This is a genomic window from Campylobacter concisus, assembly GCF_015230035.1.
In the GTDB taxonomy this organism is placed as follows: Bacteria; Campylobacterota; Campylobacteria; order Campylobacterales; family Campylobacteraceae; genus Campylobacter_A; species Campylobacter_A concisus_BK.
Genome location: NZ_JAAKZD010000012.1, coordinates 1 through 50237 on the forward strand (window position 1 = coordinate 1; position 50237 = coordinate 50237).

General features: G+C 39.7%; 53 protein-coding genes and 1 pseudogene. 10 read left to right on the top strand and 44 right to left on the bottom strand.

Translation table 11 applies throughout. The features are described 5' to 3' along the window. The 7 genes and pseudogenes from G6W41_RS10525 to G6W41_RS08265 all read right to left on the bottom strand — a co-directional run. Positions 1–126, bottom strand: a pseudogene (locus G6W41_RS10525) (hypothetical protein); the annotation flags it as partial. 313 nt (positions 127–439) lie between these two features. Then, positions 440–1078 (bottom strand): HAD family hydrolase, encoded by a 639-nt coding sequence (locus tag G6W41_RS08240; RefSeq protein ID WP_194171205.1) that lies wholly within the window; start codon positions 1076–1078, stop codon positions 440–442. A gap of 72 nt (positions 1079–1150) precedes the next feature. After that, entirely contained in the window at positions 1151–2167 is a 1017-nt protein-coding gene (locus G6W41_RS08245) for an OmpA family protein (protein ID WP_009294838.1), read from the bottom strand. 155 nt (positions 2168–2322) lie between these two features. After that, positions 2323–2712 carry a 30S ribosomal protein S9 gene (rpsI, locus tag G6W41_RS08250; protein WP_002939337.1) on the bottom strand — a complete coding sequence of 130 codons (390 nt, stop codon included), beginning with the start codon at positions 2710–2712 and terminating at the stop codon, positions 2323–2325. Positions 2713–2714: 2 nt separating this feature from the next. Continuing rightward, on the bottom strand, positions 2715–3143 hold the full coding sequence (gene rplM / locus G6W41_RS08255) for a 50S ribosomal protein L13 (protein ID WP_002939292.1): 429 nt from the start codon (positions 3141–3143) through the stop codon (positions 2715–2717). 80 nt (positions 3144–3223) lie between these two features. Continuing rightward, positions 3224–6043: a RecB-like helicase gene (locus tag G6W41_RS08260; protein WP_194171206.1), complete on the bottom strand. Its 2820-nt coding sequence runs from the start codon at positions 6041–6043 to the stop codon at positions 3224–3226. Next, positions 6040–8385, bottom strand: coding sequence for a PD-(D/E)XK nuclease family protein (locus G6W41_RS08265; RefSeq protein WP_194171207.1), 2346 nt, complete (start codon positions 8383–8385; stop codon positions 6040–6042). The genes G6W41_RS08260 and G6W41_RS08265 overlap by 4 nt, the downstream gene beginning before the upstream one ends. 150 nt (positions 8386–8535) lie before the next feature. Here G6W41_RS08265 and G6W41_RS08270 point away from each other — a divergent pair, with 150 nt between their 5' ends. From G6W41_RS08270 to G6W41_RS08280, 3 genes are all read left to right on the top strand, one after another. Continuing rightward, positions 8536–9123 carry a flavin reductase gene (locus G6W41_RS08270; protein ID WP_194171208.1) on the top strand — a complete coding sequence of 196 codons (588 nt, stop codon included), beginning with the start codon at positions 8536–8538 and terminating at the stop codon, positions 9121–9123. 349 nt (positions 9124–9472) lie between these two features. Next, a complete protein-coding gene (gene nhaA / locus G6W41_RS08275) occupies positions 9473–10633 on the top strand; it encodes a Na+/H+ antiporter NhaA (protein WP_194171209.1) in 1161 nt (386 codons plus the stop codon). A gap of 36 nt (positions 10634–10669) precedes the next feature. After that, on the top strand, positions 10670–10867 hold the full coding sequence (locus tag G6W41_RS08280) for a hypothetical protein (protein WP_194171210.1): 198 nt from the start codon (positions 10670–10672) through the stop codon (positions 10865–10867). Positions 10868–10939: 72 nt separating this feature from the next. On the opposite strand, the gene G6W41_RS08285 is transcribed toward G6W41_RS08280, so the two are convergent. The 24 genes from G6W41_RS08285 to G6W41_RS08400 all read right to left on the bottom strand — a co-directional run bounded on the left by G6W41_RS08285 (position 10940) and on the right by G6W41_RS08400 (position 30616). After that, the gene (locus G6W41_RS08285; protein ID WP_194171211.1) at positions 10940–11410 is read right to left on the bottom strand and encodes a FixH family protein; all 471 of its coding nucleotides are present in this window, start codon (positions 11408–11410) and stop codon (positions 10940–10942) included. Beyond that, positions 11403–11972, bottom strand: coding sequence for a hypothetical protein (locus tag G6W41_RS08290; protein ID WP_107831393.1), 570 nt, complete (start codon positions 11970–11972; stop codon positions 11403–11405). The genes G6W41_RS08285 and G6W41_RS08290 overlap by 8 nt, the downstream gene beginning before the upstream one ends. A 106-nt stretch (positions 11973–12078) precedes the next feature. After that, on the bottom strand, positions 12079–12291 hold the full coding sequence (locus tag G6W41_RS08295; RefSeq protein WP_021092876.1) for a DUF4006 family protein: 213 nt from the start codon (positions 12289–12291) through the stop codon (positions 12079–12081). Continuing rightward, positions 12291–13154 (bottom strand): cbb3-type cytochrome c oxidase N-terminal domain-containing protein, encoded by an 864-nt coding sequence (locus G6W41_RS08300; RefSeq protein ID WP_107831391.1) that lies wholly within the window; start codon positions 13152–13154, stop codon positions 12291–12293. The genes G6W41_RS08295 and G6W41_RS08300 overlap by 1 nt, the downstream gene beginning before the upstream one ends. Continuing rightward, a complete protein-coding gene (locus G6W41_RS08305) occupies positions 13142–13354 on the bottom strand; it encodes a cytochrome c oxidase, cbb3-type, CcoQ subunit (protein WP_103569449.1) in 213 nt (70 codons plus the stop codon). Before G6W41_RS08305 ends, G6W41_RS08300 begins: the two co-directional genes overlap by 13 nt. Before the next feature lie 9 nt (positions 13355–13363). Further along, positions 13364–14029, bottom strand: coding sequence for a cytochrome-c oxidase, cbb3-type subunit II (gene ccoO / locus G6W41_RS08310; protein WP_103630962.1), 666 nt, complete (start codon positions 14027–14029; stop codon positions 13364–13366). Then, complete coding sequence (gene ccoN, locus G6W41_RS08315) at positions 14029–15519, bottom strand: cytochrome-c oxidase, cbb3-type subunit I (RefSeq protein ID WP_107831389.1); 1491 nt, start codon at positions 15517–15519, stop codon at positions 14029–14031. Before ccoN ends, ccoO begins: the two co-directional genes overlap by 1 nt. Positions 15520–15611: 92 nt before the next feature. Beyond that, entirely contained in the window at positions 15612–16295 is a 684-nt protein-coding gene (locus tag G6W41_RS08320) for a response regulator transcription factor (RefSeq protein WP_107831388.1), read from the bottom strand. Beyond that, complete coding sequence (locus G6W41_RS08325) at positions 16288–17028, bottom strand: sensor histidine kinase (RefSeq protein WP_107831386.1); 741 nt, start codon at positions 17026–17028, stop codon at positions 16288–16290. The genes G6W41_RS08320 and G6W41_RS08325 overlap by 8 nt, the downstream gene beginning before the upstream one ends. Continuing rightward, positions 17021–17665: a sulfite exporter TauE/SafE family protein gene (locus G6W41_RS08330; protein ID WP_107831407.1), complete on the bottom strand. Its 645-nt coding sequence runs from the start codon at positions 17663–17665 to the stop codon at positions 17021–17023. The genes G6W41_RS08325 and G6W41_RS08330 overlap by 8 nt, the downstream gene beginning before the upstream one ends. A gap of 22 nt (positions 17666–17687) precedes the next feature. After that, a complete protein-coding gene (gene carA / locus G6W41_RS08335) occupies positions 17688–18806 on the bottom strand; it encodes a glutamine-hydrolyzing carbamoyl-phosphate synthase small subunit (RefSeq protein ID WP_194171212.1) in 1119 nt (372 codons plus the stop codon). After that, the gene (locus tag G6W41_RS08340) at positions 18806–19357 is read right to left on the bottom strand and encodes a DUF507 family protein (protein ID WP_002939254.1); all 552 of its coding nucleotides are present in this window, start codon (positions 19355–19357) and stop codon (positions 18806–18808) included. The genes carA and G6W41_RS08340 overlap by 1 nt, the downstream gene beginning before the upstream one ends. A 49-nt stretch (positions 19358–19406) precedes the next feature. Next, positions 19407–19847, bottom strand: a complete 441-nt coding sequence (locus G6W41_RS08345; RefSeq protein WP_103611562.1) for an isoleucyl-tRNA synthetase — start codon at positions 19845–19847, stop codon at positions 19407–19409. A 249-nt stretch (positions 19848–20096) separates the two neighbouring features. Further along, positions 20097–20957: a formate/nitrite transporter family protein gene (locus tag G6W41_RS08350; protein WP_002939234.1), complete on the bottom strand. Its 861-nt coding sequence runs from the start codon at positions 20955–20957 to the stop codon at positions 20097–20099. A 183-nt stretch (positions 20958–21140) separates the two neighbouring features. Then, positions 21141–21587, bottom strand: a complete 447-nt coding sequence (locus tag G6W41_RS08355) for a hydrogenase 3 maturation endopeptidase HyCI (protein ID WP_002939334.1) — start codon at positions 21585–21587, stop codon at positions 21141–21143. Next, complete coding sequence (locus G6W41_RS08360; protein WP_002939326.1) at positions 21587–21931, bottom strand: formate hydrogenlyase maturation HycH family protein; 345 nt, start codon at positions 21929–21931, stop codon at positions 21587–21589. Before G6W41_RS08360 ends, G6W41_RS08355 begins: the two co-directional genes overlap by 1 nt. Further along, positions 21928–22752, bottom strand: a complete 825-nt coding sequence (locus G6W41_RS08365; RefSeq protein ID WP_194171213.1) for an NADH-quinone oxidoreductase subunit B family protein — start codon at positions 22750–22752, stop codon at positions 21928–21930. Before G6W41_RS08365 ends, G6W41_RS08360 begins: the two co-directional genes overlap by 4 nt. Next, positions 22749–23288, bottom strand: coding sequence for a formate hydrogenlyase complex iron-sulfur subunit (locus tag G6W41_RS08370; RefSeq protein ID WP_002939210.1), 540 nt, complete (start codon positions 23286–23288; stop codon positions 22749–22751). The genes G6W41_RS08365 and G6W41_RS08370 overlap by 4 nt, the downstream gene beginning before the upstream one ends. After that, positions 23285–25021, bottom strand: a complete 1737-nt coding sequence (locus G6W41_RS08375) for an NADH-quinone oxidoreductase subunit C (RefSeq protein ID WP_194171214.1) — start codon at positions 25019–25021, stop codon at positions 23285–23287. Before G6W41_RS08375 ends, G6W41_RS08370 begins: the two co-directional genes overlap by 4 nt. After that, positions 25018–26499: a hydrogenase 4 subunit F gene (locus G6W41_RS08380; RefSeq protein WP_021089381.1), complete on the bottom strand. Its 1482-nt coding sequence runs from the start codon at positions 26497–26499 to the stop codon at positions 25018–25020. The genes G6W41_RS08375 and G6W41_RS08380 overlap by 4 nt, the downstream gene beginning before the upstream one ends. 2 nt (positions 26500–26501) lie before the next feature. Next, positions 26502–27146, bottom strand: a complete 645-nt coding sequence (gene hyfE / locus G6W41_RS08385) for a hydrogenase 4 membrane subunit (protein WP_012001181.1) — start codon at positions 27144–27146, stop codon at positions 26502–26504. Between the two features lies 1 nt (position 27147). Beyond that, positions 27148–28068, bottom strand: coding sequence for a respiratory chain complex I subunit 1 family protein (locus tag G6W41_RS08390; protein ID WP_002939300.1), 921 nt, complete (start codon positions 28066–28068; stop codon positions 27148–27150). Between the two features lie 9 nt (positions 28069–28077). Then, positions 28078–30045, bottom strand: a complete 1968-nt coding sequence (locus tag G6W41_RS08395) for a proton-conducting transporter membrane subunit (RefSeq protein ID WP_087581729.1) — start codon at positions 30043–30045, stop codon at positions 28078–28080. 1 nt (position 30046) lies between these two features. Next, the gene (locus tag G6W41_RS08400; RefSeq protein WP_009294859.1) at positions 30047–30616 is read right to left on the bottom strand and encodes a 4Fe-4S dicluster domain-containing protein; all 570 of its coding nucleotides are present in this window, start codon (positions 30614–30616) and stop codon (positions 30047–30049) included. A gap of 418 nt (positions 30617–31034) precedes the next feature. Between G6W41_RS08400 and G6W41_RS08405 the strand changes: the two genes are divergently transcribed. Both G6W41_RS08405 and G6W41_RS08410 read left to right on the top strand, forming a co-directional pair. Next, positions 31035–32120 carry an MBL fold metallo-hydrolase gene (locus tag G6W41_RS08405; protein ID WP_194171215.1) on the top strand — a complete coding sequence of 362 codons (1086 nt, stop codon included), beginning with the start codon at positions 31035–31037 and terminating at the stop codon, positions 32118–32120. Positions 32121–32164: 44 nt separating this feature from the next. Continuing rightward, positions 32165–32452 (top strand): hypothetical protein, encoded by a 288-nt coding sequence (locus G6W41_RS08410; protein ID WP_021085374.1) that lies wholly within the window; start codon positions 32165–32167, stop codon positions 32450–32452. A gap of 648 nt (positions 32453–33100) precedes the next feature. Here the strand turns inward: G6W41_RS08410 and crcB are convergent. The 4 genes from crcB to topA all read right to left on the bottom strand — a co-directional run bounded on the left by crcB (position 33101) and on the right by topA (position 37581). After that, positions 33101–33454 (bottom strand): fluoride efflux transporter CrcB, encoded by a 354-nt coding sequence (crcB, locus tag G6W41_RS08415; protein ID WP_194171216.1) that lies wholly within the window; start codon positions 33452–33454, stop codon positions 33101–33103. Further along, on the bottom strand, positions 33454–34293 hold the full coding sequence (locus G6W41_RS08420) for a biotin synthase (RefSeq protein ID WP_194171217.1): 840 nt from the start codon (positions 34291–34293) through the stop codon (positions 33454–33456). Before G6W41_RS08420 ends, crcB begins: the two co-directional genes overlap by 1 nt. A 390-nt stretch (positions 34294–34683) precedes the next feature. Then, the gene (locus G6W41_RS08425; RefSeq protein WP_194171218.1) at positions 34684–35403 is read right to left on the bottom strand and encodes a leucine-rich repeat domain-containing protein; all 720 of its coding nucleotides are present in this window, start codon (positions 35401–35403) and stop codon (positions 34684–34686) included. Positions 35404–35463: 60 nt separating this feature from the next. Then, positions 35464–37581 carry a type I DNA topoisomerase gene (topA, locus tag G6W41_RS08430; RefSeq protein WP_194171219.1) on the bottom strand — a complete coding sequence of 706 codons (2118 nt, stop codon included), beginning with the start codon at positions 37579–37581 and terminating at the stop codon, positions 35464–35466. Between the two features lie 123 nt (positions 37582–37704). Between topA and G6W41_RS08435 the strand changes: the two genes are divergently transcribed. From G6W41_RS08435 to G6W41_RS08445, 3 genes are all read left to right on the top strand, one after another. Next, on the top strand, positions 37705–37950 hold the full coding sequence (locus G6W41_RS08435) for an AbrB/MazE/SpoVT family DNA-binding domain-containing protein (RefSeq protein ID WP_021087541.1): 246 nt from the start codon (positions 37705–37707) through the stop codon (positions 37948–37950). Next, on the top strand, positions 37938–38261 hold the full coding sequence (locus G6W41_RS08440) for a type II toxin-antitoxin system PemK/MazF family toxin (protein WP_346010880.1): 324 nt from the start codon (positions 37938–37940) through the stop codon (positions 38259–38261). Before G6W41_RS08435 ends, G6W41_RS08440 begins: the two co-directional genes overlap by 13 nt. Before the next feature lie 98 nt (positions 38262–38359). After that, positions 38360–39940, top strand: coding sequence for a flagellin B (locus tag G6W41_RS08445; RefSeq protein WP_194171220.1), 1581 nt, complete (start codon positions 38360–38362; stop codon positions 39938–39940). Positions 39941–40176: 236 nt separating this feature from the next. On the opposite strand, the gene G6W41_RS08450 is transcribed toward G6W41_RS08445, so the two are convergent. From G6W41_RS08450 to dcd, 8 genes are all read right to left on the bottom strand, one after another. Continuing rightward, entirely contained in the window at positions 40177–42165 is a 1989-nt protein-coding gene (locus G6W41_RS08450) for a motility associated factor glycosyltransferase family protein (RefSeq protein WP_194171221.1), read from the bottom strand. 9 nt (positions 42166–42174) lie between these two features. After that, positions 42175–43203 carry a pseudaminic acid synthase gene (gene pseI / locus G6W41_RS08455; RefSeq protein ID WP_194171222.1) on the bottom strand — a complete coding sequence of 343 codons (1029 nt, stop codon included), beginning with the start codon at positions 43201–43203 and terminating at the stop codon, positions 42175–42177. Between the two features lie 3 nt (positions 43204–43206). After that, positions 43207–43671, bottom strand: coding sequence for a UDP-4-amino-4,6-dideoxy-N-acetyl-beta-L-altrosamine N-acetyltransferase (gene pseH, locus G6W41_RS08460; protein WP_194171223.1), 465 nt, complete (start codon positions 43669–43671; stop codon positions 43207–43209). Continuing rightward, positions 43656–44528 (bottom strand): UDP-2,4-diacetamido-2,4,6-trideoxy-beta-L-altropyranose hydrolase, encoded by an 873-nt coding sequence (gene pseG / locus G6W41_RS08465; protein WP_194171224.1) that lies wholly within the window; start codon positions 44526–44528, stop codon positions 43656–43658. Before pseG ends, pseH begins: the two co-directional genes overlap by 16 nt. Then, positions 44529–45209, bottom strand: a complete 681-nt coding sequence (pseF, locus tag G6W41_RS08470; RefSeq protein ID WP_194171225.1) for a pseudaminic acid cytidylyltransferase — start codon at positions 45207–45209, stop codon at positions 44529–44531. Between the two features lie 4 nt (positions 45210–45213). Next, entirely contained in the window at positions 45214–46326 is a 1113-nt protein-coding gene (pseC, locus tag G6W41_RS08475) for a UDP-4-amino-4,6-dideoxy-N-acetyl-beta-L-altrosamine transaminase (RefSeq protein WP_194171226.1), read from the bottom strand. Then, entirely contained in the window at positions 46323–47318 is a 996-nt protein-coding gene (gene pseB / locus G6W41_RS08480) for a UDP-N-acetylglucosamine 4,6-dehydratase (inverting) (protein WP_009295416.1), read from the bottom strand. Before pseB ends, pseC begins: the two co-directional genes overlap by 4 nt. 216 nt (positions 47319–47534) lie before the next feature. After that, the gene (gene dcd, locus G6W41_RS08485; protein WP_194171227.1) at positions 47535–48095 is read right to left on the bottom strand and encodes a dCTP deaminase; all 561 of its coding nucleotides are present in this window, start codon (positions 48093–48095) and stop codon (positions 47535–47537) included. 123 nt (positions 48096–48218) lie between these two features. On the opposite strand from dcd, the gene G6W41_RS08490 reads away from it, so the two are divergent. Both G6W41_RS08490 and G6W41_RS08495 read left to right on the top strand, forming a co-directional pair. Beyond that, positions 48219–49061, top strand: a complete 843-nt coding sequence (locus G6W41_RS08490; protein WP_194171228.1) for a DUF3737 family protein — start codon at positions 48219–48221, stop codon at positions 49059–49061. Between the two features lie 20 nt (positions 49062–49081). Then, complete coding sequence (locus G6W41_RS08495) at positions 49082–49642, top strand: YcxB family protein (RefSeq protein WP_194171229.1); 561 nt, start codon at positions 49082–49084, stop codon at positions 49640–49642. Between the two features lie 77 nt (positions 49643–49719). Here G6W41_RS08495 and G6W41_RS08500 read toward each other — a convergent pair whose 3' ends face one another. Further along, positions 49720–50196: an SU10 major capsid protein gene (locus tag G6W41_RS08500; protein WP_194171230.1), complete on the bottom strand. Its 477-nt coding sequence runs from the start codon at positions 50194–50196 to the stop codon at positions 49720–49722. Positions 50197–50237: the final 41 nt, after the last annotated feature.

Below are 50237 nucleotides of genomic sequence, written 5' to 3' on the forward strand. Positions count from 1 at the left end.
ATCATCCACGCTTGATTTAGTATCGCTTGTGTTTATAACAAGTGCTATGTCGCCATTTTTTAGCCTATCTTCGACGTTTGGTCTGCCCTCGCTTATCTTATAGACAAACTCGGCCTCCACGCCAGCTCTCTTAAGTGAGATATCTACGAATTCCTGCTCTTTTTCGAAGCATAAAAAATCCCTATCTAGCAAATTCACATACGGGTATATTTATTTACATATTTTGTTAGTAAATTTATCTAAAGCAACAAATCAAATGCAGAATTTACTAAAAACAAGAATTATCTAGATTAATAAAATAGTAGCAGACATTTTTGATATGAAAATAAAAATTCTTTTTAGTCCATTAAAACGTTTTGTAATAAGTTAAAACAAAAATTTATGAATAAATTTACGTTTAAAAGGTATCAGACTCAGGAGCTTTAATAAACTTTCACTATTATGCTTCTTTGATAAAGCTAACAGCCTCATGTGGATTTGCAAATATATGCTCGCTAAACTGCCTCAAGTCAAACTCTTTACCATATCCACATGTAAGGCCAACGCCAGTTATAAGGGCAGCTTTAGCAGCCTCTAGATCCATAATGGTATCACCAACCATAAACGCATGATCTTTTTCTTTGTCTAGTCTCTTCAAAGCTAAATTTATAGGTTCTGGATCTGGTTTTGGATTAACGACATCATCTCGTCCGACAACCGTTTTTATAAATTTCATAACACCCAAATGTTCAAGTAAAATGATAGAAAATTTTGATGTCTTTGTCGTAACAACACCAACATCAGCAAACGTGATAGCTTCTTTTAGAGCATCCATAGCATGCGGTAAAAGCACAGTCTCATCTAAATAGATCTTCTCGTAGCAAGCTTTATACTCTTTTACATAGTCGGCAAGCAAATTTTTATCTGCACCGAGTTTTTCAAACATTATTTCAAGCGGATATCCTACTAGAGATTTTAGCGCATCATGATCAGGTTCTTTCTTGTCGTGAGCCAAAAATGCCGCATCAAAACCTTTTAAAATAGCAGAAGTAGAGTCTATAAGTGTGCCATCTAAGTCAAAAAGTATAGTTTTTTTCATGATAATCTCCGCAGAAATAAAAAAGGGCTCAGCCGAAGCCAAGCCCTAAAGAAGTAATTTTAAATAATAAAATTATTTATTGAAAGTAGCTTCAACACGTCTGTTTTGAGCGCGACCTTCTTTAGTTTTGTTTGTAGCGATTGGTTTAAGTTCGCCATAACCAACTGTAGAAATTTTAGCTTTTTCTACGCCGTAACCAGCAAGAACCTCAGCCACTGCTTTTGCTCTTTTTTCAGATAGTTTTTGGTTGTAAGCTTCTGCACCTACGCTATCAGTGTGACCAGCAAGTACAACTTTATAATCTGGGTGTTCACCCATAAAGTCAGCTACTTTTTTGATCTCAGCTGCATATTTTGGTCCAACTTTGTAGCTATCAAATGCGAAGTTAACATCTAGGTCTCTAAGAACGATAACTTTCTCGCATCCTCTTTCGTCAACAACTACACCAGCTGGAGTGTTAGGGCATTGATCGATATCGTTTGGCACGCCATCATTGTCATCATCAAGAACTGGAGCTGGAGCTGCTGCTGGAGCTGCTGCTGGAGCTGCTGCTACAACTGGAGCTGCTTTTGAATCAAGACCGATACCAAAGCCTAGTGAATAGAATAGGTTGTGATCAGCATGCTCAAATTTGATAGCGTCTCTTGCCTCTGCTTTAAGAGCAAATCTATCAGTTACTTGGTATCTTAAACCAAGACCATATTGACCAAAACCGCCATCTTCGTTTTTAACAAAAATAGCTGGAACATCTTCATAACCAGCACCGATTAAACCATATAGGCTAACTGGTCCAAAGTCAACGATATTTTTTACAAGGTTAGCGTGGTATCTAAGAGCTCTACCCTCTCTTACAACGTTACCTGTTCTCTCTTTTAGTTTTTGAGAGTAATCAACACCAAGTTCAACTTGGTCAAAGAAGAAATCTTCAAGGTTTCTAGCCGCTCTAATACCAACAAAGTTGTGGTCTTTTACACGTAGATTTCCTTCTGGATGAACACCACCGATAGTTGGAGTGATCTCATAGTTGTATGCTGCGTTAGACGCAAAAACCGCTGTTGCGGCAACCATAGCTAAAGCAATCTTTTTCATAATAGAATTCCTTTCAAATAGGGATTTTTAATGTTGACTATAATTTTACCTAAATAAAAATAAATCAACTTTAAATTATAACCAAATTCTTAATGTAAATCTGACAATTTACATAACCTAAATTTTGCAAATGCAAAAGCACTTGCAAAAAACCATTAACGTTTAGAGAATTGTGGGCTTCTTCTAGCCTTTCTTCTACCAAATTTCTTACGTTCAACAACACGAGAATCTCTAGTTAGTAAGCCTTTTGGTTTAAGCGCTGCTCTAAAATCAGCATCCATATCAGCTAAAGCACGTGAAATGCCGTGTCTTAAAGCCTCAGCTTGTGCTGAATAACCGCCACCTAAAGTTGTAGCTACTACGTCTATTAAGCTCTCTTGTTTTGTTACTAAAAGTGGTTGAATAACTTTAAGCTTGATAGCCTCGTGACCGCCAAGCCAAGTGTTAAGATCCATACCATTTACTACGATTTTACCGCTTCCAGACTTTATCCAAACCTTTGCTACGGCAGTTTTTCTTTTACCAGTTGCATAAACTTTTGCCATAATTATTTTCCTTCTTTTTTAGCTATTTGTGCCGTATGAGGATGCTCACTGCCAGCATAAACTTTTAGTTTTTTTATCATCTCTCTTCCAAGTTTTGTCTTTGGAAGCATGCCACGAACAGCTAGTTTAAATAGTTTTTCTGGCTTATTTGCTATCAAATCGCCAAATTTCTCGCTCTTTACGCTGCCAAAATATCCTGAGTGTCTGTGATAAAGTTTATCTTCAGCTTTGTTATTACCAGTAAATTCTACTTTAGAAGCATTTATGATGATAACATAGTCGCCACAATCTACGTTTGGCGTGAAGCATGGTTTGTTTTTGCCACGAAGTATAGTTGCTACCTCAGTTAGCAATCTACCAAAGCGCTTACCAGCTGCATCAACTACGATCCAGTCTCGCTTAACTTCGTTTGGCTTTGTTATTTTTGTCATTTTCTTACCTTTGCCAAGTTAATTTTTGAGTTGTGATTGTATTTAAACAATGCTTTGACAAAGCTTAAATTAAGTAGTATTTAAACTTCAATATATGAAATTTTGCCTTCAAGTGCGTAGAAGATGACGGCAATTATACTATGTTTTTCATAAAATTTAGCGAGCGCATCTTTATACTCTTTTACCTGTTTTTTGTTCTCTTCTATATTTTTATCTGTCGTTTTATAATCAATCACACAAATTTCACGCTCATTAAAGCAAAAAAGATCCATCTGTTTTAGCTCATTTTTTACTTTAAATGGCTGCTCTTTATAAATTTCTTTGCCTTTTATGCACTCTATAAATTTTGGCTCTCTTATAAGCATTTTTGCCCTAAAAAAGGCATCTTCAAGTGCTTCAAGTGGCAAAAATTTATGAAATTTATTTAGCATCAAATTTTTAGCTTTTTCTAGTGAAATTTCATCAAATTTCTCGCTCATCTCAAGCAGATAGTGAAACGCCAGACCAAAATATATCGCACTTAAATTTTTACCACTCGTCTTTTGCTCTTTCGTCTCTACCTCTTGCCTCTCTATCTTTAAAATTTCAGGCATTTTTTCATCTTTTTTTAGCTCTTTTTGCTCAGTTTTACTAGGCAAAATTTTGCCAAAGCTAAATTCTTTTAGATCAAGATAGTCATTTGCTTCGCTCTTGTCGCTTCTTGTGTAAAATGAAAAAAAGCTTGGGCTACTTCCGCTTGGGACGGCTTGTTTGATGATGATGAGCGACTTTGTTGCCCTTGTGAAAGCGACGTAAATTTTATTGATATTTTCTTGCTTTTCAAGCTCTTTCATCTGCTCTAAAACGCTTGCATAGTCGCTATCAAAATTTTCTCTACCTGAAATTTTACTCTTTACGATCCACTCGCCCTTTTCGCTGTATTCGGTTATGAAATTTGAGTCATCACCCCTGCCCTTGCCCATCATGTCGCAAACTATGACGTGAGCAAACTCAAGCCCTTTTGACTTATGCACGGTCATCACTCTCACACCGTCGCTGCTTTTTGGGCTGATTTTAGAGCTAAAGCTTTCAAGATTAAATATAAAATCACTTAAATTTTTATACCCCGCGCTTAGCTCAAAAAGCCTTAAAATATCAACGTCTGCCATGCTTATGCCTAAATTTTTAGCCAGGTAAAATAGGCTATTTGTAGCACTCACCTCTGGCTTTATATTTAGCTTTTTGACCTTTGAATTTAGCAGTGCGTTCACATTTTTTTCATAAATTTCCTCATTAAAAAGGCAAAATTTCGCATACTCGATGATCGCCGCGACAAATGGCGTCCTTTTTAGCTCCAAAGTGCCTTCATTAACGCTTTTGACCCCTGCGCTACTAAGCACCTCTGAGATAAGGCTGATGTCGCTATTTTTCCAGCAAAGCACGGTTATCTCGCTTGCATTTACACCAGCTTTTAAAAGCTCATTTACTTGCGAAACGACCGTACCTGCGATATCTTCATCACTTAGCACACGCAAGTAGCCGTAGTCGTCCTTCTCTACCTCAAAATAGTCGCATTCGCCACTTACCTCATAGCTTAGTGTCTCATCTTTTTTAGCTGGCTCTTGTGGCTCAAAGCTAAGCCCATATCTTTGATAAATTTCTTCAAAAACGGCGTTATTAAATTTCACCAAAGCCTTTAAACTGCGGTAGTTGCTTGGCAAATTTTCTATATCTATCTGACTAAAATCATCTCCAAGCTTGTCAAAAAGCTCCTTTTTGCCACCCCTAAATTTATATATGCTCTGCTTCGTGTCGCCCACGTAAAAGAAGCTTCCAAGCCCGTTTTGTCCGTATCCAGAGACGATTTCAGCGATGAGCGGCAAGATGATCTCATACTGGATCACGTTTGTATCTTGAAACTCATCGACTAAGAGGTGATTTATCCTGCCATCGAGCCTAAAGTAAAGCGCCTCTTTATCCAAATTTTGCACCAAAAGCTTAAAAACCAGCTTGTTTATATCGGCAAAACTTAGCGCATTTATCTCCTTGTTTAGCTCCAAATTTGACGCCTTATAAAGCTTTAATAGCTTGCTAAAGCCACTTAGCCTATACTTTTCGACCTCTAAAATGTAGTTTTTCGCTGCCTCTTTTAGCTCAAAAAAGAGCCTATCAAGCTCTGGGGTGTAAATTTTGCTAAAAGTGCGGTAGTCTAGGCTTTCTCTAGCAAAAACCTTACTCTTAAATAGCTCAAATAAATTCTGCTCGCCAAATGTCTTTTTAGCCACATCGCTAGCGCCATTTTGCAAGGCTATATACTCATTTATCGCCCTTTGCGCCGCCCTTACTTTGCTATCATCTGGATAGCTTGCGCCACTATCTTTTAGCTCGCCGCCAAAGCTTTCATAAAATTTCGCCAAAGTCTGCGAAAAGCTAGCCTCTTTTTGGCTTGAAATGATCATCATTAGTGCTAACTCACTAAGAAGCTTTTTATCCTTGCTCACCTCTTTTACAAATTTTTTCCACGCCATATCTTGCAAGCTGTCTTGCACGCTGTAGTCTGGGCTAAGCCCTAAATTTTGGCTAAATTTCTTTAGTATTCCAGAAAAAAACGCATCAAATGTATAAATTTTTAGCTCACTTTGTAAAAAGACGTCAAGGCGCTCATCTCGCCTTTTTATCGCCTCATCAAGGCTTAGTCCAAGCTCCTCGCAGACCTTGTCAAGCTCGCCCTTTTTGTTTTGCAAGTCCAAAAAAGTGGCGATTATGCGCTCTTTCATCTCGTTTGCTGCTTTTTTTGTAAAAGTTAGAGCGACGATCTCGTTTATATTTTCGCCTCGAAGCACCAAAGCGATGTAGCGAACGCTTAGTGCAAAGGTCTTACCGCTTCCAGCGCTTGCTTTTAGGGCTAAAAAATTTTTCATAACTCTCTCCTACAAAGTGTAGCGTATTCGCAAAATGCGCAAGCACCGCTCTTTCTTTCAAAATTTATTTTGGTTTTGTTTATGGCTTTTAGCTTTTCTATCTCGCCGCTTAGATCCTCTACGCTTTTTTTTGAGCTAACTAAGCTAGGCTCGTTTTTTAGGGCATAGTAGGCACTTCGCACCTCTCCGCCGTAAAGTGCTTCGTAAAAGGCAAGCTGGAGCGAATTTACATTTGCCTCGCCAGTTTTATAATCAAGTATAAGCACGTCACCGTTTGCGCCTGCATCGATCCTATCGATAAATCCCTTTATCTGCACGCCGCAAAACTCGCTTTGCACCTCTTTTTCGCACTCAAGCACCCTAAAACCAGCCCTTAAGCGCTCGTTTTCATAAATTTCATACTCTTTAAATTTATGCGTCCAAATTTCAAACTCAAGTGGCGTAAGATTTTGCTTCGCTAGTATCTCTTTAAAAACGGCTAGATCAAAGGTGTTATTTTGCTTATAAAACTCACTAGTATAGTATTCAAAAAGTGCGCTATGAACGCTATTTCCTTGCTTTGTGCCAAGCTCACTTGCAATAGCTTTTGGCGCATCTATGTGAGCTATCTTTGTGTAGTAGTATTTTCTTGGGCAGGTTAGAAATAAATTTAGCGTCGAGAATGAGAGTGGATTTGCGAAAAAATCATGCTCTAAAATAACCTCATCGTCGCTTAAATTTAAGCTCGCAACTCCTTTTAAAAATAGCTTCAAATAGGCCTCGTCGCTAAATTTTTCATCTTTTATCGTTTTGAAATTTTTTAAAAATCTTGAAGGTATGCTCTCTTCATTTACGCAGCAACTTATCGCCACCTTTTTGGCGTTATTTATAAGGCTTTCGTAGTAAAATCTCTGCAAATTCTCGCGCTCAATGTAGCTTATAAGCCCCGCTTTTTGCCTCACTTTTGAGTTTAAAAACATCTCGTTTGCGCTTCTTGCTGGGATGAAGTTGTCGTTAAAATCAACTATGATAACGCCATCAAATTTCATCCCGCGGCTCTCTAGCATGCCCATGACGCTGATCTTTCCGCCGCCCACATCATCGATGCTTAGGCGCGAGATATTTAGCAAGAAAATCTCACTTAGCTGCTTTAGACTAAAGCTAAAATACCTGCATAAATTCTCCATCCTAAAAAGCTCAAGTGCGAGTTTCTCTTCGCATCTTGGCTCATTTTCAAGCACCAAAAGCTCATCTATTAGCTCTTTAAATTTGCTAAATTCACACGCCTCAAAGTAGCTAGCCCTAAATTTCTCAAAAAGCTGCTCGCTCACGCCAAATTCGCTTAAAATAAAGCCAAGCTCCTCGTAGCTCTCACACTTACTTTGATCAAAAACTGGGCTTGCCTCTTCATTGATCGCTCTTGTGATGTAGTAAAGCGCTTCATAAAATTTTGTATTTTTAAAGCTCTCACCCATAGCGTAGTTAAAAATTTTAGCGCTATCATGAAGCCTTAAAATCTCACTAAAGCCCTCATCTGGCAAGATGACAGCGATATTTTCAGGCTTTATGCCCTCACGCACAAACTCGCTCGCCTTTGCCATAGCGTAAGCGCACTGCAAACTTCTTGTGGCAAAATTTCTTACTAAAACTGGCTCAAATTTTGTGATATTTTCTAAGCAAGTTAGCTCATTTGTGTTTAAATTTAGCTCATATTTTTTATAGTTTTCAAGCTCATTAATGGCTGAAATTTGCCTTATCTTTTCGATTAGTTTTTTATTAAAAACGCTAGTTTGAAAGATAATCTTTAGTGTTGTTAGTTTTGAAATTTTCTCTAAAATTTCCCACTCAAACTCGCTTAAAATACCATCAATATGCAGTGAAATTTCACTAAAACTTCTTATGTAAGCTTCATTTATCGAGTAAATTTTTGGCAAGGTTATATCATCATAAAGATCCTCTTTATCAAGCAAGCTCTCATACTCTTTTAAAACCGCTTCAAGTATGCTTAAATGCTCCTCAAAATCAGCGTAAATGTCGTTAAATTTTATCTCTTCAATGCTCTTTTTGCTGATAGCTAGCTCTTTAAAAAACGAAAAAAGATAGTCGTTGTTTTTCAAAAATTCAAAAAACTCAGTTGGGATTTTAAGCACCGAGTTTGCCTCTTTGACGCTGGCACAGGCTCTGTTCATAAGCACCAAAGCGTAGGTACTATCGCACTCAAAGCGGCCATTTACAAAAACGGCCTTTTTATAAAACTCTGCGATGCTTAGACTTTTTGGGATTAGCTCGTCATTAAAACCAGCGTTAAATTCCCTGATTTTACGCGAGTTTGTAAAGACGAAAAGTTGATTTAGATTGCGCATTTTACTCTCTTAAATTTTTAAAAAATGATAGCCAAAAGCTGATAAAAGAGCGCTTTTTCTCACTTAAGCTAAGCTTTGAAAATTTTTCTAAATTCATTAAAAATTTAAGCCTTAAAGTGCTGGGGGCTACAATTTCAAAAAGGAGCAAAAATGCATAAAGAGTTAAACAGATCTGGCTTTTACTACGGCTTTCCAGTTTTGCTTGCCACCACAAAAGATCAAAAAGGGCGAGACGATATCACCGTGCTTTCGTCGTCTTGGACGCTAGGAGATAGCGTGGTGCTTGGCATCGGAGTTGATAACAAAGGCTATAAAAATATCCAAAATGGCTCAGATATCACGCTAAATTTATGTGATGAGAGCTTGCTTGAAGCTATAAAAAAGATAGAAAAACTAACAGGCGACGAGGAGGTGCCAGAGGAGAAAAGAGCCCTTGGATATAGCTACGAAAGCGATAAATTTAAGGTGGCAAATTTACACAAAGAGCCAGGCGTAAAGGCAAAAAGCGTGCACATAAAAGAGTGCAAGATACAGATAGAAACAACCCTAGAAAAGTGCGAGATAAAAGAGTGGTTTTGCATCGTTACTTGCAAGATAGTTGGCATCTTTGTGGATGAAAATTTGTTAAAAGACGAAAAGCTAGATACTAAAAAATACTCGCCTCTTATCTATAAATTTAAAGAATACGTCACGACTGGCAAGCGTTTGGGCTTAAATTTTGGCTTTAAAGAGGTTTGAGTAAGCGTTTTGGCTGGCTAGAAAGTAAAATTTACGGGTAAATTTATTTGGTTTTGACCTTGGCTAAAAACTTTTGGATGCAAATTTAGCCCTGCTATCAAGTCTCAAAAGCTCGCCGCAAACAGCCTTTGCACGCTTACATATATCTAAAATTTCATTCATTTTCGCTCCTTAATCTATAAAAACCGTGCACAAGCGTCCCGCTCCCGCAAGCGTGGCATAGCAAATTTTAGCGACGCGTCTACTAAATTTACCTTTAAATTTGACTTGATTATAGTCAAATTCGCCCGAATTTTATGCGAGCGTAAAAATACGCTATAATCGCCAAAATTTATAAAAAGGAAGCAAAATGGGCGGAATAAAAGAGTTTTTAAAACACGAAGCCAGCGGCGGGATTTTGCTGATGATCGCTACGGTTGCGGCGCTACTGTGTCAAAATACGTTTTTGAGCGATTTTTACAACGAATTTTTAAATACCAAATTTACCATGAGCTTCGGCGAATACGGACTAAGCAAACCCCTGATCTTGTGGGTGAACGACGGATTAATGGCGGTATTTTTCTTTCTCATCGGACTTGAGCTAAAGCGCGAGGTGCTGGAGGGCGAGCTAAAAAATCCGTCGCAAATCGCGCTGCCAGCGATCGGCGCGGCAGGCGGCCTGATAGTGCCCGCGGTTATCTTCTATCTTTTTACGAAGCACGACTCCTTCGCGCTTGGCGGCTGGGCGATACCGACGGCGACGGATATCGCGTTTGCTCTGGGGGTTTTGAGCCTACTCGGGCCTCGCGTACCGACTAGTTTAAAAATTTTTCTCATGACGCTAGCGATCGTCGACGACCTTTGTGCGATCGTGATTATCGCGCTATTTTACACGAGCGAGCTTAACGCCCAAATGCTTGCGGTCGCGAGCGTTTGTCTAGCCGCGCTTTTCGCACTAAACAGACTCGGCGTAAAGAGCAAGGCGGCCTATCTAATCGTAGGCGCGGTGATGTGGGTAGCAGTGCTAAAATCAGGCGTTCACGCCACGCTTGCGGGCGTCGTGGCGGCCTTTTTCATACCGCTTAGCTTTAAAGACGAGCCTGGCAAATCTATGCTAAAAAGTATCGAGCACGACCTGCACGGCTGGGTGGCGTTTGGCGTGCTGCCGATATTTGCCTTCGTAAACGCAGGCATCTCGTTGCGAGGCGTCGGACTGGACGAGATTTTGTCTCCGGTCGCGCTAGGCACGGCGCTGGGGCTTTTCATCGGCAAGCAAGTCGGGGTATTTTCTTTTAGCTTTTTAGCGATCAAATTTAAGCTAGCCAAGCTGCCAGAAGGGTCAAATTTCATCCAGCTTTACGGCATCGCGGTACTTTGCGGCGTAGGATTTACGATGAGCCTTTTCATTAACGGCCTAGCCTACAACGACACGGACACCTTTGCCTACACCGACAAGCTTGCTATCTTGCTAGGTTCGGTAGTTTCGGGCGCCGCCGGGTTTATCTTACTCAAATTTAGCGCCAAAAACTAAAGCGTGCGCATAAAAGAGTGCAAGACACAGATAGAAATGATCGTCGAAAAGTGCGAGATAAAAGAGTGGTTTTGCATCGTCACTTGCAAAATAGTTGGCATATTTGTGGATGAAAATTTGTTAAAAGATGAAAAGCTAGATACTAAAAAATACTCGCCTCTAATCTATAAATTTAAAGAATACGTTAAAACTGGCAAGCGTTTAGGATTAAATTTTGGCTTTAAAGAGGTTTGATCTAACATTTGGCAAATTTTCAGGTAAATTTATTTGGTTTTGGCTAAAAGAGATTTTAGGTGCAAATTTAACTTACTTTGTGGCGTTAAAATCAAATTTATAATATCTCGTATCTTGCTTGTCGCTTAGCCTTAAAAGTAGCTGCCACCTGCCCTCTTTTAGGCTAACACTCTCGCTTACAAGCTCATTTTCTTGCCATGAGGCGCTTAATGTTTTGTTGTCTTTGTTTGTTTGTGGGCGAGTTAGTAAAATTTCATAGCTAAGGCTTGAAATTTCACCTTTTTTTGGCGTTAGGAGAAATTTAAACTTACCCTGCAAGCCTTTAAATTCTGGCTCAAATTTAAGGTCAAATTTCTCATCAAATCTCGCCTCGCTCTCTTTTATAAATGTGATGTTTTCATCGACGCTTTGATGACTTTGCATATAAGCGCTATCCATCTCGACTGGGTTGTTGATCGCAACAACTATGGTTGCGGCACAAGCCAAGATGATAGCAACTATGCTAAGCACGATGCCATAAGGCCAAAAGCTCTTTTTAGCCATTTTTTACCTTTTTGTAAAAGATGATGAGAACAAAAAATGCGATCAAGCCGTAGATGAAAATTCGCAAGAAATTTAAGGTCGTCTTGTTTGAGCTACCGATGCCGCTTTCTAGCTTTAAATTTAAGCTCTCAGCGATCTGCTCGGCGATATCAGCGTAGCCGTTTAAGATAGCGGCGTTATAGACATCTTTGCCGTTTTTTGAGACCAAAATGGGGATAATGGTGCCTGATTCTGGATTTACACTTAGAATTTGCTCCTTGTTAAAGAGCTTTGAAGTGTTTGTATCGCTAAAAATTTCAACCTTTTGCTTATCTTTTATGAGCACTAAAAAGACAAAAGGCGAGCTTAAATTTTGCTCTTTAAAAAGCATGCCCAGCTCGCCATCTTTATATACGCCAACTACTAAATTTATGCCACTTTTTTGATAAAGCTCGCTGCCGATCTCATTTAGCTTTTGGCTCACTTTTTGGCTTAAAATTCTATCATCATTGATAACAAAATTTGCACCCCAAGCCAAATTTTGCCACAGCAAAATGATAAAAATGAGTGCAAATTTCTTCAAATTTAGCCTACAAATAGGTGATTTGGTGTAAGCACTGACCAAGCACAAATTGTGCCTGCGACGACTATTAGCAGGATAATGGCTTTTTCTATTATGCCTAGCATCGCTACTCCTTTACAATGACGTGTTGAGCGTTATCAACGCTCTTCATCTCGATGCTAGCTGCATCTTTTAGTGAGTAAGGTTTGGTTGCGACCTCTTTTTGCAAGCCGATGCCAACGTATGTAAGCACCGCTAGGATAGAGAGCAAAAGCACCACCGCTATTAAAAACCCGCTAATGCCATTTAAGGCAAAGACATTTCTATTGTTATTTTCCATTATTCGCCCTTTGATAGCGATATGACGTACTCGCCAACTGCGCTTTGCTGGATCTCATTTAGCCTGCCATCATTAAATTTAGGCATAGTGCCGATCGCACCTTTTTTGCCGCGATTTAGCACGTCAGCCACAAAGCTAGCCGAGCCATATTTGCTAAGATCAACCGACATACCATCCATGCCCTTACCATCTTCGCCGTGGCATGAGGCACATGCAGCATAAAGCTCTTTGCCAGTGGCTACTAAATTTTCATTTTTAGTGCTTTTTATCGCGCTTATCTCTTTGGCTACGTAAGCTGCGATCGCCTTTGCGCCATCAGCGTCAGCTAAGCCTGCTGGCATCTCACCCATAGGATAATCAAGCCCTTTTGAGCCATTAAGTATAGTCTCAACTATGCCTTTCTCGCTGCCCCAAATTTGTAAATTTGCAGCCTTGCCGCCTATGCCATCGCCTGTGATGCCGTGACATGCTGAGCACTGCACGAGATATATGCTCTCGCCCATAGCGTGAAGCGTCTCTTTGCTTGGATTTGCATACTCTTTTTCAAATTTAGCGTTTGCTTCTTTGACCTCTTTGTTGTACTCGCCGATTTGTGAGTAAGAATTTAGTGGGTAGCCCAGCAAATAGTACCAGATCGCCCAAACTAACATAAGTAAAAATACAACTGCCCAGCCCAGCGGAACAGGGTTTTTATACTCACCTATGTCGTCCCAGTTGTGCTCGCTAAGCTCCACGTTATCTTCTTTTTTTGTTTTCATTTGTCCAACGTATTTACCGGCTATTACAACGGTTATTACGATTGTTAAAATGGCACCTATTAACGCAAGTAAATTTATATTATCTTCTAAATTTAGCCATTGCATACACTCTCCTTTATAGCCTTGCGCTCTAAAATTTCGCCACCGATCTCATCGTTAAGCGCTAGTTTTGAGTACTTCTCGTAGTTTCTTCTGCCATTTTTTTCGCTCTTATAAAGATGAAAAAAGTAAGCGTACAAAGTGATCGCCAAAAATACTGTCAAGAAAAAATAGCCATAAGCTTGAAGCTCTCTAATGTTCTCCATCTCTCGCTCCTACTTTAGGCTATTTAGATAAGCAATCAGTGCTACGATCTGGCGAATTTCACCTTTTTCAAATGCACTTTTTACCTGCTCATCTTTCATATTTTCAACGATAGCTGCAGCCTCAGCCTTGACATTAGCATTTGTCTGCTCTAGCGTGCCAAGAGCTGGCATATCCTTTTCGTCATAAGGCGTGTTAAAGACCTTTTTAACCGTTAGCGCTTCAGCGTAAGCAGTCTCGATATCAGCATTTTTCTTAAATAAAAATGGATATGCTGGCATGATCGAGCCTGGCACTACTGAGGCTGGATTTAGCATGTGATTTTCATGCCAGTCAGTCGTTCTATAATTACCCACACGCATAAGATCTGGACCTGTTCTTTTTGAGCCCCAAAGGTGCGGACGATCATAGGCAAATTCGCCGCTTAGCGAGTACATGCCATATCTATCGGTCTCTGCCTTAAACGGACGGATCATTTGAGAGTGGCAAGTGTTGCAGCCATTTTGCATATAGATGTTTTTGCCAGCTAGCTCTAAAACGGTGTAAGGCTTTGTGCCCTCAAGCGGTCTAGCTCTGTTTGCAAAGTCTGGTAAAATTTCAACTATGCCAGCGTAAGCGATGACGACAAATACACAAACCGCAAAAAAGAATGGATTTTTTTCTAGCCAAGCAAACATCACATCACCTCCGCGCTAGATTTTGCCCCGCCGCCCATTGGCGAAGCGCTTTTTGGCTCTGCTAAGATAGCTTTAGCAGAAGTTGATTTGTAGATGTTATAAGCAAACATCAAGAAGCCAACTAGATAAAGAAGTCCGCCAATAGCCCTTATATAGTAGTATGGGATAAGCACGACTACCGTATCTATAAACGAGTAGAGTAAATTTCCATAGCTATCAGTCGCTCTCCACATCATACCTTGCGTGATACCAGCGATCCACATAGATGCAAAGTATAAGACGATACCTGTTGTTTGTATCCAAAACTGAGCTTCCATTAGCGATTTTGAGTAAATTTCACGCTTAAACACGCGCGGTGTCATGTGATAAAGTGCCGCCATGATCATAAAGCCAACCCAGCCAAGAGCGCCATCATGAACGTGTCCTGGCACCCAGTCAGTAAAGTGCGCTAGGGCGTTTACAGACTTGATAGAAAGTATCGGACCTTCCAGTGTTGAGAACATATAAAATGTAGAAGCTAGGATCATAAATTTGATAAGCGGACTCTCTCTAAGCTGCGCCCACTCGCCCTTCATCGTAAGAAGGATATTTATCGCGGAGCCCCATGAAGGCAGGATCAAAACGATAGAAAAGACTGAACCCATAGTCTGCATCCAATCAGGTGTAGCAGAGTATATGAGGTGGTGTCCGCCAGCCCAAAGGTAAATGAACATCAGACCCCAAAATGAAAATAGCGATAGTTTATATGAAAATATCGGCTGACCGCTCTCTTTTGGTAAGAAATAATAAATTTGAGCGATGATGGCCACTGTAAAGACGAATGCAACCGCATTGTGACCATACCACCACTGAACCAAAGCGTCGTTTGAGCCAGCATACATAGAGACAGAGTGCAACCATGAGCCATATCCACTAACGAGCCTTGTTGGAACTTCCATATTGTTAAATAGATATAGCATCGCAACGCCTAAAAATGTAGCGATGTAGTACCAAACTGAGATATAAAGTGTCTTTTCGCGGCGAATACCAATAAGACCAAATATACTAATACCCCAAAGCACCCAAACCAAAACCACTGCGATATCTAGTGGCCACTCAAGCTCGGCGTATTCTTTTGCTGTGCTCTCGCCCATAAAAAGCGTAACAACGGCTAAAATCATAACAAGCATATATAGCCAAAAGTGAAGCTTGCCAATAAACATCAAAAATGGCGACTCACTCATCGAGACCTTTAAAACACGCTGTCCGATGTAGTACCATGTGGCAAAGATACCTGAGAGCATGAAGCCAAAGATAATGCCATTAGTGTGAAGGGGGCGCAGTCTTCCAAATATAGAATACTCGCCAGCTATGTAGTTAAGCTCTGGACAGGCCATTTGAAAGGCTATAACTACACCAATAACCATGCCTATGATACCAAAAAGTATCGTGGCAAACATGAATAGCTTTGCTACACTATAATCATAGTGTAGCAGCTGAGATGGTTGCATCAATTCTCCTCCTAGTTAAATTTATATTAACGAATTGTTATTCTAAGATAAAAAATCTATAAAAAAACTTAATTAATATAAATTATTTAATACTAAGAAATTCTTCTGTCTATTTTGTAACCAAGTCCAGGAACATTTTTTATAAAGCTATTGCCAACTTTGTCTCTAACACGCTTAACAAAGGTTCTAATAGCTGCTTCGGTAACGCTCTCGCCAACCCAAACGACGCTTTTGATCTCATCGTGAAGCACAAGCGTACCAAGTCTTTTTATCAAAAGTGAGATAAATGCAAGCTCTTTTTTGGTAAGTGAAATTTCAACGCCATCTCTGATAAGAACGCGCTTAATTTTGTTAAAACTATATCCGTTTGCCACTTGGATGATATTTGATGTTTCTATCTTATTTTTTGCAACATTTTCTAACGTATTTAAAAGATCATCCGCCATGATAGGTTTTATGAGATACTTATCAACGCCAACATCGATCGCCTTTAACAAAGTCTCTTTTTCACTGTGCGCACTTAGGACGATGATAGGTGTATCTTTAGAAATTTCTTTGATGTTTCTTGTCATATCAAGTCCATCGCTAATTGGCATAAAGGCGTCTGTAATTACCATGTTCGGATTATATTTTTTAAATTTTTTCAAACCTTCATCACCATTTTGAGCAGTAAAAACTTTCTCAAAATTGTCACTTAGCACATCGTGCATGATCTTTTTGCTGTCGCTATCATCTTCGACAAGCAAAACCGTTAGGTTCTTTAAAATTTTATTCATCTATCTCTCCTTTGTGTGGTAACTTTATTAAAAAACAGGCTCCATTATCGCTGTTGCCCGCTGTTATTTCTGCGTTAAATTGATCTATTATTTGCTTTGACATATAAAGTCCTAATCCAGTGCCTTTGGCATCTTCTTTGGTGGTAAAATATGGCTTAAAGATCTCATCTATCACATTTTTATCTATGCCGCCACCGTTATCTTCTACACTTAGGTAAGCAAATTTTTCATCGCTATCAATCTTTATTTTTATATTTTTATCTTCTATCTTTTGTAAATTTAGTGCGTCTTTTGCGTTATTTAGTAAATTTATGATGACTTGCATGAGCCTGTTTTTATGACCATAAATTTTAGAGTCCCCTAACACCTCAAGCTCTATATGGATGCCCTCTTTTTTCATCACGCCTTTTACGATCTGTATCGATGCTCTAGCTGCATCTGCTAGGCTAAATTCTTGAGAAAGTGTATTTGGGTTTAAAAACGAGCTAAACTCATCAGTAGTTTCTGACATATACTTTATGATCTGCATAGCCCTCTCATAAGAGCCGATAAATTCGCCATCTTCGCTACCCGCAAGCTTTTTCATCTTATATAAAACTAAACTTAGCTCATTTAGCGGCTGCTTCCACTGGTGAGTTATATTTGCCATCATCTCGCCCATCATCGCAAGCTTAGCAAGCCTCATACCCTCGCTACTTGAAAGGAATTTTTCGTCTAAATTTAAACTAGACATTTACTCTATATCCTAAAAACGATAGATAAAGTCCGTTTAAGATCATTATGCAAGCTGAGAGCTTAAACATGATCTCTTTAAATTTCTCTCTTAGTAAGCCAAAAACAAAGCTAGCTAGCAGCATCGCTGGTAAGGTGCAAAGCCCAAAGATAAGCATTATCAGAGATGCGTCAGCCACATTTGCGCTTAAAACTCCAAGTGCTAAAAAATAATAGACCACGCCACAAGGCAAAAGCCCATTTAAAAAGCCAAGCAGTAAAAAATTTGCCAAATTTCTCTTTTGCACGCTTGTTTTTGCCATTTTTACTATAAATTTAAGTGCTTTTTCGCTCTCTATAAATTTTAAAAGCTCGCCCCTAAAAAGCAAGGCGATACCGATAAATGCGATCACTAAGCCAACTATGAAAAATATCACGCCTCTTGCTTGCATACCAAAACTAATGGCTGCCCCAAAAGCGCCAAACAAAGCTCCCAAAGCCACATAAGCAAAAATTCTAGCTAGGTTATAAAGCGTGCTTAGCATTAAAATTTCACTCTTGCTTTTGCCTTTAAAAAATAGAGCTTGCAAGCTCAAAAACCCGCTACACATGCCGATGCAATGACTAAAGCTGCTCAAAATCGCAACTGAGATAATCATGTAAAGGCTTATGTTTTGCATATTATAAAATTTCTAAAAACTGCTTAAATATATATTTGCTCTCGTTAGGGCCGCTGCTTGCTTCTGGGTGATGTTGCACCGAGAAGATCGGATAGCCCTTGTATCTTACGCCCTCGATCGTGTTGTCAAACAAATTTCTATGTGTCACAACCGCTACTTCAGCGATGCTCTCTGGCACGTTGTAGTTGTGATTTTGCGTTGTTATCTCGATCGCTTTTGTCTCTAAATTTAAGACTGGATGGTTTGCTCCATGCTGACCAAATTTAAGTTTATATGTCTCGTATCCAAAGGCATTTGAAAGCAGCTGATGTCCAAGACAGATGCCAAATATCGGGATTTTTGCCTCTATCATCTTTTTGATCTCAGCGATTTCTGCCTTTAAATTCTTTGGCTCACCTGGGCCATTTGATAAAAAAACACCATTTATCTCACCATTTTTAAATTTATCTATCAAAACTTCAGCCTTAGTATCGTGTGGTACGACGATGACCTCAAGGCCGGTTTCGCATAGCTCATTTAGGATATTTCTCTTTACGCCAAAGTCAAAAACAGCTATCTTTTTGCCGATACTTTTTAGCGGCTTATATGACTTTAAATTTCTATCCCAAGCGCCTTTTTTATGCTCGTACTCGTCCATGGCGCTGACCGTTTTTACGTAGTTTATATTTTCTATGCGTCCGCTACTTTCAAGCCTGCGTTTTAACTCGTCTTTGTCGCTTATCTGCGTTGAGATATAAGCCATAAGTGCACCCTCGTCACGTAGCATTTTTGTCAAATATCTAGTATCAACGTCATAAACGCCAAATTTACCCTGCTCTTCAAAAAATTTACCTAAAGACTTTTGCGAGCGGTAGTTTGAGGGGATTTCATTGTAGTTTCTCATTATGACGCCACTTGCATGAATTCTAAGGCTCTCCATATCATCTTCATTTATGCCAACGATGCCGATCTCTGGCATAGTAAAGACGATAAACTGACCAGCATAGCTTGGATCGCTCATGATCTCTTCATAGCCAGTCATAGAGGTATTAAAAACGAGCTCGCCTGCGCACTCGCCGTGAGCACCAAAGGCTTTTGCCTCTAAAAAAACGCCGTTTTCAATGTAAATATAAGCTTTCATTAAAGCATTCCTCTTTTTTTAAGCTCATCTTGATACAAACGCTCGAAAATCAGGTCGTATTCGTCAGTTCCAGGGATAAGTTTTCGTTTGTAGTTTTGCATCATCTCATAGACGCTATCTTCTATCTTCTCATAGCTTTTTAGATACTCATCTATTGAGCTATAAATGACATTTTTCACGCGATTTTCTGATACGTTATACTCGACTAAATCGCTCTTCCAGATAGCTTCAAGTATCTTGTGGGCGACATTGCTAAATCTATCTTCATGAGTTAAAATGACATCAAATTCGCCAGCAAGTTTCTTTTTAACGAGCCAAAACATATTTTTGCGGTCGATTTGCATAGTTTGCATCTCGTCCTCGTTTTTCTCTAAAAGCTCATTTACTCGCTCGTCCAGCGCTCTTTCTTTTTGAACGTCAGTAGTTAAAATTTCACTTGCTTTTGCTACGATTGGCTCGATACCTTTGTTTAACTTTACAAAACCACAGTTTAAAAGATCTATTGCTATTTTATGTGAGACATAAGGTACGTGTGGAAGTTTTATACGCATTTTAAACCTTTAAATTTTTATGCCATTGTAACTAAATAAAGGTAAAACTTTACTTTGAAATTTTAACGACTTTATCATTGTCACTTCTTAGGAAATAAATTTCTCTTCGTCCGTCATAAAGGACTTTGCCGCTTGTTTTTTGCTCGCTTTGTAAATTTGAAGACAGATCTATCTCAAGTGGCTTACTCATAAAATAAGCCTCGCCTAAGCTTCGTCCAAAATCAGGATACCAACTGAGTGCGCAAAGCACGAGTAAGAGCAGATAAAAGGCTCTAAAAATTTTTCTAAATGGCGCGTAAAAGAAACAATATCCAAATATAAAAAATACAGGTAAAAGCCACAAAAAAGGCACGTTATCCACAAAAATCACATTGAAATACTCATTTATGCCGTAGTGTGAAAAGTAGTTGTTGTAAATTCCAACAAATAGCGTAAAAATAGGAGCAAGAACAAATATAATGCCAGTAAAAAATGCATTAAAAATTTTCATAAGCTCTCCTTTTTTCGTGGGATTATATTAAATTTTAGCTTTATTATTGCTCTAAATTTATTAACTAAGATATTTTAAACTCCAAAATGTCACAAATTTTCAAAAACAAGAGAGTTAAAACGATAAATTTTAAATTAGTGTGACATTTTTTAGATAAAAAATAAGAGATTTTTTTGAAACTTTTTGGGTAAAAAAGAGAAATTTAAAATTTAGCCTTTGCCATAAAAGCAAAGACTAAAAGGGAGTTTATTAAGCTTTTTTCTTCATATCAAATTTATTAGCCATGAAGCCAACAAGACCAACAAAGAAAAGACCACCGCAGATGTTACCAAGTGTAACTGGAAGCAAGTTTTTGCTTAAGAAATTTGTCCAGTTGATGACATCTAGTTTATCAGCTGTAGTGTGAAGTAAAGCTGCTGCAGCGTTGATATCGCCACCACTTGCTGCTATATAGTGGGCTTTAGAGATGATAGCTTCAGTGATGATGAACATATTTGCAACGCAGTGCTCCATTGAGCAAGCAACGAATGCGCCGATCATCCACATAATGGCAAAGAATTTACCAGATAGGTTGCTCTCGCTTGTCGCAGTCCAGATAGACATACAAACAAAGACGTTACAAAAGATACCACGAAGAAATAGCTCATGAAATGGTGCTGTGATCTTGCCAATAGCTGCTGGCACGAAGTGTTGCAAGATGTAGCCGTCATACTTTAGTGGCAAACCAGAGTAGTAGTACATATAAGCGATCAATGCGCCACCAACGAAGTTAAATATCCAAACGATTACCCAGTAGCCTATGGTTTTGCCAAATGGTAATTTGCCATCATATGCACTAACACCACTTAAAATAGAGCTAGTAAATAGGTGACCACCATAAAATACAACCATCATGAGACCGCAGCTAAATGTGATACCACCGATGAAATTTGAAAGACCGATAGACTGTTTTTCAGCCATACCAACTGTTGAGTGAGCCCAGAAAATATCACCCATTGCAATAGCAGCTCCAGCCATGATAGCAAGGAAGATAATGCTTACAAGTGGCGTATGAGCTTTATGCTCCATAGAACTTGACACCGCTTGAGCGGTTTCTGCCGGATTTAACATCACGTCTCCTTTTTATTTAACCTTCTTTGATCTATAAGAAATAAAAGCAAAGAAGTAGTGCCAAAGATAGACATTTGGCGTTAAAATTTAATGTTTAAAGCTTGTTTTTACACTAAATTTCAAATCCAAAACGATCAAATTTATCTTTAGCAAACCCCAGATTTAATTTAGCACTTGCTAAATTTAACCAACTAAATTTTTATCAATCTCTACAATTCTTAAAAAGGCTTTTCTCGCACTTTTTTTAGCCTGCTCGCTTAGGCCCTCTTCAAAGTCAAGGACATTTTCAAGCAAAACACTAATGCCAAGAAAAAGCGTCTTTGGGCAAATTTTTCGCAAATAGCTTAAAAGCACTGGCGTTGGGAGGTTGTGGGTTGAGTAGATGTAGTCTCTATCGTCACTTAGGTCAAAAAACTCTATCTTATCCTCATCAAAGCCGCTCATCGCATCGACTACTATCAAAATGTCAGGCGCAAAATCTCTAATAGCTGAAAATTCATTCTCAGGCACATCTTGCCCAAAAAAAACCTTCCACTCTTTTAGCTCCTGCTCTACGATACGGCCGACTTCATTGCCCACATCATCATCGCCACGCATAGGATTACCGATGCAAAGGATGGCCTTTTTCATCAAAAGTCCTTCCTAAGCACGATATAACCCTCTTTTAAATTTGCCAAAATTTCTTTAAGCTTACATTCGCAAAGCTGTGGCAAGAGTCTAGCGATATGCTCAGCAAAAATTTCAACTTCAAAATACTTGCTTAAATTTCCGATCTTAAATTTCACATATTCGCCTGAGTTTTTGATCATCTCGTCAAATTCCTCGTCGCTTAGCTCTAAGATCTTCTCGCTAAAATCAATCGTACCAACGCCGTGTCCCACGCAAGTGGAGAAAATTTTTATCTCCTTTAGCTCGCGTGGAAGCTTCTCGTTGTCGTCCATATGCCTTTTTGTAAGCTTATAAACTTGAATCATCTTTTACTCCAAACCTCGCTATCAACATCAATCGCAAAATTTTTACCAGCTTTTGCGTATTTTAGATAGACGTCATTATGCAAAAGTGCCATACACTCAGCATATCTAGGATCATCTTCTTTTTTGATAGCTGCTATAACCGCTTCACGTGCAAGCTCTGGGTTGTGGATATCTCTTGAGGCTTTGATAGCGTCCATATATTTTTCAAATAGTGTTCTACCAAAGATATAGCTCATTAGCCTTTTACTTTCAGCTTGCAAGTCGCGTTCAAACAAGATATCGCCCATTACTGACTTCTCAACTGGTGGAGGCGTAGTGCTGTCATTTTCATAGCTTTTTTTGTGCAATTTTTGATCGATGATACCAAGAGCCATACCAAGACCATAGATAACGCTTGCTGGGTGTGGAGGGCAGCCTGGGATATAGACATCAACTGGGATTATCTTATCTATACCACCCCAAACGCTGTAAGCGTCGTGGAAAATTCCACCAGTACTTCCACAAGCGCCAAAAGCAACTACGATCTTAGGATCTGGAGCTGCCTCGTAAGCACGAAGAAGTGGGTAGTACATCTGTCTTGTGACTGGTCCTGAGCAAAGCAAGATATCAGCGTGTCTTGGGTTTGCTACAAGCTTAAAGCCAAAGCGCTCTGGATCCCACATCGGAGTGATAGCAGCGAAAATTTCGATCTCACAACCGTTGCAGCTTCCGCAGTCGATCCTATAAACGCTAAAGCTTCTTTTGATATTTTTTAAATGCTCTAGCTTTGCAGTTAGATCATTTGCTGTTTTTATGTCCTCTGGGACTTGATATAGACTCATTTTATAGCCTCCTCAACGCCTTTTGTTAGCCTCTCAGCAGATTGATTTTTCTTGCACTCTGGGCAGATAAAAAGGTACTCTTTTGCCTCTTCAAGTCTGCCTGGGAGTAAATTTGCTGTGCCAAGCTTTTCAAGGGTGAAATTTATAAGCCTTTTTGGCGTAAATGGCTTGCCGCAGCATTTGCAAGTTTGCATCTCAAGCTCGCCTCTTTGGATAAGAGCGCTCTTGTCAAATTTAACTGCAAGCTCAAAGCTATCGCTAAGTCTTACAGCTCCAGTTGGGCAAACCTCATCGCAGCGACCGCAGAATATGCAGCGACCGCAGTCAAACTGCCAAACAAGTCTTGTTTGCTCATCGTTCATCTTAAGCTCTATTGCGTTACTAGGACAAGCGATACCGCAAGCTGCACAACCTATACAAAGATCGTATGTATAGTCTGGCTGACCGCGGAAATTCTCAGGCACGATATATGGCTCAAATGGATAGGCGTATGTCGCCTTTCCATATTTTTCTGTGATGTCAAATAACTTCATCATCTTAAATCCTTCTTACTAACCCCGCCATCTTGACAGAATTTTTTAAGGTCTTTTTCTGTTAAAATTTTACTTTTTTTAGTCCTTACATCAACCAAAGTAACACGCTCGGTGCATGAGTAGCAAGGGTCAAGTGAGCAAACTATAAGCGCAGCGTCACTTATGTTGTTTCCTCTAAATTGATACCTTAGGCTTGGCCAGTTGTTATATGTCGCAGCCCTACATCTCCAGCGATATACTTTTTGAGCGCTACCTTGCATAACCCAGTGAACGTTCTCGCCACGTGGTGCTTCATCGTGACCAAGTGCGAAATTCTCTGGCTTGATCATAGTCACAGGATCGATCATGATCGGAGTTTGAGGCATCATCTCAAAGCATTGGCGGATGATGTGGATAGAGCTTTTTAGCTCTTTATATCTAACCATCTCACGAGCAAAAACGTCGCAACCATGCTCAACTGCTACTTCAAATTCTATCTGTTTGAAGAAGTCGTATGGGTGATCGTAGCGGTTATCACGTTTGAAGCCAGAGCCTCTCATATTTGGACCAACTGGGCTAAAGTCACGTGCTATTTGACGATCCAATATACCTACACCTTTCCAGCGTCCGATTTGGCGTTTATCTTCCAAAACTGCATCCCAAATTTCTGAAATTTGAATGTCAAGTTTGTTGATGATCTCTAAGCCTTTTTTGATCTCATGGTTTGTCATATCACGTCTTAAGCCGCCCATAACGACGTTGCCGTATGTTTTACGTCCGCCAGTTACAAGTTGAGCTAGCTCCATAGAGTACTCACGAACCCTAAAGATATGCATGAAAGCGTTGTAGTTACCAGTGACCTCACAAGCTAGACCGATATTTAAAAGGTGGCTGTGAAGACGCTCAATCTCAAGACAGATGACGCGTATAGCTTGAGCTCTTAGTGGGATTTCAAGCTTTATAGCTTTTTCTGCAGCCTCGATACACGCAATAGCGTGAGCATAACCACAAATTCCGCAAACGCGCTCTGCAAGATAGCCCATTTGATCATAGTTCATTCTGTTTTCAGCTAGCTTTTCCATACCGCGGTGTTGATAGAACAAGCGATAATCAGCGTCGATGATCTCGTCGCCGTCACAGAAAAGTCTAAAGTGGCCAGGCTCGTCTGATGTAACGTGTAGTGGTCCAAGTGGCACATCAACTACCGCATCACCTGTTGGAAACAAAAACTCCGCATCAGGCTCATCTCTGTGATCTACTGGATCAGGGCGGTAGCGGTAGTCCATAGCATCTTTTCTAAGTGGGTGAAGTCCGTCTGGCCAGTCATCACTTAAAACTAGACGTCTTTTATCAGGTAGTCCCTCAGCTACTAGACCAAACATATCGTAAGCTTCTCTCTCATACCAAACACAAGCTGGTACGAGCGGAGTAACTGATGGAAATGTCGGATCGCTTCCTGGGATAAGGGTTTTAACTGTGATAAAGCACTTATCCTCAGCTGCAAAATCATCCGCCTCAGTCATCTTACTACCTTCCATTGAGATAGCATAGTAAAGGGCATAGCAGCCATTTATCTGACGCTCGTCGTTTGGTATCATAGTGCTTATAAAGCCACCGATATCATAATAAAGTGTCTTAATAGCTAGTGGAAGATCGTTTCTATCAACTAAAACTGTGATCTGATCGTCTGCTTGACGAGTTACTTCTAAAATTTTTACCTTTGTTTTTAGGATTTCAACAAATTTATCGCCTCTCATTTTAAAGCTCCCATCATTATATTAACACCGTTATTTACTAGCGTATAAAAGCTATCTACGTGCCATACGCCAAAGATTATGATAAGGGCACAGAGTGCTATAAGAGGTAAATTTTCAAATAAACTCATCTCTTTATTATGAACAACCACACCTTTTGGCTCGCCAAAGCTTGCCATGTTAAAGTGCGCAAAGTCAGCTATGAAAATAACTGCAAGTGCAATAGCAAATAGCGCAACTGCAATGTATTGACCACTTGTGATAGCTCCAACGAAGACGTTATATTCGCTAACAAATATAGCAAATGCTGGAACACCAACCAGTGAGCATACAGCTGCACCAAACATAATAGTTGTAATAGGTGCGATCTTAACCATGCCGCCCATCTTACTCATATCTTTGTGACCGTAAATTCTTGCTATGTTACCTGTTGAGCAGAAAGCCAAAGCTTTTGTGAAGCTGTGAGCTAAGCAGTGGAATATCGCTGCAAATAGACCAAATTTACCGCCAACACCAAGTGCAAATGCGATAACACCCATGTGAACGATTGAGTGGTATGCAAACATTCTTTTTACGTTGTGTTGTCTTATTAGGAAAAATCCTGCTACAAAAAGTGTGATAGTTCCTGATACGATCATCACGCCTTCAACAAAGCTAAATCCAACTGCTTGAGCTGTGATAGCGTAGTATCTTAAAAGTGCAAGCATCGCACATTTTAAAAGTACGCCTGATAGCAATGCTGAGATAGGTGCTGGACCTTCAGCGTGAACGTCTGGCAACCAAGTGTGAGTTGGAGCAAGACCAGCTTTTGTACCAAAACCAATTAGTGCAAATACAAAGATAAGTTTTGCTGCATCTGGGTTTAAATTTTTAGCGTTAGCCATTATGCTTGAAAACTGCATAGAAGCCTCTCCGTCTCCTAGTGTGCTATATGTAGCTGAGTATAGAAGAACGGTTGCATAAAGAGCAAATGCTAGACCGATTGAGCAAAGAACGATGTATTTATAACCACTCTCTGTTGATTTTTGATCTTTGTGAATAGCAACCAAAAATACAGAAGCTAGTGTAGTAGCCTCGATAGCTGCCCACATAAACGCAACGTTGTTGCAGATAACGCTTAAAGTCATTGTAAAGATAAATACATGGCTTAGTGCGTAGTATTTTTTAAGATCGCTTAAGTGAATGTGTCCATCCTCAAGTTCCCATCTCATGTAATGGATAGAGTAGAAATTTACTATAAATCCAGTTACGGCGATAAGCACCAAGAAAACACAGCCTAAGCTATCTAAGAATAAAAATTTATCAAAACTATAAAAAGTTCCGCCACTTAAAACTTTAAGAACATTGTTAAGTAAAGCCACTGATGTCGCAGCAGAAAACAAGACATGAAGTCCGCTAAGTACTGCATAGTTTTTAGGACTTAAAAACAAGATCAAAGCACCAAGGAGCGGTATGATAAGTATTAAAGCTAAACTATCCATCTCTAACCCCTTAAATTTGAAGCTTTAGAAGTATCTAAGCTATCATAAGCTTTATAAAATCTAATCGCTAGAACGCTCATGATAATAACAGCAAATATCGCATCTGTTAAAATTCCAAGCTCAACTAGCTCATGTGAGTTGTAAGCCATTAGAGCGAGGCTTAGGTGGATACCGTTTTCAAACAAGCAGTAAGCTAGAATTTGTTTTATAAATGAGTTTCTTAGCATAAAGCCAAAAATTCCCATCATAAAGACTGTTCCAGCAGCGATCAACATGATCTCTTCTTTGATAAGAGAGAATTTTAAAAATATAGGGTGGATACTCATTGAAAGAGCTAGAGAAAATCCCATAGCAATAACAGGACTTACAAAAAATCCACCAACTGGCTCATCTTCGCTAACTACGCCAAGTTTTTTGATAAGCCAGAACAAAATTCCTGGCACGAAAAGAACTTTGGTAAAAAACGCAACGATCGCCCAAGTTTTTAGCTGCTCAGCGTTAAATTTCTCAGATAGCAAGAAAAATATACTAACTAAAAGTAGTGTCTCTATCGCATAAGCGATGATTGAGAGTTTCAAGCTTCTAAGACCAAAAACCGCAAGCGAAGTTACGATCATGCAAATGGCTAATATATCTAGTGTTTGCATCTCACGCTCCTACTACATAAAGTGTTAGTGCAACAAACGAAATAGCAAGTGCACCAAGAGCATTTTTGCGTAAAGATGAAGTCATTTTAAAGCGTGGTCCAAAGTTGTCTATAAATACAGCTGCGACGTAAAATACTCCAGTTTTTATCACAAAAACGATAATAGCTAAGAAAGGATTGCTAAAATTCCATGGCTCAAATATGCTTAGGAAAAGTCCGATCATAGCAAACTGTTTTAATATAAGTGATGCTTGAACTAAGCCAAGGTCGCTACCAGCATACTCACCAAGAACACCCTCTTGAAGCTCTTGTTCTGCTTCAGCTAAGTCAAATGGCTTTCTACCAGTCTCAACATACATACACCACAAAAATGCGATAGAAGCAACGGCAAAACTTGGAATTTGATATCCGATAACGCCAGTTCTTACCATCTCTTGGATCTCAACTAAATTTGATGTTTTAGCTGCAAGCATAACTACGATTAAGCACATAATCATAACTGGCTCAACATAAACACCAAGCATTTGCTCCCTGCCGCCACCTGTTGCTGCAAATGGGTTGCCGCTATCCATTGAAGCTGCACCAAATACAAATCTAAGTAGCGCACCAAGATAAAGGATAACAAATATATCTGAGTAAGCTCCAAATACAGTGTCTTTGCTATAAGTGATAGGTATAGCAGCTAGCACTGCAGCTGAAGTTGCAAAAAGGAAAAATGGAGCCCATCTAAATACCCAGTGTGAGCACTCAGGGACGGTTCTTCCTCTTCTAAAAAGCTTTATAATGTCGCGATATGTTTGAAAGAAATCGCTACCTTGTTTTGATTGAAGTTTAGCTCTAAGTTTTCTTGCCATACCATCAAACAAAGGAGCTACCAAAACGATAACGACTACTTGAAATATCATTAAAAGTATAGTTTGCATTTTCGTCTCCTAAACTAAAAAGTAGCTCACAGCAAGTATGACACAAAGATATAGCAAGATATAAAGTGTATATACATTTGTATAACCACTTTGAACGATACCTAGCTTATCAGCAAATTTCACACACCATTTAATGACTGGCTCATAAAACATTCCCCACCAAATATCTTTTGGATGGTTGTGATACTCAACCGCGTCAAAATAATTTCTAGTAACTACTTTTTTATCAGCTCTAAATAGCCATTGCATAATTTTTCTAAGGTCGCCAGTGAATGGACCACCTGTCATTTGCATACGTGAGCTATATTTAAAGCCACAAGCCCAAGGATCAGTTTCGCGTGGTTTATCTCTGTTTGCTTTCATAACAGCAAGGATGATAAATGGCAAAATCATAGTTGCACATAGGACTAAAGCGATAAGTGGAGTTGAGATCATGCTGCCCATAGGTGAAGTTACGTTTATAGCACCAAGGCTAGCTTTATAGTCGCTTATAGCGATAGAATTTACAGCTTGCATGATGTAATCAACTATGTAGTTTGCGCCAAGACCAAAGCCAACGCAGCCTATCATTAGGATGATCATGCCAAGAACCATGCCTATCGGACTCTCTTTAGCATTTTCCCAAATTTTTTGATCTCTTGGAGTACCTGCAAAGATAACAGCGTAAAGTTTAAGGTGCATACCAACCAAAACGCCTGTTAGCGCAAGAGCTACGACGCCAAGTGTAAATGCATATCTAACTAATGTTCCTTCTCCCATCGCGCCTTGAAGCATACCTTGATATGTAAACCACTCTGAAACAAAGCCGTTTACTGGAGGCAAAGCTGCGATACCCATGATACCTATAAACATACCAAGGCTTGTCCATGGCATTTTTTTAGCAAGACCACCAAGGATGTCCATATTTTGTGTATGAGTAGCGTGGATAACTGAACCAGCGCAAAGGAAAAGCAGACCTTTAAATATAGCGTGGTTAACTACGTGGTAGCAACCTGCTAGAAAACCTACTGCTGCAAGTGTTAAATTTCCAGCTGCAACGCCGTAGATACCTGTTCCAAGACCTAGCAAGATGATGCCTATGTTCTCAACTGAGTGGTAAGCAAGCAAAGCCTTAAAGTCGTGTTGGCAAAGAGCGTATAAAACACCAAATAGTGAGCTAGCTGCACCAAGAGCGAGTATTGTAAGACCAAAGTATGTGCTAAGTGGTAGGTAAAGTGTAAATTTAACTAGTGTAAATAGAGCAACTTTAATCATAACGCCTGACATAAGGGCTGAAACGTTTGATGGTGCTGCTGGGTGAGCTTGTGGAAGCCAAACGTGGAATGGCCACATACCAGCTTTACTACCAAAGCCAACCAAGAATAGTATAAATACCGCAGCAGAAGCGCCAAATGGCATCTTAACACCCATAAATGCACCAAAGTCAAAGCTTCCTGCATAGTAAGCTGTGATAAGCAATCCACAGGTTATACAAAATGCACCGATTTGTGCGATACCAAGATATACCATAACCGCTTTAAGTGTATTTTTACCGTCATTGACGATGATAAGAAATGATGACACAAGAGTCATAAGCTCCCATAAAACAACAAAGCAAAATACATTATCAGCGCTGATTACTAGAAGCATTGAAAGGATGAAAGTGTTAAACAAACATGCAAACACACCAACATTTGCTTTTTTTATGTACTCTTCTGCATAGCTCATACCATAAACACTACTTGCAAATCCGATGAAAACAACGACAAAGCTGAAGAAATTTCCAAGTGGATTTAGCGCAAATTTTGGCGAATACAAAAAGCCATCCATAAGAGCAAAGCTATCACTTACTCCCATATTTGCAACGAAGTGACACATCGCATAAAAGCAACTTATAGCACTTAGTCCAAAACCAACTTTCACAGCGGCTTTTGGAGCGCAGTAGAGCAAGATACTAACGACGGCACTTACAAGAAATAGCATATAAACCGTAGTCATCTTATGCTCCTTGTCCGTTTAAAATTTTAGTAGCAAATTTATTCGCTGCATCGTAGTCTATCCTCTTGCCAAGCTTATGTTTGCCCTCTTCTGGATCAACCATTATAAGAGCGCTTGTTGGGCATACATCAACGCAAGCTGGTCCATTTTCACGGCCAAAGCACATATCACATTTTACTGCGATGTTTTTTGCGCCTGATTGAGACTCTACTTCAAGATAGTATTTTGGCTCGACAGCGTAATTTACTGAAGGCATAAGCTCTGCACTTGAGCTTATCGCACCATAAGGGCAAGCGATCGTGCACATCTTGCAACCTATACAAATTTCCTCGTGAAGCTCGATGCAATTATCGTTAAATCGCAACGCTCCAGTTGGGCATACATTTGCGCAAGGGCCATCGTCGCATTGTCTGCACTGAGTCGGCATAACACCACTAGCTTCTCTTAAGACGCTTAGCCTTGCACGTGATAGTTTGCCGCGTTCATAAGCACTTTTAAAACATGCAGCCATACAGGTCGCACATCCTATGCAGCGTTTAGAATCGGCAATCACAAATTTATGTTTTTTCATAAATTCCTCCTAAAAAACAAGGCAAGACCGCCCTGCTCACTAATAGAGTGATTGTTAATCACATGAATAGAGATAGTTAAATTTTTATTTAACATCTCAAACGCTCCTTCCTGAAATTTTTGAAACAATTCTATAACTTCTGGCGATTAAATTCCGTCAGCTATCTGACAAATTTTGTATTTTTGAAATTAAATTTTTATTTTATATTAGTTTAAGATATGCTATTAAACGGCGTTATTATCGTATGATTAATCAAAAAAGATTAATATTTCATAACGGATAATTAGTAAAAAGAGTAAAATTATCTTAATTAAGTTTAAATTTAAAAATTAGTTTTTTAAGCTTGGGTTAATCAAATGAAACTGAAATTTAAAAATCTAAAATATAATCCAACCTTTAAATTTAAAAAGGATTATTGATGGAAATTTTTATAGTCATAGTTTTATTTATCGCTTCAGTTTTTGCTTTTATGAAATTTGCCCCTGTTTTTGGCGGCAGACCAGATGCCAAGAGCCAAAAGCTGATAGAAGCATCGCCAAATTTTAACGGCAAAGTTTTTGTAAATTTAGAGCCGACAATTGATATGGTAAAGAAAAGTCCGCAAGCATCTATGTTAAATTTCGCCATCCAAGCGCTCTTTCCACCAAAAGGCAAGCTACCAACTAAGCCTTTGCCAAATTTAAAATTTGACGCAAGCTCCATCAAAAATGGCGAGTTTATCTGGCTTGGGCACGTTAGCCTAATCTGCAAGCTTGATGATAAAATCATCATCACAGACCCTGTTTTGCACCGAGCATTCCCTCTGCCACTTGGCGGCAAGCCCTTTGCCTACGAGCACGCCATCACCGCTAGCGACTACCCAGAGGTGATCGACATCGCCCTCATCTCGCACGACCACTACGACCATCTTGACTATAAAACGATCCTTGAGCTAAAGGATAGGATAGCCAAATTTCTAGTGCCACTTGGCGTCAAAGCTCACCTCGTAAAATGGGGCGTAAACGCAGATAAAATTTACGAGTTTGACTGGTTTAACGAGCAGAGAATAGGAAATTTAAACTTCACTTTTTGTCCTTCAAGGCACTTTAGCGGGCGCACATTTAAAAGAAACACCACGCTTTGGGGCGGCTGGGTGGTTAAAGAGGACGGCTTTAGCTTTTATTTTAGCGGAGACGGCGGATATGGCAAGCATTTTAAGATGATAAATGAGAAATTTGGCGGTTTTGATCTAGTTTTTATAGAAAATGGCGCTTACAGCGACGGCTGGCCCTACGTGCATATGAAGCCAGAGGAGTCGGCGCAAGCGCTAAAAGATATTGGTGCAAGGCTTGGCGTGCCGGTGCACTGGGGCAAGTTTGATCTTTCTTATCACGCTTGGGACGAGCCGATCAAGCGCTTTGAAAAGGCTGCTACAAAACTTGAGCTAAACTACGCAACGCCAATGATCACAGAGGTTTTTAGCGTGCAAAATCCACCTAGAAAAAAGTGGTGGGGTGAAATTTAGGAATAAAATTTGCTCTAAATTTTAAAATCCAAAAGGAAGTGCAGATGAAAATTTCTGAAAATTTATCAAATTTAAAAAATGCCATCGACAAGGCTGCAAAAAATGATCTTGACTCGAGTGCTACTGGAAGCTTTTTGCAAAATTTAGAAAAAGCGAACAAAGAGACAGAAAAGATCTACGAGAAGCTTGAAAAAGAGCTAAAGAGCGACGCACAGATGTTTAAGCAGTTTGACTTCATGCAGATGATGACAAAGCTTCAATACGGCAACCTAAAATCAAGCGAGCGAGAAGAGCTGATAAACAAAATGAGCAAGATCGCTAAAGAAATTTAGCTGTTTAGTGTGGCTTTACGGCGAGCTAAATTTGGCTGTTTTGCGTAAATTTATGTGGTTTTTTGCTGAGTAAATTTGCTAGAAAATACAAATTTACTCGCTTAGTGGCTGTTAATATCCTCACATTTGCCACATCTTTTGCCAAATACCTGTTGCACACTGGGCGAGATAGCACATCGATATATCACATGCGCAAAATTCCAGCAAATTTTAAAATTAGAGCTGGTATATCATGGCTCTAAATTTAGTGGCGAGTGACTACGAGACCTAAATTTAGTAGTCTGCTAAGGCGAGTGAGTAAAGTTTTAAAATTTGCAGAATAGTTTTTTAAAAATTTAAAGTTTTGTTTCTTTGTTAAGGGGGAAGAGGCTTGAATTACGAAGTCGCTCCCTTCCCCCTTAACAATCCCCTAACCACGACAACGTTAGAAGTGGCATGCGGTAGTGCTAAAGCACTGCATGCGGTTTGTCATCAGATAAATTTGTAGCTAATTTTAAAATTTCATGAGCGAGTAATTTCGGCTCTAAAATTTGAGCTAAGCTGCAAGCGAAGCCAAATTTTAGTAGTCAACTCTTGCGAGTGAATGAAAGTTTTAAAATTTGCAAAATGGCATAAATAAAGCTATTTTTATTAAACACCTTAAAAACATCACAAATTTTTACCAAGCAAAATGCCAAAATAACTTGCAAGCAGGCAAAGGCTAAGGTTTAAAAATATATTTAAAAAGCCTTTTACGAGTTCGCCTTCTAGTAAAAATTTAACGCTATCGAGGCTAAAGCTTGAAAACGTGGTAAAGCCGCCAAGTATGCCAACGACTAAGAAAACCCTCACACTTTGGCTTAAATTTAAGCAAAATAAAATGCCGATAATGAAGCTGCCAAGCACATTTACGCCAAGTGTGGTTAGCGGAAAGTGGCTAAATTTTAGTAGCTCGCCGGCTAAAAACCTGCATCCAGCTCCGATAAAGCCTCCAAGCCCTGCACAAAGTAAATTTACTAGCATTAGTGGCAGATACTTGCGAAGCTAAAACCGCGCTTTGTAAGCTCCTCGATGTCCTTGCTTGCCTTCTCGCCCTTTGCGGTGAGGTAGTCGCCTATCACGATCGCATCGGCGCCATTTTCAAAGATCTCGTACTGCCTCTCGCCCAATATCTTCTCTCTGCCGCCAGCTATCATGACCCTAGTTTCTGGTAGCGCGCTTTTGGTTTCGCGCACGATTTTTAGGGCTTCATCCGCGCTAAGAGGTGGCTGATAAAGCCTTAGAGCGTCGCTTTTTATGAAAAAATTTATAGGCGACGAAAACGGCTCAAGCTCTTTTAGACTCGCTCTAAAGCTCACCCTGTCAGCCTCGCTCTCGCCAACGCCGTAAATGCCGCCAGTGCAGAGCATGAGCCCAGCCCTTTTTGCGTCTAAATTTGTCTGATATCTCTCGTCCCAAGAGTGGGTTGTGCAGATTTTAGGGAAATATTCGCGGCTAGTTTCTAGGTTGTGGTTGTAGCTAAAAACGCCAGCATTTTTGAGCTCACAAAGCTGCTCGTAAGTCGCCATGCCGTTACATGCGATGAGCATTAAATTTGGCACTTCTTTGCTCACAGCTCTTGCTAAAGAAGCGATATAGTCGGTCTTTTTGTCATTTAGCCTAGCGCCACTTGTGACTAAACAAAAGCCAAGAGCGTGGTTTTTATATGCCATTTTGGCCTCGTCCACCACCTGCTGCACGCTTTTTTCTTTAAATTTTGTAATATCAGCGCCAGCTTTGGCACTTTGCGTGCAATAAGCGCAGTCCTCAGCACAGTTTCCCTGCGTGACAGAGCATATCGCACAAAGCATAATTGTTTTCATTTTTTATCCTTTTTTGGGGAGCATTATATCTTTGGTAGGTTTAAAATTTAAGTAGAGTGGCTTGAATTTATGAGAAAACGGATAAATTTTAAAATTAGAGCGAGCATATCACGGCTCTAAATTTAGTGCTAAACGAAGTGCAGCCTAAATTTAGTAGTCTGCTAAGGCGAACGAGTAAGATTTTAAAATTTGTAAATCTGCTTTATTAAAACAGGTAAGTGTCAAGTAAATTTTAAAATTTCATGAACGAGTAATTTCGGCTCTGATTTTAGTGGCAAGCTTTGCGAGACCTAAAATCAGTAGTCAATTCTTAGGGGTGAATGGAATTTTAAAATTTGCCTAAAACTATCAAATTTACTGCAAGTCTGGCAAAAACTTAAATTTACAGCATTACTTTTTCTTATAAATTTCCGCTCTCTCTTTTAAAAGACCTGTTTTTAAATTTGGCAAAGCGCTAAGTTCGTCAAAAAGTCCAAAAAGTGCGTGCTGTGGTGGCAGGCTTAGGTGAGTGAGGAATTTTAGAGATAAAATAGGCGAGTAGTCCTTGCTTTTTAGCCTAGCCACCAAGATCACAAGGCTCGTAAGTCCTGGCATCTGGCGTAAAAACTCTAGGCTTTTGATGTGGATAAATTTAGGTGAAAGTCCGTCGCCGCTGATCTCAAGGCTCTTTAAATTTTGCAAATTTGAAAACGCAGAGTAGTCGCTTATCTTTTGAAAATTCTCCACCGCAAGGCTTTCAAGCCCAGTAAGTGTCGCGATCGGCGCGATGCTTTTTACGCTAGCTCCTGAGCCTACAAAAAGGCTCTTTAGGTTAGAAAGATTTGCCAGCGCGTCAAGGCTCTCATACGAGCCCCATTTGATGTGAAGGCTCTTTAAATTTCTTTGGCAGCACACCGCGTCAAAGAGCTCTTGAGGCATTTTGGTGCAAAAGTCAAGCTCATTAAAGGCGTCCTGCTCGCTTCTTAAAAAGTCGCACCACTCATCAAGCACGGCTCTTTTTTGCTTGGCGGTTTTATACTGCGGCGTGAAGCTATCCCCTAGCTGCGTGCAGTTTATCACAAGGCTCTTTTGCCCTTTATACTGGCTAACTTCTACTATAGTTTCAGGCATTTAAGGTCCAAATTTATAAGCCAAATTTAGGCTCAAGGGCTAAAATTTGGCTAGAAGTTTTTAGTTTTCAGAGATAAGTGTCTTTTTCTTACACTTTGTGCACTCTATAAATGTGCCTTTTTTAAGCTCTTTTTTGATCATATCGCCGCCGCATTCATCGCATTTTTGCGCGACTGGCTCGTAGTTTGAGATGAAGTCGCATTTTGGATAGTTGGCACATCCATAAAATTTACCGCGTCTGCTAAATCTCTCGACGATCTCGCCGCCACATTTTGGACATGGCACGTCAAGCTTTTTAAGCTCGCGTTTTGGCTTAGCTGCCGCAGTAGTAGCGCCTGCATCTGCACTCTTTTCATTATCTTTTGTGGCGTTTCTTGAGTATTTGCATTTTGGGAAATTTGAACAAGCGATAAACTCACCGTACCTACCCTTTCTAAGTACTAGTTCGCTTCCACACTCTGGGCACTTCTCGCCGATCGGAGTGGCTGTTTTTAGGCTTTTTATGCCAGTTTTGCCAGCACTTATTTTTTCCATAAATGGATAGTAAAAGTCACTTAGCACCTTTTGCCAGTCAGCCTTGTCAAGCGCGATCTCATCGAGCTTTTCTTCAAGATGTGAGGTAAATTCACTATCGACGATGTTGCTAAAGTGCTCCTCCAAAACGCCTATCATGCTAAATGCGATCTCGTTTGGTATGAGCTGTTTTTTCTCGATCCTTACATAGTCTCTTGATGTTAGCAGCGAGATGGTCGGTGCGTAGGTGCTTGGGCGGCCGATGCCTAGGCTTTCTAGCTTTTTAACAAGGCCAGCTTCAGAGTACCTAGCTGGCGGCTCGGTGAAGTTTTGCGTGCTTTTTATGCTTTGCAAACTCATCTCGTCGCCCTTTTTTAAATTTGGCAAAATTTTATCCTTATCAAGCTCGCCATAAACCTTGTAAAAGCCGTCAAATAGTACCTTTCTGCCACTTATCTTAAACTCGCCTTTTTCGCTTGCGACATAGACATTTTGCGTTTGGCTCACACATGCGCTCATTTGGCAGGCTAAAAATCTATTGTAGATGAGCGTGTAGAGTTTGAGCGCATCTTTTTCTAAAAATTTAGCCGCGATTTGCGGTGTGAAGTTTAAATTTGTAGGACGGATCGCTTCGTGGGCTTCTTGCGCGCCTTTTGAGCTTGTTGTGTAGCTTATCGCTTTGGCTGGCAAGTACTCTTTGCCGTAGTTTTGCAGGATGTGCTCTCTAGCTGCCGCTACGGCCTCTTTGGCTAAATTTAAGCTATCTGTTCTCATATATGTGATCGCACCCATGAAGCCCTCGTTTGTTTGCACACCCTCATAGAGGCTTTGCGCGATCATCATGGTCTTTTTAGGGCTAAAGCCAAGGCGGTTGCTCGCACTTTGTTGAAGTGTTGAGGTCATAAATGGCGGGCTTGGCTGGATCTTTCTATCCTTGCTCTCGATCTCACGGACGCTAAATTTCTCATTTTGTAAATTTTCAATGATGTATTTTGCGCGGTCTGGGTTTTGGATGGTTAGCTTTTCGATCTTTTGGTTTTCAAATTTAACTAGCTCGGCGTCTAGGTCTTTTTTAAAAACGGTGTCAATGGTGTAGTATTCAACCGGCTTAAATGCCTGAATTTCACGCTCGCGATCGACTATTATCTTTAGCGCTGCACTTTGCACACGTCCAGCGCTTAAGCCTTTTTGTATCTTTAAATTTAAAAGCGGGCTTAGCTTGTAGCCAACGATGCGGTCAAGCAAGCGCCTTGTTTGCTGGGCATTGACGCTGTTCATATCGACGTGTCTTGGGCTTTTTAGAGCGTTTTGTATGGCGCTTTTTGTGATCTCGTGAAAGACGATGCGAGGCAGGCTTGTTGGCTCTTTGCCGATGGCATTTGCAATATGAAATGCGATCGCCTCACCCTCTCTATCCTCATCGGTCGCGAGGTAAATTTCATCTGCACCCTTGGCAAGCTCTTTTATCTCTTTTACGATGGCGGAGTGGTCGCTACTGATGCGATACTCTGGGGTAAATTTATCATCCTCTATCTTGATGCCAAAGCTCGTTTTTGGCAAGTCTCTGATGTGGCCTTTTGAGGCGATGACGTTGTAGCTTTTGTCTAAGAAATTTTTGATAGTTTTTGCTTTTGCGGGAGATTCCACGATGATTAAGCTTTTCATTTATATATAGCCTTTAAATTTTTTGGCGTAATTGTAGCAGAAATAAAATCGATTGAAACCATAAAATCTCTTTAAGTGCTTTTAAATGTAATTACAATATGATTACACAAAAGGAGCAACTGCATGATAACAAATTTAATCCAAATAGGAAATTCTCAAGGCATAAGGCTTCCAAAGGCTGTTATAGAGCAGTTTGGATTTAAAAAAATTTCTCTTGAAATTTTAAAAGACGGCATATTTTTAAGACCAGTAAAACAAAACGACATAGACGAGTGGGATACTTTAGAGCTTAGAAAACTAGCACAAAGTGAAAAGATAGATAGTGAGTTTGAAGCCATTGATATAGGCGATAAAGAGTGGCAGTGGTGATGAGCAGATATGAAATTTGGTTTATCAACCTTGATCCTACGATTGGAGCTGAAATACAAAAAACTAGACCTTGCGTCATTATTTCGCCACCTCAGCTTGTCTATCTACAAACTAGGCTAATTGCACCTATTACAAGCAAAGGTTTTGATGCGCCATATAGAGTAAATTTTGAGTTGCTTGGCAAAGAGGCAAAAATACTTTGTGATCAGATAAGATGTGTAAGTGTTGATAGATTTATCTCAAAAGTTGGCGAGCTAGAGGGCGAACGGGTCGAAGAGTTAAAAGAAATTTTACATCAAATGTTTTTATGATATAAATTTTTTACTTCATCTATAAACTTTTTTCAAAATCAAGCGATATAGTTTTTGTGCGGCACGAAGTCGTAACTTAAAACATAAAAGGATTTACAATGAGTTTTCGTATTAACACAAACGTAAACGCACTTAACACACACGCTAACGCAGTTAGCAACAACACTGACCTATCTAAGTCACTTAACAAACTTAGCTCAGGTCTTCGTATCCAAACAGCTGCAGATGACGCTTCAGGTCTATCTATCGCAGATAGCTTAAGAAGCCAAGCTTCAGCTCTAGGTCAAGCTATTGCAAACGGTAATGATGCTATTGGTATCATTCAAGTTGCCGACAAAGCTATGGACGAGCAGTTAAAAGTTCTTGACACTATCAAAGCTAAAGCTACTCAGTCAGCTCAAGACGGCCAAACAACTCAATCACGCCAAGCATTGCAAGCTGATATCGTTCGTCTAATGGAGGAGCTTGACAATATCGGTAACACTACTTCATTTAACGGTCAGCAACTACTAAACGGAACATTCTCTAACAAAGAATTCCAAATAGGTGCTTATTCAAACCAAACTGTTAAAGCAAGTATTGGTGCGACTACATCTGATAAGATCGGTCTTACACGTTTTGAGAGCTCAAAACTACTTACTCAAACAGCAGCAGGTGCGATCAGCCTTACATTTGTAAACGTAGATGGTGTAAACAACGTAAAAGTTCAAGCTGCTACTCTCTCAACTGGCCTTGGTAAAGGCGTAGGCGCTCTAGCAGAGAACATCAACAAAGTTGCAAACGAAACTGGCGTTCGTGCTACTTATGATGTTACATGGAAGGGCAGTAAAGCTATCGCTGCTGGTGAGATGAAAGATCTTGAAATAAATGGCGTAATTATAGGTGACATCAGCGTTAAAGCAAATGACGAAAATGGCGCACTTATAAACGCTATCAATGCCGTTAAAGACCAAACTGGCGTAACAGCTTCACTTGACAAAGGCAAGCTAGTGCTTACATCAGTAGATGGCCGCGCTATACAAGCTAAATCAACAGCAAATACAGCAAAGGTTGCAAACAATATGTCTGCTATCTTTGGTTATGCTGGTAAAGGCGATGACCTTGTAAAAATGGGCGCAGCACTATCTACTATGTTTATCGGAAGACTAAACCTAGTTAAACTAGATGGTCGTGATATCAAAGTTAGCACTGGTGGCGCTGGTAATACACTAGGCGGTCTATCAGTAGCCTTTAGTATGTCATCTAAGGCAAATAGTAACGGTGGTGCTCAAGCATCTGTTTCTTTGCGTGAGATCAAAGGTCAGATAGATAAAACTCTAGCTGCTGCTATGGGCTTTACTAGAATGAACAATAGTGGTGCTATGACATCTAACCAAAGTGCTGGTGTTATGACATTAACTGGTGCGATGGCTGTTATGAGTATCGCTGAGTCAGCTCAAAAAACACTTGACCAAATTCGTTCAGACCTTGGTTCAGTTCAAAACCAACTTCAAGCTACAGTTAATAACATAACTGTAACTCAAGTTAACGTAAAATCAGCAGAGTCTCAAATCAGAGACGTAGATTTTGCTAGCGAGTCTGCTAACTTCTCAAAACATAACATCCTAGCTCAATCAGGTGCTTATGCTATGAGTCAAGCAAACAGCGTACAGCAAAACGTAATGAAGCTACTACAATAACGTAGCTAGTTAAATTAAGTTTTGAATAAGGCTTTGTTGCAGTAGCAAAGCCTTAATGTGTTAATGCTTTTACAATACGCAAACCCCCAAGCCTCAAAGCCTAGCTTTGGGGCTTTTTAAATTTACAAGCAATAAAATCAATATGTAAAATAGTGTTTTAAATAAAAGCCTCCAAAGATAGAAAACTTTAAAGGCTTTTTATTTGAGTTTTGAAGTAGACGATTTTAAAGCCCAGCTTATATCAAGCCAAGCTTTTTAACTTCTTTAAGTAAATTTTTACTAGCTTTTTTTGTAGTTTTTATCTCAGCATCTAAGCCACCAGCTAGAGAAAATAGCCAATATTTATGCATCTCTACCCACTCTGCTAGTTTATTTACCTTTTGTATAGTCGTATCACTAGGCTCAACTGAAATTTTAGCTAGCTCAAGCTCTTGGTAATATACGGAGATAGACAAGATGTATTCGATATATCTTCTATACTTTTGCCTTCCTGCAAATTCCTTAGCTTTATCTATCTTTTTTGTTATAGATAATAACTTCTTAAAATGCTTCTCGCTAAGCTCGCCTTTATCTCTTATCTCTATCATTTTGTCTATATCTGGAGTGACTTCTAAAAAGACCTCTTCAAGCTTTTGCTTTACCTCTTCTTCAAATTTGATCTTAGTTTGTATAAATTTATAGGCTTGCAAAAGCTCTTTTTTTATGGTTTTTTCATTAGGAAAACTAATGTGAGGTAAATTTTTTAGCTCTTTACCACGAGTGAGCTCCTCCATAACTTGAATAAAAGGCTTTTCTATGGTGCCTTTTATCATAGCGCCGCCTTCTGTGCAGTTGTAGTTTTTTATGCCTTTTTTGTTTGTTGACTCGATGTCTGATTCGTATTGGTTTTTAAATTTATCCCAAACATAAGTCGTCCTAACCTCACCTACTCCGCCGTAAGCTGTAGTGTATAAATTTTCATCTGCCTGGGCAAACGCATGTCCTGTTGCATGGCTTTTGCCATCTGGTGCAAAGGCTAGGTCTTGACCTATCAAGACTATATTTTTATGATCTAGCACATAAGCTAGTTGATAGGCCTGATTTGCCGTGCTAAGTCCTATGCCAAGATAGCCATGCTTGTTTAAACCCATAGAGCATTCGGCTTGTGGGCGAAGCGTAAGCACTAAGCGTCTTGGCAAAATATTTTTTACACTTTGAGGGTGTGTTAGCGATGCTACGATAAAGTATGCGTCTTTATCTAAATTTCCATTTCTCTTTTTAAAAAAGCTCGATGTTTCTATAACTCTTTCTATAGACGTAACATAGTCTGGCTTGATGCCGTGCTTTGCAAGTATCGGCAAAGAGGCATCTAGGCTAATAACAGTAACATAAGGGGCAAATTTCTTAAGCGTATCAAGCTGTTTATCTAGGCTTGGTCCAGTAGCTACTATCACAGCCGTATCCATAAGGCCTTTTCGTTTTTTTATGAGGTCTTGATAGACATAGCCCTTTATCAGCTGAGGCAGGTTTTCGGTGTTGTTTCTAACACCTTGAAGTAGGTCATCTACGCTATTTCCATGTGATGCTACGACTTGTGAAATGGCTCTTACAAAATATTGATTAATTCTATTATAGTCATCTGCAAATTTATCATAAAAAGGCGTGTGAACATGAAAGTTATAGGTTTTTGCATATACTGAATAAACCTGACCTATCATAAGCTGATAAATTTGCGAATAGGTTGTAAGCTCTGAATAGAAAATAATAAGTCTTTCGCTAAGCAACTCTTTTGATAGATCAACTAAATTTAATGTGATGTAAAGTATCTCAAGGTCTGGTTCGACGACAATAATATGCTGGTGAGTTTGGTTATAAAGCAAAGCTTTGTAAAACACTCCGTTGCCAAGTCCATAGAAAAACATCACTGGATAGCGCTTACACTGAGAGCCAAGCCCTTCAAGCATATTTTGTATATCGGAAGCTGGCTTTTCATAAACATAAGATAGAGTTTTTTTGTCTATTATATTTATATCGATCGGATCTTTGCCGATAAATACTTCATAGTTTTTTTGCTCCCCCAAAGAAAAAAGCCTAGTAGCCAAAATCTCATCTTGAGAAAATAGCGCATTTAGGTTATTTCTAAAAACAGCATTTTCTATTTTATTGACAGTTTGGGCGTATTCTTTTGCCCTCTCTTCACTTTTTTCTTGTGGCGCAACGACACCATCATGAAATTTAATAGCCATTTTTCCTCCTTATAGATCCTCTTTTGTTAATCTCTCGCTAAATTTTATATCTCTTTTTGCTTTTTTGCCGATCAGCTCTTTTAAAAATTTAGGGTGCAGACCATATCCTGGGCGCACGCTCCTTATATTTTGCTCGTTAAAAATTTCACCTTTTTTTATATCCGCACTTGCATAGAGTGAGCGTGAAAATCTCCTGTTTAAAACCGCTTTTTCATCTAGCTCGTAGTTTATTTTGCCCAAAAGCTCCTCAGCCTCCCTAACACACTTTGCCATAAGAGCAAATTCGCTCTCATCAAGGCTAAATGCACTATCAACGCTTTTTACACTCTTATCAAGTATAAAATGTTTTTCAACTATCCTAGCGCCCAAACTAACCGCCACTACTGGGGCTGTCACGCCTAGAGTGTGGTCTGAAAAGCCAACCTCGATGCCAAATTTCTCTCTCATATCAGCAATGTTTTGCAAATTCATACCATTTAACGGCGCTGGATAGCTTGAGGTGCATTTTAAAAGGGCGATGTCGCTATTGCCTGCATTTTTGCAAATTTGCACTACCTCTCTTATCTCTTCTTCGTAGGCTATACCAGTTGAGATGATGATGGGCCTACCTTTTTTGGCTATAAACTCTACAAAATCATAGTCCGTCACTTCAAAACTAGCAATCTTATATGCTGGTGGATTAAATTGCTCTAGAAAATCAGCATCATCCTTACAAAATGGGCTTGAAAAGCAGACAAGCCCCTCTTCTTTTGCCACTTTAAAAAGCTCAGCATGCCACTCTTTTGGCGTTAGCGCCTCTTGATAAAGCTCGTATAAATTTCTCCCATCCCAAAGCCCGCCTTTTATGACGAAGTCATCTAAATTTGAATTTAGCGTCAAGCTATCTGGCGTATATGTTTGAAGTTTTATCGCGTCAGCTCCAGCGCGCTTAGCCGCCTTTATCGTATCTACCGCCGTTTTTAGGCTACCGCTGTGATTAGCAGAGAGCTCTGCTATTATAAAGACCTTTTTGTCTGTATCAAAATTTCCTATTTTCATCCGCTAGTCCGTTTCATTTTTTAGCTCAAGATAGCTAAAATCATCATCTTTTGCATAGACTCTAAAGCCAAAATTTTCATAAAGCGCAAGCGCTTTTTTGTTACTATTATAAGCTTTTGCCTTTAGCAAGCCAACTTTTAATGTAAAAAACGCATAGTCTTTTATGAGATCAAGCAGCTTTTTACCCACTCCTTTTAGCTCTGGGTTTTTATAAACGCCAAATTCGCAGCTTTGCTTTGTGATATCAACAAAGCTTATCACTCCGATAAATTCGCCCATCGCCTTATCATTTACTAAAAAGTAGATCTTATCTTGAATGCTCTTTAATCTCTCTAAAAAAGCGAAATGCTCCTCTTTACCAACGCTTTTGTTTTTCATAAATTTGGCTATACGCTCGTCGTTTCGCCACTTTAAGACCATCAGCTTTTGCTCGCCACTAAGCGATGTAAAATTTATAAGTTCAAGCAAATTTCATCTCCCCAGTAGGCTTCATATCCATTTTCTTTTAGCCAAGCAAATATCTCTTTTTGATTATCCGCTACGCAAATGGCTTTAAATTTAGCTCCCAAAACGTAAGCTTCATTTACAAGCGAGCTTGCTGTTATGATGAGCATTTTGGCTTCATTCATCAGCCTTGCTACGCTTTTACTATCTACAAAAAGGCTAAAATTTTCATTTTTACTTGATAGCTCTTTTAGGGCGCTTAAATTTTTATTTCCGCTAGTTGTGATGACGGCTGTTTTTAGCCCTTTTAAAAGCAGTTTTTCTGAAATTTTAGCGCTTAGCCCTGAAATATCAGTGCCTCCAAGAATGATGGCGTAGTCGTAAATTTTCTCCCTTTTTGCCTGCGCTTCTTCATAAAATTCATCTCTAACTAGCAAAAACTCACTCCCACAAAATACCTCGCAGCCTTTTTCTACAAGCCCCTCATATCTTGCTTTTTGCGCATATAAATTTACGTTTAATATGTAGTCTGCAAAATGTTTTTCGTAAGTGTCGTCAAATGATAAAATTTTAACGCCAGTTTTTTCTTTTATAGCTCTTTCGTCTTCAAAGCTAAAGCCGTAGTGATCGATGATGAGAAGTTCAAATTTATTATCTTTTATAAGTTCGCAAAGCTCATCTATCTCGCCACTTGTTAAGCTAAATTTAGGGTAGTTTATCTCATCAAAAATGTCACCTTCAAGCCTTAAAGATGCAAATGAGATGTCACTAAATTTTTTAGCAAACAAAAGGTCTCGCCTGATGTGCCCATGCCCTATCTTGCTGCTACTATCAGCGCGCACGAGCGTTTTTAGCTGCGGGAGTCCTTTAAATTCTTTCAATCAGATCTTTCCATTATTTATCAAATAAAGCTTCTTAGCAAACTCAAAATCCTCTAGCGTATCGATGTCGCAGACTAAATTTCTTGGCAGTAAATATGCCTTTGAGTGTGGCGCAAAGATAGCGCTGCACTGCAGCCAAGCCTCTTTTTTACCAAAGTAAAACGCCCCAGCATCATGAAAAGCAGGCTCCAGATCTTGTGAGCGCGTCCTTTCAAACTGCGGATAAAACATACTAACCCTAGCGTTTTCATCAAGCTTTATCGCCCTTTGTATAGGAAAATCAAAAGCAGTGGCCGAAAATAAAAATTTACACTCATCTTTTTTAAACTCGCTTGCAGCCTCTTTTAAAATTTCAGCCGTTATAAGCGGTGCTGTGGCATAAAGGCAGCAGACGTCACTAAAGCTAGAATTCGCGCGTCTTATCGCGTCTTTTATCACGTCGGTGCTTGTTGCGTAGTCGTCGCTTAAGCTCGCCTCTCTAAAAAATGGCACACTAGCTCCAAATTCTCTAGCCACATTTGCGATCATTTCATCATCGGTGCTTACGATCACTTCGCTAAAAACTTTAGAATTTAACGCAGCCTCGATGCTATATGCGATTAAAGGCTTGCCTAAAAAGTCTTTGATGTTTTTGCCAGGTATTCTCTTGCTGCCGCCTCTTGCTGGTATGATGCAGATCATTTTTTTACTCGCTAAAGCTTTTTAGCACATCAAAAAGCGTGCTTGCAACAAATTTAGCATCATCCACACTCATGCCATGGTGGCATGGGATACTAAGCTCGGCACTATAAAATTTCTCCGCATTTGGCAGTGAAATTTCGCCAAGTAGCGCTTTATAAAAGCTAAATTTATATGTTGGCTTGTAATGCACCTGCACGCCAACGCCTTTTTGCAAAAGTGCTTCAAAAATTTGCTCTTTTTTATCCCAAAATTTCTCATCCAAAAGCACTGGATATAGGTGCCTTGAGCTAGTTGTATTTGCTGGGATTTTTATAGTTTTAAAGTATTCACACCCGTTAAATTTCTCATCATAAAATTTAGCTATCTCATTTCTTTTGGCAATGAAATCATCTAGCCTTTTTAGCTGGCTAAGCCCCAAAGTGCAGGCTACGTCTGTTATCCTGTAGTTGTATCCAAGCAGGCTCATGTCGCTATCCCAAAGCTTTGTTTTGGCGATGCCATGGCTTCTATATAGCCTTGCGAGTCTTGCTAGCTCGTCGTCATTTGTAGCAAGTGCGCCGCCCTCAAGTGTGGTGATAGGCTTTACCGGATGAAAGCTAAATATGCTAATATCAGCCTTAACGCCCACTTTTACGCCGTTTTGCACACTACCAAGGGCGTGAGAGGCGTCGTCTATCACTTTTATGCCGTGTTTTTTGGCTAAATTTATGATCTTATCTAGCTCCACTGGGTTGCCACCGTAATCAACCGCAGTTATCACTTTTGTCTTTGGCTTGATAAGAGCTGGAATTTTCTCTTCATCGATGTTGCCATTTGCTTTTACGTCGCAAAATTTGACCTGCGCTCCTGCCATCAAAGCTGCATTTGCAGTGGCTGCAAAGGTGATAGGCGTCGTGATCACTTCATCGCCAGCCTTTACTCCAAGGCTAAGATAGGCTACGTGAAGGGCCGAAGTGGCTGAGTTCATAGCGATCACGTGCTTTACGCCAACATATTTTGCTAGCTCCTCTTCAAAGCTACTAACCTTTTGGCCACCTGTTAAGATGTCGTCTCTTAGCGCATCTGCCACTACTTTGATATCTTCTTCTGTGATCTGCTGACGGCTGTAAGGGATCATTTAGCATCTCCTATCATCTCAAGAAGACCCGCTCTATCGAGCCAAATTTTATTTGTATTTGAGCTATATTCAAAGTCCTCGCTCACTGGTTTGCCCTTTTGATGAAGAGCATTTGTCGAGAAGTCTTGCGCTGTTAAAAATTGGATAGACGGACTAATAACGTAGTAATCATCAAATTCGTATGTAAGATGCGCGTCATCTCTTGAGATCATCATCTCATGCATCTTTTCGCCTGGGCGAATGCCTATGATCTTGACGCCAAGGTCTGGTGCAAGGGCTTTTGCAAGATCGACCATCGTCATTGACGGGATCTTTGGTATGAAAATTTCGCCGCCTTTCATCCTCTCAAAGTTTTTAAGGACGAAATTTACACCTTGTTCAAGCGTGATCCAAAACCTGGTCATCTTCTCATGCGTGATAGGAAGCTCTTTTTCTCCTTGTGCGATCAGCTTTTTAAAGAGCGGCACAACTGAGCCACGTGAACCAACAACATTTCCATATCTTACGACACTAAATCTTGTTTTTTTATCTCCAACGATGTTATTTGCAGCAACAAATAGCTTATCGCTTGCTAGTTTTGTGGCTCCATATAAATTTACAGGGTTGCACGCCTTGTCAGTTGAGAGTGCGATCACTTTGCTAACACCACACTCCAAAGAGGCGTCGATGACGTTTTGAGCGCCATCTATGTTTGTTTTGATGCACTCCATTGGGTTGTATTCGGCGATTGGTACGTGTTTCATCGCAGCTGCGTGGATGACATAGTCTATGCCGTTCATAGCAGTTCTTAAGCGCTTATAGTCCCTCACATCGCCGATAAAAAAGCGCATGGCCTTGTCTTTAAACATTTGGGCCATTTCATATTGTTTTAGCTCATCGCGTGAGTAGATAACTAGCCTTTTTGGCTTATATTTTTTTAACAAAATTTCGGTGTACTTTTTACCAAAACTTCCTGTTCCGCCGGTGATTAATATCGATTTGTTGTTAAACATTTTGCGCCTTTTTGCTAGTCATTTTTTTGATTTATAAATGGCTAATTTAAATTATTTTTTATAAATTTTTAAGCAAAAGCTGTGCCAAATTTAAAATTTGTTTATCAAAGCTCTGCTCTTTCTAGCTTCTATTTCGTCAAAATTTCGTTATTGTTTAGGGTTTTGCAAAAAGTGGGCGATAAATTTAGCCTTTGCAAAGTCGCAAAGGCATGAAAATTACTTCAAAATTCTAGGCAGCGTGATGCCTTCTTGGGCTTGGTATTTGCCGTTTTTATCAGCATAAGTCACCTCGCAAGGCTCGTCACCCTCGATAAATAGCACCTGTGCTATGCCCTCATTTGCGTAGATCTTCGCAGGAAGTGGCGTCGTGTTTGAGATCTCTATCGTGATATGCCCCTTAAATCCCGGCTCAAAAGGCGTGACGTTTACGATGATGCCGCACCTTGCGTATGTGCTCTTGCCAAGACAGATCGCTAGCACGTTATCAGGCATGTTAAAGTACTCGATCGTGCGCGCTAAAGCAAAAGAATTCGGCGGCACTATGCAGACATCGCCTTTAAAATCGACCACATTTTTCTCATCAAAATTCTTTGGATCAACGACGGTTCCGCCGATGTTTGTGAAAATTTTAAACTCATCGCCCACGCGGATATCGTAGCCGTAGCTAGAAACGCCGTAGCTAACGACGCCGCGACCCACTTGCTCCTCGGCAAATGGCACGATCATGTTCCTTTCAACCGACATTTTCCTTATCCAAGAGTCTGATTTTAAACCCATTTTTGCTCCTTTTTTGGGGCGATTATAACGCTTTGCGTCTTTAAAGTAAATTTAATGGCATTTTGCAATAAATTTTAAGAAAATCAGTATAATTTTGAAAGAAAAATTTAATAAAGGACAAAAATGCAAGAGAGAAAGGCTGAAATTTTCACAGGAGAACGCGCGATGTTTGGGGCAAAGGGGATAAATTTTACTAACTGCATCTTTGAAGATGGCGAGTCACCACTAAAACACAGCTCAAATTTAAAGCTAAATGAGTGCGTTTTTGCCTACAAATATCCACTCTGGTACGCAAGCGATATCACGCTAAATGGCGGATACTTGGAGCCTCTAGCAAGGGCTGGCATGTGGTACAGCACAAATTTAAGCTTCAAAGACGTGGTCATAAATGCGCCAAAAAGCTTTAGAAAAAGCTCGCAAATTTTACTTGAAAATGTAAATTTCTCAGATGCCGTCGAGACACTTTGGGGATGTGCGGACGTGAAGATAAAAAACGTCTTTGCAAAAGGGGATTACTTCGGGGCAAATAGCGAAAATTTAGATGTTGATGGGCTAAGCTTGGACGGCAACTACTGCTTTGATAGCTGCAAAAACCTCCGCATCACAAACTCAAAGCTCATCTCAAAAGACGCCTTTTGGAACTGCGAAAACGTGGTCGCGCAAAACTGCCTCATCTCAGGCGAATACCTAGCCTGGAACGCTAAAAACGTGACACTCATAAACTGCACGATAAAGAGCTTGCAAGCGCTTTGTTACGTGGAAAATTTGGTCGTGAGAGATTGCATCTTTATGGACACAAGCCTTGCATTTGAGTATTCAAGCGTCAATGTAAGTACAAAAAGTAGCATAAAAAGTGTGAAAAATCCAAAAAGCGGCATCATAAGAGCTGGCAAGATAGATAAGATCATCATAGACGGCAGCTTGGTTGATGCAAGCAAGATAGAGATAGTCACGGATGAAATTTAGACAAAATTTAAAGAAATAACATGCAAAATGAAAAATTTAGAGCAAATTTTAGTATAAAAAACGATGCTAAATTTAAACAGCTACTACGCAAGGTCTCAAGCACCGTCTATAAAAAGAATAAATTTGTATTTTTAATGAGAGTGATCGAGCTGCCATTTGCTGTGCTATGCGGGGTAGCTTTGGTCACACTTTTTGACATTACTGGGCACGAGTTAATAGTATATTCTGATATGGACGATGTCTCTACTTTGGCAAGAAATTTAGCCATCGTCCTTTGTGTCGGCATAGTCTTGCTCTACATTTACGCGGCTATAATTAAACCAGTTTTATTTACTAGAGCCATTTACTCAAAAATCGATGTTGAGCGCGAACAAGAGATCGTTATATATGATGATGAAGTCTTGTTTGTCACGGCAACGAGCACGGTTCATTTTTCATATGGTGCGTTTCTTGGCGCTTGCGAAACAGATGATTTTATAGCTTTGATCTTAAAAGAAGGCTCATTCTTATATATCCCAAAAGAGTCGCTAAATGAAAAAGCGCAAGAAATTTTGGAATTTCTAAAAGAAAAAATAGGCTGAATTTAGTGAAATATTTTTGGATGTTTTGAATTAAAAACCATACAAATTTGCTATGCCAGCAAATTTGCTGGCTGTATTCAAACCAAATTCTCTAAAAATATAGATATTATTGCTTTAATGATGCCAAATATCAATCTTTCAGCGATAAATTTTAATATTAAAATAATTAATTGACGTCTAAAAAGATATCTAAACACTATTTTGTTAATAGCTGGCTTTAGATCAGCGCCAATAAACACATCTTTTGGAGTTGTGCCTGCATCCCAAATATTTTGAAGTAGTTGAGGCAAGATAGTTTCAGTTAGTTGTGTAGCTGTGCCTTTCCAGTCGCCTGAGCTATCAAATGCTACAACGTTTCCACGCTTGCCACTTGCAAATGCTGCTGAGCCTTTAGCCAAGAAATAAAATAGTCCTGCCATTTCGCCAGCTGTTGCGTCAGTTCTAACGCTCGGCGCTTTAAACACACTCTTTTTAACATCAGCATCACGACCAAGACCAAAAAGAGCGTATTCCATATCTAGCTTATGCTCTTTTGCTCTTTTTAGCTGTCTCACGCTCTAGCTCTTTACCGCCATAAGTAGCCACTGCTTGCATA

Coding starts and splice junctions, on each gene's coding strand:
- G6W41_RS08320 (WP_107831388.1), bottom strand. CDS start 16,295: ATGAATAAAATTTTAAAGAACCTAACGGTTTTGCTTGTCGAAGATGAT.
- G6W41_RS08340 (WP_002939254.1), bottom strand. CDS start 19,357: ATGCGTATAAAACTTCCACACGTACCTTATGTCTCACATAAAATAGCA.
- G6W41_RS08370 (WP_002939210.1), bottom strand. CDS start 23,288: ATGATGAAGTTATTTGACATCACAGAAAAATATGGAAAGGCGACATAC.
- carA (WP_194171212.1), bottom strand. CDS start 18,806: ATGAAAGCTTATATTTACATTGAAAACGGCGTTTTTTTAGAGGCAAAA.
- G6W41_RS08410 (WP_021085374.1), top strand. CDS start 32,165: ATGAAAATTTCTGAAAATTTATCAAATTTAAAAAATGCCATCGACAAG.
- G6W41_RS08435 (WP_021087541.1), top strand. CDS start 37,705: ATGATAACAAATTTAATCCAAATAGGAAATTCTCAAGGCATAAGGCTT.
- G6W41_RS08300 (WP_107831391.1), bottom strand. CDS start 13,154: ATGCAATGGCTAAATTTAGAAGATAATATAAATTTACTTGCGTTAATA.
- G6W41_RS08375 (WP_194171214.1), bottom strand. CDS start 25,021: ATGAGAGGCGATAAATTTGTTGAAATCCTAAAAACAAAGGTAAAAATT.
- G6W41_RS08395 (WP_087581729.1), bottom strand. CDS start 30,045: ATGACTACGGTTTATATGCTATTTCTTGTAAGTGCCGTCGTTAGTATC.
- G6W41_RS08360 (WP_002939326.1), bottom strand. CDS start 21,931: ATGATTCAAGTTTATAAGCTTACAAAAAGGCATATGGACGACAACGAG.
- topA (WP_194171219.1), bottom strand. CDS start 37,581: ATGAAAAGCTTAATCATCGTGGAATCTCCCGCAAAAGCAAAAACTATC.
- G6W41_RS08245 (WP_009294838.1), bottom strand. CDS start 2,167: ATGAAAAAGATTGCTTTAGCTATGGTTGCCGCAACAGCGGTTTTTGCG.
- rplM (WP_002939292.1), bottom strand. CDS start 3,143: ATGACAAAAATAACAAAGCCAAACGAAGTTAAGCGAGACTGGATCGTA.
- G6W41_RS08380 (WP_021089381.1), bottom strand. CDS start 26,499: ATGGATAGTTTAGCTTTAATACTTATCATACCGCTCCTTGGTGCTTTG.
- G6W41_RS08445 (WP_194171220.1), top strand. CDS start 38,360: ATGAGTTTTCGTATTAACACAAACGTAAACGCACTTAACACACACGCT.
- hyfE (WP_012001181.1), bottom strand. CDS start 27,146: ATGCAAACACTAGATATATTAGCCATTTGCATGATCGTAACTTCGCTT.
- G6W41_RS08270 (WP_194171208.1), top strand. CDS start 8,536: ATGCATAAAGAGTTAAACAGATCTGGCTTTTACTACGGCTTTCCAGTT.
- ccoN (WP_107831389.1), bottom strand. CDS start 15,519: ATGCAACCATCTCAGCTGCTACACTATGATTATAGTGTAGCAAAGCTA.
- G6W41_RS08345 (WP_103611562.1), bottom strand. CDS start 19,847: ATGAAAATTTTTAATGCATTTTTTACTGGCATTATATTTGTTCTTGCT.
- nhaA (WP_194171209.1), top strand. CDS start 9,473: ATGGGCGGAATAAAAGAGTTTTTAAAACACGAAGCCAGCGGCGGGATT.
- pseB (WP_009295416.1), bottom strand. CDS start 47,318: ATGTTTAACAACAAATCGATATTAATCACCGGCGGAACAGGAAGTTTT.
- G6W41_RS08330 (WP_107831407.1), bottom strand. CDS start 17,665: ATGATTATCTCAGTTGCGATTTTGAGCAGCTTTAGTCATTGCATCGGC.
- G6W41_RS08425 (WP_194171218.1), bottom strand. CDS start 35,403: ATGCCTGAAACTATAGTAGAAGTTAGCCAGTATAAAGGGCAAAAGAGC.
- G6W41_RS08355 (WP_002939334.1), bottom strand. CDS start 21,587: ATGAAAAAGGCCATCCTTTGCATCGGTAATCCTATGCGTGGCGATGAT.
- G6W41_RS08350 (WP_002939234.1), bottom strand. CDS start 20,957: ATGTTAAATCCGGCAGAAACCGCTCAAGCGGTGTCAAGTTCTATGGAG.
- G6W41_RS08495 (WP_194171229.1), top strand. CDS start 49,082: ATGCAAAATGAAAAATTTAGAGCAAATTTTAGTATAAAAAACGATGCT.
- crcB (WP_194171216.1), bottom strand. CDS start 33,454: ATGCTAGTAAATTTACTTTGTGCAGGGCTTGGAGGCTTTATCGGAGCT.
- dcd (WP_194171227.1), bottom strand. CDS start 48,095: ATGGGTTTAAAATCAGACTCTTGGATAAGGAAAATGTCGGTTGAAAGG.
- G6W41_RS08295 (WP_021092876.1), bottom strand. CDS start 12,291: ATGGAAAATAACAATAGAAATGTCTTTGCCTTAAATGGCATTAGCGGG.
- G6W41_RS08365 (WP_194171213.1), bottom strand. CDS start 22,752: ATGAGTCTATATCAAGTCCCAGAGGACATAAAAACAGCAAATGATCTA.
- ccoO (WP_103630962.1), bottom strand. CDS start 14,029: ATGTTTGCTTGGCTAGAAAAAAATCCATTCTTTTTTGCGGTTTGTGTA.
- G6W41_RS08260 (WP_194171206.1), bottom strand. CDS start 6,043: ATGAAAAATTTTTTAGCCCTAAAAGCAAGCGCTGGAAGCGGTAAGACC.
- G6W41_RS08390 (WP_002939300.1), bottom strand. CDS start 28,068: ATGCAAACTATACTTTTAATGATATTTCAAGTAGTCGTTATCGTTTTG.
- G6W41_RS08280 (WP_194171210.1), top strand. CDS start 10,670: ATGATCGTCGAAAAGTGCGAGATAAAAGAGTGGTTTTGCATCGTCACT.
- G6W41_RS08420 (WP_194171217.1), bottom strand. CDS start 34,293: ATGAAAACAATTATGCTTTGTGCGATATGCTCTGTCACGCAGGGAAAC.
- pseC (WP_194171226.1), bottom strand. CDS start 46,326: ATGATCCCTTACAGCCGTCAGCAGATCACAGAAGAAGATATCAAAGTA.
- G6W41_RS08285 (WP_194171211.1), bottom strand. CDS start 11,410: ATGGCTAAAAAGAGCTTTTGGCCTTATGGCATCGTGCTTAGCATAGTT.
- G6W41_RS08240 (WP_194171205.1), bottom strand. CDS start 1,078: ATGAAAAAAACTATACTTTTTGACTTAGATGGCACACTTATAGACTCT.
- G6W41_RS08325 (WP_107831386.1), bottom strand. CDS start 17,028: ATGTCTAGTTTAAATTTAGACGAAAAATTCCTTTCAAGTAGCGAGGGT.
- G6W41_RS08400 (WP_009294859.1), bottom strand. CDS start 30,616: ATGAAAAAACATAAATTTGTGATTGCCGATTCTAAACGCTGCATAGGA.
- G6W41_RS08405 (WP_194171215.1), top strand. CDS start 31,035: ATGGAAATTTTTATAGTCATAGTTTTATTTATCGCTTCAGTTTTTGCT.
- G6W41_RS08305 (WP_103569449.1), bottom strand. CDS start 13,354: ATGGAGAACATTAGAGAGCTTCAAGCTTATGGCTATTTTTTCTTGACA.
- G6W41_RS08490 (WP_194171228.1), top strand. CDS start 48,219: ATGCAAGAGAGAAAGGCTGAAATTTTCACAGGAGAACGCGCGATGTTT.
- pseI (WP_194171222.1), bottom strand. CDS start 43,203: ATGAAAATAGGAAATTTTGATACAGACAAAAAGGTCTTTATAATAGCA.
- G6W41_RS08265 (WP_194171207.1), bottom strand. CDS start 8,385: ATGCGCAATCTAAATCAACTTTTCGTCTTTACAAACTCGCGTAAAATC.
- G6W41_RS08450 (WP_194171221.1), bottom strand. CDS start 42,165: ATGGCTATTAAATTTCATGATGGTGTCGTTGCGCCACAAGAAAAAAGT.
- pseF (WP_194171225.1), bottom strand. CDS start 45,209: ATGATCTGCATCATACCAGCAAGAGGCGGCAGCAAGAGAATACCTGGC.
- rpsI (WP_002939337.1), bottom strand. CDS start 2,712: ATGGCAAAAGTTTATGCAACTGGTAAAAGAAAAACTGCCGTAGCAAAG.